At 71.5% G+C, this 55,115-nt stretch carries 59 protein-coding genes; 30 read left to right on the forward strand and 29 right to left on the reverse strand.

Annotated elements, in window-relative coordinates:
* Positions 1-158: 158 nt before the first annotated feature.
* Positions 159-641 (reverse strand): CarD family transcriptional regulator, encoded by a 483-nt coding sequence (locus tag BS75_RS19260; RefSeq protein WP_030255707.1) that lies wholly within the window; start codon positions 639-641, stop codon positions 159-161.
* A gap of 432 nt (positions 642-1,073) precedes the next feature.
* Between BS75_RS19260 and BS75_RS19265 the strand changes: the two genes are divergently transcribed.
* Positions 1,074-1,682 (forward strand): hypothetical protein, encoded by a 609-nt coding sequence (locus BS75_RS19265; RefSeq protein ID WP_034089140.1) that lies wholly within the window; start codon positions 1,074-1,076, stop codon positions 1,680-1,682.
* Positions 1,683-1,782: 100 nt separating this feature from the next.
* Here the strand turns inward: BS75_RS19265 and BS75_RS19270 are convergent, their stop codons facing one another.
* Together BS75_RS19270 and BS75_RS19275 are read right to left on the reverse strand one after the other, a co-directional pair.
* The gene (locus tag BS75_RS19270; protein WP_034089141.1) at positions 1,783-2,469 is read right to left on the reverse strand and encodes a response regulator transcription factor; all 687 of its coding nucleotides are present in this window, start codon (positions 2,467-2,469) and stop codon (positions 1,783-1,785) included.
* Entirely contained in the window at positions 2,466-3,803 is a 1,338-nt protein-coding gene (locus BS75_RS19275; protein WP_081982442.1) for a sensor histidine kinase, read from the reverse strand. The genes BS75_RS19270 and BS75_RS19275 overlap by 4 nt, the downstream gene beginning before the upstream one ends.
* 173 nt (positions 3,804-3,976) lie before the next feature.
* Between BS75_RS19275 and phoU the strand changes: the two genes are divergently transcribed.
* Complete coding sequence (gene phoU / locus BS75_RS19280) at positions 3,977-4,645, forward strand: phosphate signaling complex protein PhoU (protein ID WP_034089142.1); 669 nt, start codon at positions 3,977-3,979, stop codon at positions 4,643-4,645.
* Between the two features lie 460 nt (positions 4,646-5,105).
* On the opposite strand, the gene BS75_RS19285 is transcribed toward phoU, so the two are convergent.
* Positions 5,106-5,867: a phosphoglyceromutase gene (locus tag BS75_RS19285; protein ID WP_034089143.1), complete on the reverse strand. Its 762-nt coding sequence runs from the start codon at positions 5,865-5,867 to the stop codon at positions 5,106-5,108.
* Between the two features lie 117 nt (positions 5,868-5,984).
* On the opposite strand from BS75_RS19285, the gene BS75_RS19290 reads away from it, so the two are divergent.
* Positions 5,985-7,427: an MDR family MFS transporter gene (locus tag BS75_RS19290; RefSeq protein ID WP_042437595.1), complete on the forward strand. Its 1,443-nt coding sequence runs from the start codon at positions 5,985-5,987 to the stop codon at positions 7,425-7,427.
* Positions 7,428-7,436: 9 nt separating this feature from the next.
* Positions 7,437-8,720 carry a GNAT family N-acetyltransferase gene (locus tag BS75_RS19295; protein ID WP_042437593.1) on the forward strand — a complete coding sequence of 428 codons (1,284 nt, stop codon included), beginning with the start codon at positions 7,437-7,439 and terminating at the stop codon, positions 8,718-8,720.
* Positions 8,721-8,786: 66 nt separating this feature from the next.
* Here the strand turns inward: BS75_RS19295 and BS75_RS19300 are convergent, their stop codons facing one another.
* The 5 genes from BS75_RS19300 to BS75_RS19320 all read right to left on the reverse strand — a co-directional run bounded on the left by BS75_RS19300 (position 8,787) and on the right by BS75_RS19320 (position 12,747).
* Positions 8,787-9,875: a chitinase gene (locus BS75_RS19300; protein WP_034089144.1), complete on the reverse strand. Its 1,089-nt coding sequence runs from the start codon at positions 9,873-9,875 to the stop codon at positions 8,787-8,789.
* Positions 9,876-10,377: 502 nt separating this feature from the next.
* Entirely contained in the window at positions 10,378-10,620 is a 243-nt protein-coding gene (locus tag BS75_RS19305; RefSeq protein ID WP_152645781.1) for a DUF6059 family protein, read from the reverse strand.
* Positions 10,621-10,749: 129 nt separating this feature from the next.
* Entirely contained in the window at positions 10,750-11,700 is a 951-nt protein-coding gene (locus tag BS75_RS19310) for a TetR/AcrR family transcriptional regulator (protein ID WP_231607831.1), read from the reverse strand.
* 10 nt (positions 11,701-11,710) lie between these two features.
* A complete protein-coding gene (locus BS75_RS45610; protein WP_063771466.1) occupies positions 11,711-12,283 on the reverse strand; it encodes a thiol-disulfide oxidoreductase DCC family protein in 573 nt (190 codons plus the stop codon).
* Between the two features lie 44 nt (positions 12,284-12,327).
* Complete coding sequence (locus BS75_RS19320; protein WP_034089146.1) at positions 12,328-12,747, reverse strand: hypothetical protein; 420 nt, start codon at positions 12,745-12,747, stop codon at positions 12,328-12,330.
* Positions 12,748-12,910: 163 nt separating this feature from the next.
* Here BS75_RS19320 and BS75_RS19325 point away from each other — a divergent pair, with 163 nt between their 5' ends.
* The 4 genes from BS75_RS19325 (at position 12,911) to BS75_RS19340 (ending at position 15,331) form a co-directional block, all read left to right on the forward strand.
* Positions 12,911-13,717, forward strand: a complete 807-nt coding sequence (locus BS75_RS19325) for a TetR/AcrR family transcriptional regulator (RefSeq protein WP_042437592.1) — start codon at positions 12,911-12,913, stop codon at positions 13,715-13,717.
* A 96-nt stretch (positions 13,718-13,813) separates the two neighbouring features.
* Positions 13,814-14,233, forward strand: a complete 420-nt coding sequence (locus tag BS75_RS19330; protein ID WP_034089147.1) for a helix-turn-helix domain-containing protein — start codon at positions 13,814-13,816, stop codon at positions 14,231-14,233.
* Positions 14,234-14,247: 14 nt separating this feature from the next.
* The gene (locus BS75_RS19335) at positions 14,248-14,838 is read left to right on the forward strand and encodes a hypothetical protein (protein WP_034089148.1); all 591 of its coding nucleotides are present in this window, start codon (positions 14,248-14,250) and stop codon (positions 14,836-14,838) included.
* A gap of 124 nt (positions 14,839-14,962) precedes the next feature.
* A complete protein-coding gene (locus BS75_RS19340; protein ID WP_174515048.1) occupies positions 14,963-15,331 on the forward strand; it encodes a DUF2516 family protein in 369 nt (122 codons plus the stop codon).
* A gap of 28 nt (positions 15,332-15,359) precedes the next feature.
* Here BS75_RS19340 and BS75_RS19345 read toward each other — a convergent pair whose 3' ends face one another.
* Positions 15,360-16,721 (reverse strand): PP2C family protein-serine/threonine phosphatase, encoded by a 1,362-nt coding sequence (locus BS75_RS19345; protein WP_042437591.1) that lies wholly within the window; start codon positions 16,719-16,721, stop codon positions 15,360-15,362.
* Positions 16,722-16,972: 251 nt separating this feature from the next.
* Here BS75_RS19345 and BS75_RS19350 point away from each other — a divergent pair, with 251 nt between their 5' ends.
* A complete protein-coding gene (locus BS75_RS19350; protein WP_034089149.1) occupies positions 16,973-17,557 on the forward strand; it encodes an O-acetyl-ADP-ribose deacetylase in 585 nt (194 codons plus the stop codon).
* A gap of 18 nt (positions 17,558-17,575) precedes the next feature.
* Here BS75_RS19350 and BS75_RS19355 read toward each other — a convergent pair whose 3' ends face one another.
* Positions 17,576-18,451 carry a methyltransferase domain-containing protein gene (locus tag BS75_RS19355; protein ID WP_042437590.1) on the reverse strand — a complete coding sequence of 292 codons (876 nt, stop codon included), beginning with the start codon at positions 18,449-18,451 and terminating at the stop codon, positions 17,576-17,578.
* A gap of 270 nt (positions 18,452-18,721) precedes the next feature.
* On the opposite strand from BS75_RS19355, the gene BS75_RS19360 reads away from it, so the two are divergent.
* Together BS75_RS19360 and BS75_RS19365 are read left to right on the forward strand one after the other, a co-directional pair.
* Entirely contained in the window at positions 18,722-20,026 is a 1,305-nt protein-coding gene (locus BS75_RS19360; RefSeq protein WP_081982443.1) for a glycosyltransferase, read from the forward strand.
* Between the two features lie 16 nt (positions 20,027-20,042).
* Positions 20,043-20,663 (forward strand): type III secretion system chaperone family protein, encoded by a 621-nt coding sequence (locus BS75_RS19365; RefSeq protein ID WP_081982444.1) that lies wholly within the window; start codon positions 20,043-20,045, stop codon positions 20,661-20,663.
* Positions 20,664-20,681: 18 nt separating this feature from the next.
* Here BS75_RS19365 and BS75_RS19370 read toward each other — a convergent pair whose 3' ends face one another.
* Together BS75_RS19370 and BS75_RS19375 are read right to left on the reverse strand one after the other, a co-directional pair.
* Positions 20,682-21,665, reverse strand: coding sequence for an asparaginase (locus BS75_RS19370; RefSeq protein ID WP_034089151.1), 984 nt, complete (start codon positions 21,663-21,665; stop codon positions 20,682-20,684).
* Between the two features lie 6 nt (positions 21,666-21,671).
* Positions 21,672-22,196 carry an RsiG family protein gene (locus BS75_RS19375; protein WP_052069545.1) on the reverse strand — a complete coding sequence of 175 codons (525 nt, stop codon included), beginning with the start codon at positions 22,194-22,196 and terminating at the stop codon, positions 21,672-21,674.
* A gap of 198 nt (positions 22,197-22,394) precedes the next feature.
* Here BS75_RS19375 and dtd point away from each other — a divergent pair, with 198 nt between their 5' ends.
* Positions 22,395-22,838: a D-aminoacyl-tRNA deacylase gene (gene dtd / locus BS75_RS19380; RefSeq protein WP_034089153.1), complete on the forward strand. Its 444-nt coding sequence runs from the start codon at positions 22,395-22,397 to the stop codon at positions 22,836-22,838.
* A gap of 70 nt (positions 22,839-22,908) precedes the next feature.
* On the opposite strand, the gene ygfZ is transcribed toward dtd, so the two are convergent.
* The 3 genes from ygfZ to BS75_RS19395 all read right to left on the reverse strand — a co-directional run bounded on the left by ygfZ (position 22,909) and on the right by BS75_RS19395 (position 25,044).
* Positions 22,909-23,877, reverse strand: coding sequence for a CAF17-like 4Fe-4S cluster assembly/insertion protein YgfZ (gene ygfZ, locus BS75_RS19385; RefSeq protein ID WP_034089154.1), 969 nt, complete (start codon positions 23,875-23,877; stop codon positions 22,909-22,911).
* Positions 23,874-24,317: a Fur family transcriptional regulator gene (locus BS75_RS19390; RefSeq protein ID WP_034089155.1), complete on the reverse strand. Its 444-nt coding sequence runs from the start codon at positions 24,315-24,317 to the stop codon at positions 23,874-23,876. Before BS75_RS19390 ends, ygfZ begins: the two co-directional genes overlap by 4 nt.
* A gap of 124 nt (positions 24,318-24,441) precedes the next feature.
* Positions 24,442-25,044 (reverse strand): FABP family protein, encoded by a 603-nt coding sequence (locus BS75_RS19395; RefSeq protein WP_034089156.1) that lies wholly within the window; start codon positions 25,042-25,044, stop codon positions 24,442-24,444.
* A gap of 226 nt (positions 25,045-25,270) precedes the next feature.
* Here BS75_RS19395 and BS75_RS19400 point away from each other — a divergent pair, with 226 nt between their 5' ends.
* Positions 25,271-25,633 carry a DsrE family protein gene (locus tag BS75_RS19400; protein WP_034089157.1) on the forward strand — a complete coding sequence of 121 codons (363 nt, stop codon included), beginning with the start codon at positions 25,271-25,273 and terminating at the stop codon, positions 25,631-25,633.
* Between the two features lie 124 nt (positions 25,634-25,757).
* Here BS75_RS19400 and BS75_RS19405 read toward each other — a convergent pair whose 3' ends face one another.
* From BS75_RS19405 to BS75_RS19430, 7 genes are all read right to left on the reverse strand, one after another.
* Complete coding sequence (locus BS75_RS19405) at positions 25,758-26,048, reverse strand: DUF1416 domain-containing protein (protein ID WP_034089158.1); 291 nt, start codon at positions 26,046-26,048, stop codon at positions 25,758-25,760.
* A gap of 52 nt (positions 26,049-26,100) precedes the next feature.
* A complete protein-coding gene (locus BS75_RS19410) occupies positions 26,101-26,943 on the reverse strand; it encodes a sulfurtransferase (RefSeq protein ID WP_034089159.1) in 843 nt (280 codons plus the stop codon).
* A gap of 129 nt (positions 26,944-27,072) precedes the next feature.
* The gene (locus BS75_RS52240) at positions 27,073-27,222 is read right to left on the reverse strand and encodes a putative leader peptide (protein ID WP_156164270.1); all 150 of its coding nucleotides are present in this window, start codon (positions 27,220-27,222) and stop codon (positions 27,073-27,075) included.
* Between the two features lie 146 nt (positions 27,223-27,368).
* Positions 27,369-28,070 (reverse strand): LmeA family phospholipid-binding protein, encoded by a 702-nt coding sequence (locus tag BS75_RS19415; protein WP_034089160.1) that lies wholly within the window; start codon positions 28,068-28,070, stop codon positions 27,369-27,371.
* Between the two features lie 80 nt (positions 28,071-28,150).
* On the reverse strand, positions 28,151-29,932 hold the full coding sequence (locus BS75_RS44515) for a hypothetical protein (RefSeq protein ID WP_052069546.1): 1,782 nt from the start codon (positions 29,930-29,932) through the stop codon (positions 28,151-28,153).
* Between the two features lie 8 nt (positions 29,933-29,940).
* Positions 29,941-30,186: a MoaD/ThiS family protein gene (locus BS75_RS19425; RefSeq protein WP_231608148.1), complete on the reverse strand. Its 246-nt coding sequence runs from the start codon at positions 30,184-30,186 to the stop codon at positions 29,941-29,943.
* A gap of 149 nt (positions 30,187-30,335) precedes the next feature.
* Entirely contained in the window at positions 30,336-31,145 is an 810-nt protein-coding gene (locus BS75_RS19430; RefSeq protein ID WP_081982447.1) for an alpha/beta hydrolase, read from the reverse strand.
* Positions 31,146-31,337: 192 nt separating this feature from the next.
* Here BS75_RS19430 and BS75_RS19435 point away from each other — a divergent pair, with 192 nt between their 5' ends.
* The 13 genes from BS75_RS19435 (at position 31,338) to pstB (ending at position 46,665) form a co-directional block, all read left to right on the forward strand.
* On the forward strand, positions 31,338-32,084 hold the full coding sequence (locus BS75_RS19435) for a response regulator transcription factor (protein ID WP_042437586.1): 747 nt from the start codon (positions 31,338-31,340) through the stop codon (positions 32,082-32,084).
* Positions 32,085-32,154: 70 nt separating this feature from the next.
* Complete coding sequence (locus BS75_RS19440; protein ID WP_034089162.1) at positions 32,155-33,207, forward strand: LacI family DNA-binding transcriptional regulator; 1,053 nt, start codon at positions 32,155-32,157, stop codon at positions 33,205-33,207.
* Between the two features lie 88 nt (positions 33,208-33,295).
* Complete coding sequence (locus tag BS75_RS51530) at positions 33,296-34,735, forward strand: S1C family serine protease (RefSeq protein WP_052069547.1); 1,440 nt, start codon at positions 33,296-33,298, stop codon at positions 34,733-34,735.
* A gap of 121 nt (positions 34,736-34,856) precedes the next feature.
* A complete protein-coding gene (locus BS75_RS19450; protein WP_042437584.1) occupies positions 34,857-35,627 on the forward strand; it encodes a response regulator transcription factor in 771 nt (256 codons plus the stop codon).
* Positions 35,628-35,673: 46 nt separating this feature from the next.
* Positions 35,674-37,341 (forward strand): sensor histidine kinase, encoded by a 1,668-nt coding sequence (locus BS75_RS19455; RefSeq protein ID WP_063776573.1) that lies wholly within the window; start codon positions 35,674-35,676, stop codon positions 37,339-37,341.
* A complete protein-coding gene (mshD, locus tag BS75_RS19460; RefSeq protein ID WP_034089163.1) occupies positions 37,334-38,215 on the forward strand; it encodes a mycothiol synthase in 882 nt (293 codons plus the stop codon). Before BS75_RS19455 ends, mshD begins: the two co-directional genes overlap by 8 nt.
* A 158-nt stretch (positions 38,216-38,373) precedes the next feature.
* Positions 38,374-40,623, forward strand: coding sequence for an RNA degradosome polyphosphate kinase (locus BS75_RS19465; RefSeq protein WP_042437583.1), 2,250 nt, complete (start codon positions 38,374-38,376; stop codon positions 40,621-40,623).
* 46 nt (positions 40,624-40,669) lie between these two features.
* Positions 40,670-41,683: a CHAD domain-containing protein gene (locus BS75_RS19470; RefSeq protein ID WP_081982448.1), complete on the forward strand. Its 1,014-nt coding sequence runs from the start codon at positions 40,670-40,672 to the stop codon at positions 41,681-41,683.
* Positions 41,668-42,117, forward strand: coding sequence for an NUDIX hydrolase (locus BS75_RS19475; protein ID WP_042437582.1), 450 nt, complete (start codon positions 41,668-41,670; stop codon positions 42,115-42,117). Before BS75_RS19470 ends, BS75_RS19475 begins: the two co-directional genes overlap by 16 nt.
* A 279-nt stretch (positions 42,118-42,396) precedes the next feature.
* Complete coding sequence (gene pstS, locus BS75_RS19480; protein ID WP_034089165.1) at positions 42,397-43,548, forward strand: phosphate ABC transporter substrate-binding protein PstS; 1,152 nt, start codon at positions 42,397-42,399, stop codon at positions 43,546-43,548.
* A 146-nt stretch (positions 43,549-43,694) separates the two neighbouring features.
* Positions 43,695-44,774: a phosphate ABC transporter permease subunit PstC gene (pstC, locus tag BS75_RS19485; protein ID WP_034089166.1), complete on the forward strand. Its 1,080-nt coding sequence runs from the start codon at positions 43,695-43,697 to the stop codon at positions 44,772-44,774.
* Complete coding sequence (gene pstA / locus BS75_RS19490; protein WP_034089167.1) at positions 44,774-45,841, forward strand: phosphate ABC transporter permease PstA; 1,068 nt, start codon at positions 44,774-44,776, stop codon at positions 45,839-45,841. The genes pstC and pstA overlap by 1 nt, the downstream gene beginning before the upstream one ends.
* A 47-nt stretch (positions 45,842-45,888) precedes the next feature.
* Entirely contained in the window at positions 45,889-46,665 is a 777-nt protein-coding gene (gene pstB, locus BS75_RS19495) for a phosphate ABC transporter ATP-binding protein PstB (RefSeq protein WP_034089168.1), read from the forward strand.
* A 150-nt stretch (positions 46,666-46,815) separates the two neighbouring features.
* Here the strand turns inward: pstB and BS75_RS19500 are convergent, their stop codons facing one another.
* A complete protein-coding gene (locus BS75_RS19500; RefSeq protein ID WP_408022594.1) occupies positions 46,816-47,805 on the reverse strand; it encodes an inorganic phosphate transporter in 990 nt (329 codons plus the stop codon).
* An 11-nt stretch (positions 47,806-47,816) separates the two neighbouring features.
* Positions 47,817-48,437: a DUF47 domain-containing protein gene (locus BS75_RS19505; RefSeq protein WP_034089170.1), complete on the reverse strand. Its 621-nt coding sequence runs from the start codon at positions 48,435-48,437 to the stop codon at positions 47,817-47,819.
* Between the two features lie 257 nt (positions 48,438-48,694).
* Here BS75_RS19505 and BS75_RS19510 point away from each other — a divergent pair, with 257 nt between their 5' ends.
* Entirely contained in the window at positions 48,695-49,027 is a 333-nt protein-coding gene (locus BS75_RS19510) for a metal-sensitive transcriptional regulator (protein ID WP_034089171.1), read from the forward strand.
* 94 nt (positions 49,028-49,121) lie between these two features.
* Here the strand turns inward: BS75_RS19510 and BS75_RS49385 are convergent, their stop codons facing one another.
* Positions 49,122-49,286 carry a hypothetical protein gene (locus BS75_RS49385; protein WP_169790775.1) on the reverse strand — a complete coding sequence of 55 codons (165 nt, stop codon included), beginning with the start codon at positions 49,284-49,286 and terminating at the stop codon, positions 49,122-49,124.
* Positions 49,287-49,396: 110 nt separating this feature from the next.
* Positions 49,397-50,266, reverse strand: coding sequence for a hypothetical protein (locus BS75_RS19515; RefSeq protein WP_152645780.1), 870 nt, complete (start codon positions 50,264-50,266; stop codon positions 49,397-49,399).
* Between the two features lie 124 nt (positions 50,267-50,390).
* Here BS75_RS19515 and BS75_RS19520 point away from each other — a divergent pair, with 124 nt between their 5' ends.
* Positions 50,391-50,645, forward strand: coding sequence for a hypothetical protein (locus tag BS75_RS19520; RefSeq protein WP_034089172.1), 255 nt, complete (start codon positions 50,391-50,393; stop codon positions 50,643-50,645).
* A 101-nt stretch (positions 50,646-50,746) separates the two neighbouring features.
* Complete coding sequence (locus BS75_RS19525) at positions 50,747-52,357, forward strand: FAD-binding oxidoreductase (RefSeq protein WP_034089173.1); 1,611 nt, start codon at positions 50,747-50,749, stop codon at positions 52,355-52,357.
* Between the two features lie 64 nt (positions 52,358-52,421).
* On the opposite strand, the gene BS75_RS19530 is transcribed toward BS75_RS19525, so the two are convergent.
* A complete protein-coding gene (locus tag BS75_RS19530) occupies positions 52,422-53,159 on the reverse strand; it encodes a phosphatase PAP2 family protein (protein WP_063771465.1) in 738 nt (245 codons plus the stop codon).
* 215 nt (positions 53,160-53,374) lie between these two features.
* A complete protein-coding gene (locus BS75_RS19535; RefSeq protein ID WP_042437581.1) occupies positions 53,375-54,421 on the reverse strand; it encodes a C40 family peptidase in 1,047 nt (348 codons plus the stop codon).
* 353 nt (positions 54,422-54,774) lie between these two features.
* On the opposite strand from BS75_RS19535, the gene BS75_RS19540 reads away from it, so the two are divergent.
* Positions 54,775-55,083 (forward strand): hypothetical protein, encoded by a 309-nt coding sequence (locus tag BS75_RS19540; protein ID WP_034089174.1) that lies wholly within the window; start codon positions 54,775-54,777, stop codon positions 55,081-55,083.
* Positions 55,084-55,115: the final 32 nt, after the last annotated feature.

A 55,115-nucleotide genomic window follows, 5' to 3' on the forward strand; every position in this document is an offset into this window, starting at 1 on the left:
ACTATCGGTCGCCGCCAGGCGACGTCGTCGTAACCGCCGCGCGGCAGGGAGTCCGGCCGGGAGTCCAGATACCGCGCTGCCCCGGTACCCACCGCGGGAACGGTGGATATCGGGGCAGGCGGGCAGGCAGTGCGCACTGCGTCGGACGAGATTGCTCCTCAGGAGGCAAGAACCTCGTCGAGCAGCGTCTCGGCCTTGTCCTCGTTGGTGTTCTCGGCGAGTGCCAGCTCACTCACCAGAATCTGCCTGGCCTTCGCCAGCATCCGCTTCTCACCGGCGGACAGACCGCGCTCGCGCTCACGCCGCCAAAGGTCGCGCACAACCTCCGCGACCTTGATAACGTCGCCCGAGGCGAGCTTTTCCAGGTTCGCCTTGTATCGGCGGGACCAGTTGGTGGGCTCTTCGGTGTACGGTGCCCGCAGGACCTCGAAGACCCGGTCCAACCCATCCTGACCGACCACGTCGCGCACGCCCACAAACTCGGCGTTCTCTGCAGGCACGCGCAGCGTCAGGTCACCCTGCTGCACCTTCAGCACCAGGTAGGTCTTGTCCACACCTTTGATCTGGCGAATCTCGATTGCTTCGATCAGTGCGGCCCCGTGATGGGGGTAGACCACGGTGTCGCCAACCTTGAACGTCATGTGACAGGTACCCCTTCCGTGGCTTTCCAGAATAACACGGGTTCAGCCATATCCGAAGGGCGTTTTCGCAGGTCAGAGCCAGTCTCAGGGCTTGACAACCACCCCTGTCGCGTGCTGCGACCCCAGTTCGAGAAGGGCTTCTCGCAGGTCGGAGCGGTTGCGAACGAACGCGGAACCGCCCGGAACGCCGGTGATGATCTACCCGGCAGGCCGCAACCATATCGTTATCTGATCTTCCATCGAACGCTATTTCCCTCACCCAGGCGGCGCACGCCTGTCAACCGCGCGCCGGGGCAGCCCGCTCGCGCGCCGTCCCTACGCCGTCAGTGGAGGGACCGCGACACGGGGCTCCCCCGTGTGGAGCGGATAAGGAGCATCGGTAACCTGAACGCGGCCAACCCACCGAATACCGTCCAAGGAGAAGCCTCCGCCGTGAGCCGCAGTCTTCGTCGCGGCGCAGTCGCCGCCCTCATCATCGCGACCGCCCCCATCCTCGCTGCCTGCTCCGCGGGGTCCGGAGCAGCGACGCTCCAGGTCAAGCCCGATGCGGCCGCGACCTCCATCGGTAAGACGCTGAAGCTCAACGGCATCAGCCTGATCGCGGCAACCGACGGCACCTCCGTGGCCAACGTGACCGCCAACATCGCCAACGCCAACAACCTGCCCGAGACGCTGCAGTCGGTGTCGGTCGACGGCACCCCGACCGCGCTCAGCGGCCCCGCCGTCATCCCGGCCGGCGGCTCGCTGATGCTCGGCGGCCCGGGCCAGGTCACCGCCCGCGCCGCCAGCATCTCCGAGCGCCCCGGCCAGAACGCGACGGTGACCTTCACCTTCGCCGGCGCCGGCTCGGTCACCGTCCAGGCGCTGGTCAACGCGGGCACCGGCGAGTACGCCTCCTACGCCCCGACCGCCGCGCCGGTCCTGTCGGCCACGCCCAGCGCGACCGCGAGCAGCACCGCCAAGGCGTCCGACAAGGGCACCGACAAGGCGACGGGCAAGCCGAGCGACAAGGCCACCCCGACCGGTTCCAGCACCTCCTGACCCGGGCGGGTGAACGGCGGAGCCCCCGGAAGGATCACCTTCCGGGGGCTCCGTGCTGCCGTTCCGACGCCGAGCCGGGCAACCGGCCGGGCCGGGCGGTTTACGGCTCGAACTTGTATCCGAGGCCACGGACCGTGACCAGGAAGCGCGGCGCGCCCGGGTCCGGCTCGATCTTGGCCCGCAGCCGCTTCACGTGGACGTCCAGGGTCTTGGTGTCGCCGACGTAGTCCGCGCCCCAGACCCGGTCGATCAGCTGCATCCGGGTGAGCACCCGGCCCGCGTTCCGGAGCAGCATCTCCAGCAGGTCGAACTCCTTGAGCGGCAGGTCGACCTTGGCGCCGTCCACGGTGACGACGTGGCGGTCGACGTCCATCCGGACCGGTCCGGCCTCCAGCGCGCCGGGCCCGCCGTCGACGGCCTCCGGCTCGCCCCGGCGGCGGAGCACCGCGCGGATCCGGGCGACCAGCTCACGGGTGGAATAGGGCTTGGTCACATAGTCGTCGGCGCCTATCTCCAGGCCGACAACCTTGTCGATCTCGCTGTCCTTGGCCGTGACCATGATCACGGGGACGCTGGACTTGGCCCGCAGCTGGCGGCAGACCTCGGTGCCGGGCAGGCCGGGCAGCATGAGGTCGAGCAGGACCAGGTCGGCGCCGTTGCGCTCGAACTGGTCCAGCGCGTCCGGGCCGGTGGCGGCGATGGCCACCTCGAAGCCCTCCTTGCGGAGCATGTAGGAAAGGGCATCGCTGAAGGACTCTTCGTCTTCGACGACGAGGACACGGGTCACGGCTGGACCTCCGGGGCAGGCAGGTTGGTGGTGAGCGGTTCGGGGTCGTCGGCGTCGACGTGGTGCACGGCGTCGCCGTCGGGCGTGTCGACCTCAGACGTGTCGACCACTGACATGTCGACGGCGTGCGGGTCGGACTGCGGGTGGTCACTGGGTTCGATGGCCGACCGTTCGGCCTGGCGGGCGACGGGCAGGCGCAGGGTGAAGGTCGAGCCCTGTCCCTCGACGCTCCACACCGAGACGGTGCCGCCGTGGGATGCGGCGACGTGCTTGACGATGGACAGACCGAGGCCGGTGCCACCGGTGGCGCGGGACCGGGCCGGATCGACCCGGTAGAAGCGCTCGAAGATCCGCTCGCGGTCCTTCTCGGAGATGCCGGTGCCCTGGTCGGTGACCGATATCTCCACCACGTCGTTCTTCTTCCCCGGCACCTTGCGGGCGGCGATCGCGACGCGGGTGCGGGCGGGGCTGTAGTTGACGGCGTTCTCGACCAGGTTGCCGAGCGCCGCGGCCAGCTGGCCGCGGTTGCCGTGGAGGTGGAGGCCGGCGATCCCGCCGGCCGCCATGACGATCTGCTTGGCCGCGGCCTGGTGGCGGCAGCGGTCCATCGCCTCGGCGACCAGTTCGTCCACCGGGACGGGTTCCGGGTCCACCAGGCGGTCGTCGTCCTGGACCCGGGAGAGCTCGATGATCTCCTGGACCAGGCTGGTGAGCCGGGTGGCCTCGATGAGCATACGTCCGGCGAACCGCCGGACCGCCTCGGGATCGTCGCTGGCGTCCTGCACGGCCTCGCTCAGCAGCGACAGCGCGCCGACCGGGGTCTTCAGCTCGTGCGAGACGTTGGCGACGAAGTCGCGGCGGACCGCCTCGATCCGCCGGGCCTCGGTGAGGTCCTCGACCAGCACCAGCACCAGCCGCGAGCCGAGCGGGGCGACCCGCACGGACACGGCGAGCGCGTCGCTGCCGGCCTTGCCTCCGGGGCGGCGCGGGATCTCCAGGTCCGCCTGTCGTATCTCGCCGTCGCGCCGGGTGAGCCGGGCCATGGCGAGCATGGCGTCCACGGCGATGGCTCCGCCGCGGACCAGTCCCAGCGCGTAGGCGGCGGAGCTGGCCTTGATCACCTGGTCGCTGTCGTCGAGAACGACGGCGCACGAGCGCAGCACGGACAGTACGGTGTCCACACCTGGGGGCAGTTCCGGCTCGGGCTGCTGCTCGACGCGCTTGGCCGGCTTCCGGCGCTCCTTCTCGCTCCAGCGGAAGGAGAGCGCGGCGGCGAGGCCGACCCCGAGCCCAGCGATCGCGCTCGCAGCGGCTTCGGCCACGTTCAGATCCATATGTTCAGCGTAAGCGCACGACGGTGACCTGCTGTAACCCCTGAAGCAGGGCATCAGCCCCCGGTCGCCGAGAATTCACCTCGACGTCGGGTCGGGTTCACTCCCGCTGAGCGGCGGGGACGCCCGGACGGCTCAAGGTTAGGAACAACAGGACCCAGCAGGAGGATGCGAAGATGCGTGACGCGTACCACGAGGAACTCGACTCGATCGGTGACGGCCTGATCGAGATGGCCCGGCTGGTCGGATCCGCGATGGGCCGCGCGACCACGGCCCTGCTCGACGCCGACCTCCAGCTCGCCGAGAGCGTCATCGCGGCGGACGAGAAGGTCGACAACCTGCACCACGAGCTGGAGAACCGGGCCATCGCGCTGCTCGCCCGCCAGCAGCCGGTCGCCACCGACCTGCGCATCGTCGTCACCTCCCTGCGGATGAGCGCCGACCTGGAGCGCTCCGGCGACCTGGCCCGGCACGTCGCCAAGCTGGCCCGGCTGCGCTACCCGCACTCGGCGGTCCCCGCCGACCTGCACCCGATCGTCCTGGAGATGGGCCAGCTCGCCCAGCGCCTGGTCGCCAAGGCCGGACTGGTCATCTCCTCCAAGGACGTGGACGCCGCCCTGGAGCTGGAGCGCGACGACGACGCGATGGACGAGCTGCACCGCCAGCTCTTCTCGCACCTGCTGGACGACCGCTGGCAGCACGGCATCGAGACGGCCGTGGACGTGACCCTCTGCGGTCGCTACTACGAGCGCTTCGCCGACCATGCCGTCTCGGTCGCCAAGCGCGTGGTCTACCTGGTCACCGGCGAGCACGCGGACGAGTTCGTGCCGGAGGTCGGGAAGTAGCGCCGCGCCGGGGTCAGGACCGGGGCCGAGTGGGTCGCGAGCCGGGTCCGGGCCGGTTCCCGGCCCCGGGGGCGCGCATGTGCGCGGGCGCGCTGGGCGCTCACAGCACGCCTCCGCACGCCCGTTGACGGTCCGTCACGGCGGAGTTTGACTGAGGTGTAGGCACCGCCTGAAGGAGGGTCCGCATGACTCAGACTCCGAGCCCGTCCACCCCGTCGAAGGCCACCCCGACCGAAACCGCCCCGGAGACCGTCCTTCGGATGCCACTGCCGCTGCTCGCCGCCTGCGGCTGTGGATCCGGCTGCGGCTGCGGCTGTCAGTCCGGGGGCTCCTGCCGCTGCGGCGGGGGCTGCTGCCACTGAGCCGGCAGCCGAACGCCGAACGCGAGAGGCCGGGTCCGCTCCCCTCGGGGGTGCGGACCCGGCCTCTCGTTGTCGTGCGCGGGGCACGATCGCGTGGGCTACTTCTTCTTGCCCTGGTTGGCGACCGCCTCGGCGGCGACCTTGGCGGCCTCCGGGTCGAGGTAGCGTCCGCCCTTGGTGATCGGCTGGAAGTCGGCGTCCAGCTCGTAGAGCAGCGGGATGCCGGTGGGGATGTTCAGCCCGGCGATGTCCTCGTCGGAGATCCCGTCCAGGTGCTTGACCAGCGCGCGCAGCGAGTTGCCGTGCGCCGTCACCAGCACCGTGCGGCCGTCCGCGAGGTCCGGGACGATCGAGTCGTACCAGTAGGGCAGCATCCGCTCGACGACGTCCTTGAGGCACTCCGTCCGCGGCCGGACGTCGGCGGGGAGCTGGGCGTAGCGGAGGTCGTGCGCCTGCGAGTACTCGGCGTCGTCGGCGAGCGGGGGCGGCGGGGTGTCGTAGGAACGGCGCCAGAGCATGAACTGCTCCTCGCCGAACTCGGCCAGGGTCTGTGCCTTGTCCTTGCCCTGGAGCGCACCGTAGTGACGCTCGTTCAGACGCCAGGAGCGGTGGACCGGGATCCAGTGGCGGTCGGCCCGGTCCAGGGCGATCTGCGCGGTGCGGATGGCGCGGCGCAGCAGCGAGGTGTGCAGGACATCGGGGAGCAGGCCCTCGGCGGCGAGGAGCTCGCCGCCGCGCAGGGCCTCCTTCTCACCCTTGGCGTTGAGGTCGACATCGACCCAACCGGTGAAGAGGTTCTTCTCGTTCCACTGGCTCTCGCCGTGGCGGAGCAGGACAAGACGGTAGGGAGCATCAGCCATGACCAGAAGCCTAATGGAGGAGCAGAACCGGTGGCGTGTCGGTCCGACGGCTGAGTAATCTATGTCATGCCCACGTGACACTTACATCTGCCGCATCTGCCGCTCAGGGAGAACCACGTGCCCCAATCGCCCGCGCCTCGGCCGGCTTCCCCTTCCTGGCTTCGGGCAACGGCGCGGGAGACCGTCGGCGGGCTGCCGTCGACCTTCTGGTGGCTCTGGACGAGCACGTTGGTGAACCGGCTCGGCGGCTTCGTGGTCACCTTCCTGGCGTTGTACCTGACGGTGGACCGGGGCCTGTCCCCGGCCTTCGCCGGCCTGGTCGCCTCGCTCTACGGACTGGGCGGCAGCGTCGCCTCCGTCGCCGGCGGGGTGCTCGCGGACCGGATCGGCCGGCGCCCGACGCTGCTGGTGTCCCAGTCGAGCGCCGCCGCCGGAACCATGGTGCTGGGATTCGTCCACCCGCCGTGGGCGATCGCGGTCACCGCCGCGCTGCTGGGCTTCGCCGCCAACGCCTCCCGCCCGGCCGTGTCCGCGATCATGGCGGACCTGGTCCCGGCCGAGGACCGGGTGCGGGCCTACTCGCTCAACTACTGGGCCTTCAACATGGGCGCGGCCTTCTCGGCGGCGGTGGCCGGTCTGATCGCGGCCCACGGCTACCTGCTGCTCTTCGTCGGCGACTCCGCCACCACGCTGCTCTGCGCGCTGGTGGTCTTCGCCCGCGTCCCGGAGACCCGGCCGGAGCTGCGGCCCGGGACCGCTTCGTCCGGGGGGACGGAGAAGTCCGGGGGGACGGAGAAGTCCGGGGAGACCGGCGGGAGCGGGAAGAAGTCCGCCGCCGCGTCCCACGACCGGCCCGGCATCGGCTCGGTGCTGCGCAACCGGGTCTTCATGGCCCTCGTCGGCCTCACCTTCCTGCTGGCCTTCATCAACTACCAGGGCCTGGTCGCACTGCCGATCACCATGGGCCGCGAGGGCTACTCCGCCGCCGACTACGGACTGGTCGTCAGCCTCAACGGCGTGCTCATCGTGCTGCTGCAGATCCCGGTGACCCGCTTCGCCAAGGGGCGCAACCGCACCGCCATGCTGACCGCCGCCGCGCTGCTCACCGGCTGCGGCTTCGGGCTGGCGGCGTTCGCCGGATCCGTCTGGTTCTACGCCTTCACGGTCAGCATCTGGACCGCCGGCGAAATGCTCGCCGTCCCGGCCAACTCGGCCCTGGTCGCGGAGCTCTCCCCGATCCACTCCCGCGGCCGGTACCAGGGCGCGTACTCGCTGGCCTGGTCCGGCGCCTCCTTCCTGGCCCCGATGACGGCCGGCTTCCTGATCACCGCCTCCGGCGGCGACGCGGTCTGGCTGAGCTGCACCGTGCTCGGCGTGCTCACCGCCGCCGGATACGTACGGCTGCTGCGCGGCCGGATCCCGGAGGCGGCCGGGGCCGCCCCGCAGCGGCCGGCCGAGCCGGTGCCCGCGGCGGTGCCCGCGGCGGTGCCCGCACCGGCCTCCCCGGAGCCCGACTCGATCAAGAAAAATCCAGGTGCCACCCTCGGCACACCCTCGTAGGGTGCGTCTATGGCGACAGTGACGACACCCAGCGGATCCAGCGACGGCATCGAGATCAGGACGGTCCAGGAGGCGGAACTCGCCGACTGGGGGCGGGCGGTCAGCAGCGGCTTCATGGAGGCCAAGGGCGACGGCGCGCCGGAGTTCCGCAGTGCCCAGTTCGATCCGGGTCGCACCCTGGGCGCCTACGACCGGGGGCGCTGTGTCGGCACCTTCCGCAGCATGGCACGGGAGCTCACGGTCCCCGGCGGCGCGACGCTGACCAGCGACGCCGTCACCAACGTCACCGTCGCCGCCACCCACCGCCGGCGCGGCCTGCTCACCCGGATGATGACCCAGGACCTCGCCACCGCCGTGGAGCGCGGCGACAGCCTCGCCATCCTCATCGCCGCCGAGTACCGGATCTACGGCCGCTACGGCTTCGGCCCGTCCACCGCGCACCGGGGCTACCTGATCGACAAGCTCCGCGCGGGCAGTGTCCGCGTGCCGGCCGAGGCCGAGGAGGGCAGCTTCGAACTGCTCACCGTCGAGGAGTGGCGCAAGTACGGGCCCGAGCTGCACGACCGCTTCCGCCTCACCCAGCCCGGCGCGATCAACCGACGCCCCGTCAACTGGCGGCTGCGGACCGGTGACCTGAAGGGCCCCGGGTCCGACTGGAAGGAGCCGCTGATCGTGCTCCACCGCGACCGGTTCGGCCGCCCCGCCGGGCTGCTCACCTACAAGGTCGTCGACGAGTGGCCGAACATGGTCACCAAGTGCGAGCTCAAGGTCACCGACCACATCGCCGTCGACCGCGCCGCCTCGGCCGCGCTCTGGCGCTATGCGCTGAGCGTCGACTGGATCGACCGGGTCCGGATCGAGAACATCGCCCCGGACGACCCGCTGCCGCTGCTCCTGGACGACCCCCGGGCCTGCGTGGACGGCGGCGACAGCAGCAACGACTTCATGTGGCTGCGCGTCCTGGACGCTCCCAAGGCCTTCTCCGCCCGCACCTACGCCGCCCCCGGCCGGGTCGTGCTCCAGGTCACCGACCGACTCGGCCATGTCGACGGGCGCTTCGCCGTCGAGGCGGCGGCGGACGGGACCGGACAGTGCGTCCGCGTCGGCCATGCGGGCGAGCCGGCGGACGTGGCGCTGGACGCGAGCGCTCTCGGCACGCTCTACCTGAGCAGCGACTCCCCCGCCCGCCTGCACGCGGCCGGGCTGATCGACGAGCTCCGCCCCGGCGGCGTCGCCCGTCTCGGCTCGCTGCTGCACACCGACTTCCGCCCCTGGTGCCCGGACGGCTTCTGATGCGCCGTCGGCCGGGCTGCTTGGGCAGCCCGGCCGACGCTCACTGGAGTCCGCTGACCGTGGGACCTACTTGTGGCCCCAGTTGTCGATGACGCCGAAGGGCTCGAAGGCGTGGCTGAACTGCCAGGTGTTCTGCGCGACACCCGAGCAGTCACCGGCCCCGCCGGTGCCGACGCAGCCGCCGTTGTCCCGCTGGAGCGCCCAGAAGGAGAGCGTGTTGATCTTCTTCGAGGCGGCCCACTTCTCCACCGTCGCCGCGTTGGCGGTGGTGAAGGTCTCGTCCGCGCCGTAGTCGTCGATGCCCGGCATCTCGGTGACGCCGATCATGCCCCAGACACCGGCCGAGCCCTTGTCCGGGTAGAGCGCGGAGAGCTGGGTGTGGACCGCGTTCGCCGCGCTGATCGAGTCGGCCGCCATGTCGTGGACGTAGGCGCCGTCGTAGTAGTCGAAGGTCATCACGTTGACGACGCCGACATGGGCGTGGTTGGCGATGGCGTTCTGCAGCACCGCAAGGGTGTTGGCGAGCAGGCCGTTGAAGGTGGTCGGCATGGTGTAGGAGAACTGCAGGCTGTGGCCGGTCTTCTGGGCCCAGTGCTCGGCCAGCGCGACCGCCTTGTTGCGGCGGTCGATCCCGGCGGTGTTGGACAGCGAGTCGGCCTCGATGTCGAGGTCGATCCGGGTCACGTGGTAGGTGGTGACCAGGCTCTCGTAGACCGCCGCGATCGCCTTGACGTTGGTGCAGCTGTCCGCGATGTCGGTGTTGGTGGTGTCCGCGCCGTAACCGCCGAAGGAGGGGATGACGTTCCCGCCGGCGGCCTGGATCGCGGCGATGTCCGAACCGAAGCTGGACGAGGCGATCGGCGTGGTGGTGTCGCCGTTCCAGTACGCGGTACAGGAACCGGGCGCCGCCGTCTGCAGGAAGGCCATCGTCAGGTACTTGTTGCCGGACTGCGCGGCGGTCGCGGCAGGGCTGCCGGCCATCCACGACTCGTAGTACGGGGCGACGACGCGCGAGGGCATCGGGCGGTTCGCACCGGATGCCTGGTGCTGCACCGCGGCCTGCGCGCCACCGCTCCCGAGCATCACCATGCCGGCGGCGACGGCCGCCGTGGTCAGGCCGGTCAGCACGGCACGAGCGGATCCGGATCGGTTCATCGGGACTCCCAGAGAGTACGAAGCACGGATGGGGTGAGAAGCAGGCGAGAAGATGCGGGGAAGCAGGGCCTGCGCGACATCCAGTGCGACATCCGTCCCGGCGCGACCACTTCGCGGGACAGTATTTGGACTAGACCAATTGACTGTCAAGGGTCCTGACCGATCATTGGTTCCGCGAATCGGACATCCGCCCGCAGCTCACCGGATATGGGTGCGGCTGCGGGGGATTCGTCCGATCAGTCGGTACCGCGGCAGATATGGGGTTCGGCATCGGCCTCGTCGGCCTCCTCCACCCAACGGGCTCCTGCCGCGCTCGGCGGCTGTGCGTTCGGCGGCTGGGCACTCCAGGTCAGCGCATCCCGGGGGCGGCCGTTCGAGGGTTGTGGGTTCCGCGGCTGCGCCCGGTGGACTTGTTGGTCGATCATCTGTTCCTCCGTCACTCCTCATCGGCTTCGTGCGTCGGCACCGGCCGTGCGCGTCGCGGGATTCCGGCCGCGCCCCGTCACTCGGTGTCGCGGTTCCAGGGGCGGGCGCGCCGCCCCATCACCCGCTCCAGCTCCATCAGCTGTGCCAGCTCCAGTTCCAACTGGAGCTCCAGCAGGGTCAGCGGCAGATCGGGGCACAGCCGCTCGGGGTGTCCCGGCGGCAGGCCCGAACCGGTCGGCAGCTGGGCCAGGGCCTCCGCGCCGACGTACAGCGCGCCCATGGTGATCAGCGACCGCCCGACCGGCCGCAACAACCACACGACGAGCCCTCCCGCCCTGCGCAGACCGCCCATCCCCCGACCTCCATCGCCGACCCGTCCGGTGTGGGGCTCAGGATGTGAGCACCCTCTTGAGTCCGGCTCGGGCGTCGGCAGCGTCCCGCTAGGGGCTCAGCTGCGGCGCCTGCGCTTCCCGGCGGGTGCGGCCGGGGCGGTGCCGCCGGCGGTGCCGGCCGCGGTCTCCCCCGCGCCGGTCCTGCCGGTAGCGGTCTTGCCGATGGTGGGCAGGACGAAGTCCTTGATCATGTCCACCGCGTCGCGGACCAGGGGGCGGAAGACGCGGTAGCGGGAGAGGGCGACGATCTTGGCGACGAAGGGGGCGCAGCGCTTGACGAAGGCGCGGGTGCGCTCGGTGTCCTCGGTGCGGTCGAAGACCCAGTACAGGACGACCACCATCAGGTGCAGCCAGAGCAGGTCCGGGAGCAGTTCCTCCAGCTCCGGATCGAGCTTGGGACCGAGGTTGGAGCCGTCCAGGACCTCGCGGAAGATCTGCACCGCCGTGGCCCGGGCCGGGTGCGACTCGTTGGAGAACGGGCTGAGCGCACTGTTCGGGTCGGCCGCCGTACGGAAGAACTGGGCCGCGAACTCGTGGTAGTCGGCGGCGCAGTCCACCCAGGACTCCAGCGCGATCTGCAACCGCTCGGCGAAGTCGGTCCGCCCCGCCATCCGCGCCCGCGCGTCGACCGCGTGCTCGTGCGTCATCCGGTCGTAGAACCCCTGGATGAGGAACTCTTTGCCGTCGAAGTAGTAGTAGGCGTTCCCGACGGAGACGCCCGCCTCGGCGGCGATGGCCCGCATGGTGGTCTTGTCGTAGCCGCGCTCCTGGAAGAGCCGCATCGCGGTCTCCAGGATCAGCGCCCGGGTCTGCTCGCTCTTGGCGGTCTTCGCCGAGGGCTCGTGGGGCGCTGCCACCGCAGGCGGCTGCCCGTCGCCGGAGCTGAGCGGCTCCGGCGACGGGCTCCCGGGGCCGACGGGCTTGTCCTTCGGCCCCCGCCGCGAGCCCTTCGGCGCGGGTTCGGGTGCGTGGGTACCGGAGTGCTCGGTCGGCTCGGCGTCGTTCACGTCACTGAGGCTATCCGGGCGGCGCAGCACAGTGCTCGCCGCAGGGCGCGTCCGCCGGCGCCGACGGCTGCGGAGCGCCGGTCGGCGTCCAGGCCCGGCCGTTCCAGGTCCACGGCCCCGACAGGGTGGAGGGCGACGTCCGACCGGCTGTCCCCTGTGCAGTCGGTCGGACGGACGCCTTCGTTCCCCGAGGGGCAGCGCTCGCGCCCTTCGAAGCCTCCCGCCACTTCGCGGCGGCCAGCACCGCGCTCCGGGCGAACCGGGCCCCGGCCGGAGTGCTGAGCCGGTGGGACATCGCCCGGTGGCGCTTGAGTGCCCACAGGCACACCACCCAGGCCTCGGCTGCCTCGTACACCTCACCGCCGTCGCTGATGACGGTGATCTCACGAAGCGTTCGGGCATGGTCGAGCCCCGGGTAGCGCTGTTCTGCCCGCTCGGATCCGGCTGCGACGAACTCCAGCGGAACGAGCTGCCACTGCCGTTCCAACCAGCCGCGGACATGGCGGCAGAGCGGGCAGGCGGCGTCGTACAGCACGGTCAGTGACCTGATCGCGCCGTCGGTCGAACCCTCTTCCAGAATCATGGCCTCCCCCTCCGACAATCGACCCGACACGGTCGCCCCCCGCCTCAGCCCTGCGGGAGCGGCGGCGCCATCGGCGTGAGGCCGCGCGGCTGGACCGGCGGGCGCTGCTCGCCGTCCATCAGCCCGCGCCGACGGATCCGGTTGAGCACGAAGACGTTGCACAGGTGCAGGACGCCGAGGACCAGGAGCACCGTGCCGACCTTGGTGGACAGCGCGGTGAAGATCGTCCGGACGCTGTCGACGTGGCTGTCGCCGCTGCGCAGCCAGAGGCTGACGAAGCCCAGGTTCACCAGGTAGAAGCCGACCACCAGCAGGTGGCTGACCGAGTCCGCGAGCCTTTCGTTGCCCTTGAAGACGTCGGCCAGGAAGACGTTTCCGCTGCGGCTGAGGGTGCGGGCCACCCAGACCGTGAGCCCGATGCTCAACGCCAGGTAGATGACGTAGGTGACGACCGTGAGGTCCATGCTTCCACTCCTCGTGGAGAGTTTTGAACGCGTTCAGTTTCTGCGTCGAACAGGACTCTAGACTCGTTTTTGAACATGTTCAAGTGCCCCTCGGGCAGCCACTGTGTAGCCTCTACGCAGTAGGACCGGGCGGAGGTCCCGGCCGGAGCGAGAGGCGGCCACCGTGAGCGAGCAGAGCGCGCCGACCCCACCTGCGGCGACCCCACCTGCGGCGCCCGCACTGCCGGCCAGCCTCGCGGCGGCCTGGGGCCTGCGCGAGCGACCGACCAAGGGCCCCAAGCGCACCCTGAGCCTCGAACGGATCGTCGAAGCCGCCGTCCGGGTCGCCGCCGAGGAGGGCCTGCCGGCCGTCTCCATCGGACGGGTGGCCAAGGAGCTCGGCTCCTCGCCGATGTCGCTCTACCGCTACTTCGCCACCAAGGACGAGCTGCTGGCGCTGATGGTCGACGCCGCCTACGGCCGGCCGGTCCCGCCCCCGGCGGTGGTCGACGGCGCCGCCGAGGGATGGCGGGCCGGGCTCGCCCGCTGGGCGACCTCCGCCCGGGCCCGGCTCCACGCCAACCCGTGGGCACTCTCCATCCCGGTCTCCGGGCCGCCGATGACGCCCAACCAGATGTACTGGCTGGAGGACGGACTGGTCTCGCTGCGCGGCACCGGCCTCGCCGAACAGGAGAAGCTCTCGGTCATCCTGCTGATCAGCGGCTACGTCCGGAACGACGCCAAGCTCGCGGCCGACATGGGCGCCGGCATCGCCGCGGCCGTGGCCGCCGGCGCGACCGTGCAGGAGGCGCTCGACTCCTACGGCGCGACCCTGGCACTGCTGATCGACCCGCAGCGGCTGCCCAACGTCCACGCGGCGATCACCGCCGGCGCGCTCTCGGACGACGACGCCCTGGAAGGCGAGTTCACCTTCGGCCTCGACCGCATCCTGGACGGCGTCGAGGTGCTGATCCGGCAGCGCTCGGCCTGACCCGCGAACGCCGGGGCCCACCGGGCCCGGCACGACACGCCACAGTTGCAAGCAACGTGCTTGCAATTGTTAGCACCGCAGGTGCAGAGTGGGGGCATGGCCTCACTGAACGTCGGCTCCCTCGGCGAGTACATCCGGGAGCAGCGGCGGCACGCGCAGTACTCGCTGCGTCAGCTCGCCGATGCCGCAGGTGTGTCCAACCCGTACCTCAGCCAGATCGAGCGCGGGTTGCGCAAGCCCAGTGCGGAGATCCTGCAGCAGATCGCCAAGGCGCTGCGGATCTCGGCGGAGACGCTCTACGTGCAGGCGGGGATTCTCGACGAGCGCGAGGAGGCCGGCCTGGAACTCCGGGCGGCGATCTTCGCGGACTCGCTCATCAACGAGCGGCAGAAGCAGGTGCTGCTCGCGGTCTACGACTCCTTCCTCAAGGAGAACGAGGGCACGAGGCTCTCGCCGGAGCAGGGGCAGGAACGCGGGACCAGTGACAGCAGCACGACTCAGGTTGACTCCGACTAAGGGGAGGAACTCCCATGCCCATCACCGATGACCTGCGCAAGACGCTCTCGGACCCGACTCCGTTCTACGCCCTCGCGGGCGTCGGCGATCTCGCCGTCGAGAAGCTCCGCGAGGTGCCCGAGCGGGCGGCGGCCATCGCGGCCGACCGCAAGGGCGCGCAGGAGAAGGCCACCGCCCGGCTGCACGAGGCCGGCGCCCGGCTGACCGAGGCCCAGGCCAAGGTGGCCGAGAGCGTCAGCACCCTGCCGACCGACCTCAAGTCGCTGCAGGAGAAGGCCCAGGGTCTGGCGCTGCAGTCGGTCGGCCGCGCCGCCGAGCTCGCCGTGAAGGCCCGCGAGGTGTACGACGAGCTGGCCGAGCGCGGCAAGGTGGTCGTGGACCGCCAGCGCAAGGAAGGCGCCGAGCAGGTCGCCGAGCTCGACGCCGGGGCCAGGGCCGAGTCGAAGGCCGACGCCTTCGCGGCCGAGGTCGACCGGATCGAGGCCGACCTCGACACGGCGGACGAGCCGGCGGCCGACGAGCCCGCCGCCGCGCCCCAGGCCGAGGCCGCGCCGAAGCCGGCCGCCAAGCGCACGACCACCCGCAAGAGCACGCCGAAGGCCTGAAGCACGCAGCAGGGGGACGCGTCGGGCACACCCGGCGCGTCCCAGGCGTTTCCGCTACAGGAAAGCGCCTGCATGGGACGATGCCCCTGACACACGTCCGTGGTTATGGGCCGAGGGAGAGACGATGTACCAGCAACTGGCCGTCAGCGGCATCCTGGTCGACGGTTTCAGCAACGTCGTTTCCTGGCTCATGATCGCTGTACTGCTCTTCGAGGCTTTCACCTTCGTGGACGTCATCTTCCGGCGCGCGGACGCCTTCGTCGCCGCGGACAAGCAGACCAAGCCGTTCTGGCTGATCATCCTCGGGCTGGCCGTGGCGGTGTCGCTGATTCCGCTCGGCCTGCTCAGCACCATGCTGGCGCTGGCCGGGCTGGTCGCGGCGATCGTCTACATGGTCGACGTCCGCCCGCGGATCCGGGCGATCACCCCGGCGCGCAAGGGCAAGGGCAAGCAGGGCGACCGCAACCACATGGGCCCGTACGGACCCTGGTAGCCGGCGGTCCCCCGCGCCGGCCCTGCCGCTACGGCGTCGGGAGCACGGTCGACGGCACCGACGACGGCGGGCGGCTGAGCAGGAGCACGGCGACGTCGTCGGCCAGCGCGCCGCCGTTCAGGTCCTCGACCTCGGACATGGCCGTGTCGATCAGCAACTCGTCGCGCAGCCCGCTCTGCTGGTGGTCGGCGACCATGCCGATCAGGCCCTCCTGCCCGAGCCGCCGGGTGCCCGCCCCTATCCGGCCCTCGATCAGCCCGTCGGTGTAGAGCATCAGGCTCCACTCCTCGCCCAGCCGGACCTTGTGCGGCGGCCACTGCTCGGTCTCGGCCGGGCCGAGCAGCGGCAGCAGGCCCAGGGCCGGGCCGCCGTTGTCGTAGGGCAGCAGCTCCGGGTGGCGGAACTCGCGGAGCAGCAGCGGCGCCGGGTGCCCGGCGAGGTGGAGCTCGGCGTGCTCCCCGTCCGGCTCGATGGCGAGCATGCACAGGGTGGCGAAGATCTCCTCGCTGCGGCGCTCGTGCTCCAGCACCCGCTGGAGCGTGCCGAGCAGGGCCTCGCCGGTGAGGCCGGCGAAGACCAGGGTGCGCCAGGCGATCCGCAGCGCGACGCCGAGCGCGGCCTCGTCCGGGCCGTGGCCGCAGACGTCGCCGATGACCACGTGGACCGTGCCGTCGCCGGTGCGGACGGCGTCGTAGAAGTCGCCGCCGAGCAGCGCGCGGCGGCGGCCGGGCCGGTAGCGGGCGTGGAAGGTCAGCCCGGAGCCATCGAGCAGCGGGGTGGGCAGCAGGTGCCGCTGCAGCCGGGCGTTCTCCTGGCCGCGCAGCTCGGCCTCGACCAGTCGGCGCTGGGACTCGTCCGCACGCTTGCGTTCGACGGCGTAGCGGACCGCGCGGGTGAGCAGCCGTCCGTCCATCTCCTGCTTGACCAGGAAGTCCTGGGCGCCTGCGGCGACCGCCGCCGCGCCGAGGAAGACGTCGGCGGTGCCGGTGACGGCCAGCACGGCGGTGCGCGGGGCCCGGCGCAGCAGCCGCCGCAGCCCGTCAAGCCCGCCGCCGCCGTCCGGGAGTTCCAGGTCGAGCAGGATGCAGGCGGTGTCCGGGGTGAGCAGCGCCTCGGCCTGGTCCAGGCTCTGCGCCGAGCGGATCCGGACGTCGGTGCCGACCTCGGCGAGCAGGTTGCGGACGGTCTCGGCGTACTCGGGGTCCTCGTCGATGAGGAGGACCTGGAGCGCACCGGTGGAACCCGGGAAGGGCGTGACGAAGTGGGCCACGGCGGCCGGCTCGACCGGGACCGAAGCCTTGGCGGGGGCACGGGAGACTCGCGGGCGCGGTATCGGCATACTGCTGGGCGCGCTCGACTGCTGCTCGTGCGCGCTCTCGGTGGCGGGCATCAGCGGTACCTCCCTCTCCCCGGCTGTGCAACGGACGGGCGACGGTTGCAGTGCCCATCCGACACCATGTTCCTGGGGCTTTCCCGTGACCCTAACGTGATCTCCACAACCCCTCCGCACGGCACGTGACTCCAACGGGGTGATCGGGCGGATCGGTCATGACCTGGGAAGGATCCGGGAGCGCGGCACAAATCCCGGTGCGGGCGCGGCACCCGGACCGATAGCGTGCGTCCCGTCGGGAGGAGTACGTGATGGAGATCACTTTTGTTCAGGGTGACATCACCGAGCAGCAGGTGGACGCGGTGGTGAATGCCGCCAACTCCTCGCTGCTGGGCGGTGGAGGGGTGGACGGGGCGATCCACCGCCGGGGCGGACCGGAGATCCTCGCCGACTGCCGGGCGCTGCGGGCCGGCCACTACGGCCGGGGGCTGGCCACCGGGCAGGCGGTGGCCACGACCGCCGGACGGCTCCCGGCGCGCTGGGTGATCCACACCGTCGGCCCGGTCCACGCCGCGGGCGATCCCGGCCGGGCCGCCCTGCTCGCCTCCTGCTATCGCGAATCGCTGCGGACCGCCCGGGAGCTGGGCGCCCGGACGGTGGCCCTGCCGGCCGTGTCCACCGGGATCTACGGCTGGCCGCCGCACGACGCGGCGCGGATCGCGCTGCGCGCGGTACTGGCGGAGCGGGGCGGAGCGGCCGGGCGGGGCGGAGCGGCCGGGCAGGGCGGGCTGGTCGAGGTGCGGTTCGTGCTGTTCGACGCGGTGACGTACGCGGCGTTCCGAGAGGCGTGGGACGAGCTGGGCGAGGGGGCGGGCCATGGGTCAATGGTGGACTGAAGGGGCGTCAAAGCACCATCAGATTCGATAACTCGTTCGAGTGAAGTTCGAGGGTGCAACCGCGTCCCAACGCACCGTCAACTCCCCCAGCCGCCAACGGCCGGGACCGCCCAGCACCGGCCAGTCCGCGGCGACCGTCCGCGCCGCCGCGATCCAGCGCTGCCGGGCGCCGAAGTCCGCGTAGGGGGCGGCGGCGGCCCAGGCGCGGTCGAGGTCGCGCAGGAAGGCCTGCACCGGCTCGCCCGGGACATTGCGGTGGATCAGCGCCTTGGGCAGCCGTTCCGCCAGCTCCGAGGGCCGGGCCAGGCCGCCCAGCCGGGCCGCGAAGGTCACCGTGCGCGGACCCGAACGGTCCAGCGCCACCCACACCTGGCGGCGGCCGATCTCGTCGCAGGTGCCCTCGACCAGCAGGCCGCCCGGCGCCAGCCGACTGCACAGCAGCGCCCAGGCGTCCGCCACCTGCCCCTCGTCGTACTGGCGCAGCACGTTCGCGGCCCGGATCAGCAGCGCGCCCGCACCGGCGTCGGCCCCGTCCAGCGGCACCTCGAAGCCGCCCCGGCGGAAGCTGAGTCCGGGCGGGCGGGCATGGCGCTGGGCGACCGCGACCCGCTCCGGCTCGATCTCGATGCCGACCACCCGGACGTCTGCGCGCACCGCCGCCAGTCGCTGGTGCAGTTCCACCGCCGTCCACGGTGCGGCCCCGTAGCCGAGGTCCACCGCGACCGGCGCGGCCACGGCCCGACGCAGCGCCGGGGCCAGTTCCGCGGCGATCCAGCGGTCCATCCGCCGCAATCGGTTGGGGTTGGTGGTGCCACGGGTCACCGCGCCCACGGGGCGGCCCGGACGGGCCGAGCGGTTGCGGGAGCGGGCGCCGCCGCTGTTGCTGTCGAGCACGGTCGGCAGCCTACGCGGTCCGGCATCGATGCAGGTCAGGGCGGGTCCTACCAGGTCATGGACCGGAGTGGGAATTGACCGGCGCCGACGCCTGTTGCAGATGGGTTGAAGGGTCGTGCCGCGGCATCAGTCCGGCAGGACCGGCGGCAGGACCACGGCAGAGGTTCGACACGACCCCGGCAGCGCCGCCGGGCAAGGGCCGGGCCCGGACAGCGTTCCCAACCCCGTTAGTGAGGACGAGCGGTGCCCCAGCAGCCATCCCGCATCGCCATGCTCAGCGTGCACACCTCCCCCCTGCACCAGCCGGGAACCGGCGACGCGGGCGGGATGAACGTGTACATCGTGGAACTCTCCCGGCGCCTCGCCGACCTCGGCATCGAGGTCGAGGTGTTCACCCGCACCACCTCCTCCGACCTGCCGCCCACCGTGGAGCTCGCTCCGGGCGTACTGGTCCGGCACGTCACCGCCGGGCCGTTCGAGGGGCTGCTCAAGGAGGACCTGCCGGCCCAGCTCTGCGCCTTCACCCACGGCGTGCTGCGGGCCGAGGCCGGCCAGCGGCCGGGCCACTACGACCTGGTCCACTCCCACTACTGGCTGTCCGGCCAGGTCGGCTGGCTGGCCGCGGAGCGCTGGGGCGTGCCGCTGGTCCACACCATGCACACCATGGCCAAGGTCAAGAACGCCTCGCTCGCCGTCGGCGACACCGCCGAGCCGGCCGCCAGGATCATCGGCGAGACCCAGGTCGTCGCCGCGTCCGACCGGTTGATCGCCAACACCGTCGAGGAGGCCGACCAGCTGGTCCGGCACTACGACGCCCGGCCCGACCAGCTCGCGGTCGTCCACCCCGGGGTGAACCTCGACGTCTTCCGCCCCGCGACGGCGTCACCGACCGGTGCCGTCGGGGACGCCCTCAGCCATCCGACCCGGCCCCGCCCCGAGGCCGAGGACGAGGCCCGCCGTCGCATCCGGGCCCGGCTCGGACTGCCGCTGGACGCGACCGTGCTGCTGTTCGCCGGACGCATACAGCCCCTCAAGGCCCCGGACGTGCTCCTGCACGCGGTGGCCGAACTGCTCGACCGCGACCCCTCGCTGCGCGAGCGGCTGGTCGTCCCGATCGTCGGCGGCCCCAGCGGCAGCGGCCTCGCCCGGCCCGAGAGCCTGCACAAGCTCGCCGCCCAGCTCGGCGTCTGCGACGTGGTCCGGTTCCAGCCGCCGGTCGGGCAGGCCGAGCTCGCCGACTGGTACCGGGCCGCAACGGCCCTGGTCATGCCCTCGCACAGCGAGTCCTTCGGGCTGGTGGCGCTGGAGGCGCAGGCCTGCGGCACCCCCGTGGTCGCGGCGGCCGTCGGCGGCCTGCCGGTCGCGGTGCGCGACGGGGAGACCGGATTCCTGGTAAACGGCCACGATCCGCGCGACTGGGCGACGACCCTGCGCCGACTGGTCGACGATCCCGCGCTCGCCGCCCGGATGGGCGCCGCGGCCGCCGTCCACGCCCGCGACTTCGGCTGGGCCGGAGCCGCAGCGGCCACCGCCGACGTCTACGCCCGGTCGATCCGCGTGGGCGCCGAGCGCTGACGGTAACGTCGGGGCCATGGAGAGCACCGGCACCCCCCGCCCCGGCACCACCGCCGACCCGCGCACCACCGCCCTGGAGGTCCTGCGCGCCGCGCTGGACGACTCCGGCGTCGCCTGGGAGCAGCCGTCCGGCGACAGCCACACCTTCGTGGCGACCCTGCCGGGCACCCGCAAGCTGTCCACGACCTGCTCGCTGCGGGTCGGCGAGCACACCCTGAGCGTCAACGCCTTCGTGGTGCGCCGCCCGGACGAGAACCACGAGGCGTTCTACCGCTGGCTGCTGGAGCGCAACACCCGGGTGTACGGGCTGGCCTACGCGGTCGACCGGCTCGGCGACGTCTACCTGGTCGGCCGGCTGCCGCTGGCGGCGGTCACCCCGGCCGAGGTCGACCGGCTGCTGGGAACGGTGCTGACCAACGCCGACGAGCCCTTCAACACCCTGCTGGAGCTGGGCTTCGCCTCGGCGATCAAGCGCGAGTGGGAGTGGCGCACCAAGCGCGGCGAGTCCACCCGCAACCTGGACGCCTTCGCCCGGCTGACCGGCGCGTCCAGCCCCAGCGCGAACGGGGCCGACGCGAACGGCTCCAGCACCTCAGGCTCCGGCGCGTCCGGCTCCGGCCCGGACGCGACGGCCTGATCCGAGCGCGCGCCTCCGTCAGAGCGTGGCGCGGATCTCGCCGACCGGTCGGCCGCCGCCGTACAGCGGGGCGGAGCCGATGCGGCTCAGCACATCGCCCCCGCCGACGACGCCCAGTCGGCGCAGCAGCGCGGCCAGCACCGGGCCGACCGCCCGGTAGCCGCCGTCCTCGATCTTGAAGGCCAGGGCCCGGCCGTCCGGCAGGGCCACCGCCTGCACCGCCTCCGCGCCCATCTTGGCCAGCGCGCCCGGGACGCCGCGCATCAGCCAGGTGTCGATCCGCCGGGTGCCGGCCACGTACTCCGGGTGGGCCCGCATGGCGTCCGCGACCCGGCGCTCCGGGCTGCCGGGGTCGGCGAGCAGCAGCGCGCGGAAGGCGCGGGCCAGGCCGACCAGGCTGAGCGCCATCAGCGGCGCGCCGCAGCCGTCGGTGCCGATCGCGGTCACCTCCTCGCCGCTGAGCTGCTGCACCGAGGCGAGGACCTGCTGCTGGACCGGGTGCTCCAGGTCGAGGTAGCTCGCGGTGGGCCAGCCGTTGGCGACGCAGGTCGCGAGCATCGCCGCGTGCTTGCCGGAACAGTCCATCAGGATCGGCTCCTGGTGGCCGCCGGCGCGGATCCAGGACTCCTGCTCGGCCTCGTCCAGCGGGTAGGAGGGGGGAGTCTGCAGCGCCTCCACGCCCAGCCCGGCGTCGGCCAGGATCCGGCGGACGCCCGCCAGGTGGAACGTTTCTGCCGAGTGGCTGGCGGCGGCCAGCGCCAGCAGCTCACCGTCCAGCTCCAGGCCGGTCCGCAGGATCGCGGTGGCCTGCATGGGCTTGTTGCTGGACCGGGGGAAGACCGGGAGGTCGGGGTTGCCGAGGGCGAGCTCCACCGAGCCGTCGGCAGCCAGCACCACCAGGGAGCCCCGATGGCGCCCCTCAACGAAGCCGGAGCGGACGACCTCGGCGAGGACGGCGGGCTCGCCGGGAGCGGCGGACGCCGGGGGCGTGGTGGTGGACATGGTGGATCAGCCTCCGAAAAGCAGATCTTCGACGTGCGCTTCACCCTCACGGTACCTGCGGGTGATCTCGGTGCTGCACTGGTCCACCGTCCGCTGCAGTCCGTGACGGCGCTGCGACACCGTCCGCTCGTGCGCGGTCAGCCGGATGCAGGCCCCGCGCAGGGCCGCGTCGGACTGGGACTCCGGGTCGGCGAAGGCGATGTCGTCCATCAGTTCGTCGGCCAGGGCCTGGAACTCCTCGCTGCGCGGGGTCCGCAGCGTCACGTGCCGGGCCGAGCTGCGGACCTGGGAGGGGATGTCCGCGAGGATCCCGGGGAGCTGCTGCAGCAGGGTGTCGGGCAGCACCTCCTCGCCGCTGCGGCGCATCAGCTCCGCCCGCAGGATGTCGACCCGACCCTGGATCAGCCGGCGCAGGTAGGAGAGGTCGGCCTCGTCGTCCTGGGCCTGACGACGCAGCAGCCGCAGCTCCTCCAGGCCCATGTCCGTCAACACTGCACCGTCACCCTGCCGTTCGTACGTGTCACCCGCCATGCTTGGCATCGTGCCACTCGTAGGTGCTCCTCCGCAGGCAAGCTGCACCCGATCGGCCCCCTGGCGATTCCGGGTGGCTCATACGACTGACGCATATGCCCAGGACAGCGCGGGTCGAGGTGGTGTCCGCGGGGCGCGGGGTCCGCAGTTCACGCCCCAGGGCGCATTGACGGCGCGGCCCCTTGGCACAATGGCCGCATGCGTGCTGTGGCTCAGGTAGTGACCGAGGCGAAGGTGACCGTCGACGGCGAGGTGGTCGGCGGGATAACGGGCCCCGGGCTCTGCGTCCTGGTCGGCGTCACCCACGAGGACACGCCCGAGCAGGCCGCGCTGCTGGCCCGCAAGCTGTGGTCGCTGCGGATCTTCTCCAAGGGCTTCGGCCAGGCCGGCGAGAAGTCCTGCTCCGACCTGGACGCCCCGCTGCTGGTGATCAGCCAGTTCACCCTCTACGGCGACGCCCGCAAGGGCCGCCGTCCCACCTGGAACGCCGCCGCGCCCGGCCCCGTCGCCGAACCGCTGGTGGACGAGGTCGTGGCGCAGCTGCGGGCGCTGGGCGCGACCGTGGAGACCGGCCGCTTCGGCGCCGACATGCAGGTGTCGCTGGTCAACGACGGCCCGTGCACCATGCTGCTGGAGTTCTGAGAGCAGCCGGAGCTCTGAGGGCAGCGGAGCGCTGAGGGCAGCGGGGGTCTGAGGCCGCACCCCCGCGGCCTCACTGCGGGACGATGACGTCCTGGGTCGCCGGGACCGTGCCCGCCAGCAGCGGTGCGTCCACCGCCGTGTTGCGCTTGACCAGCGCCAGCGCGACCGGCCCCAGCTCGTGGTGGCGTGCCGCCGAGGTCACGAAGCCCACCGCGCGGCCCTCGGGCCCGTCGGTGGCGACCCTGACCTCGGCCCCGTGCTCGGGCAGCACCTCCATGCTGCCGTCCAGGTGCAGGAAGACCAGTCGGCGCGGCGGGCGGCCGAGGTTGTGCACCCGGGCCACCGTCTCCTGTCCCCGGTAGCAGCCCTTCTGCAGGTGGACGGCGGTCTCCAGCCAGCCCAGCTCGTGCGGGATGGTCCGGTGGTCGGTCTCGAAGCCCAGGCGCGGGCGGTGGCCCTCGATCCGCAGTGCCTCGTAGGCCCACAGCCCGGCGGGCGGCCCGTAGGCCTCGGGTGCGGACCCGAGCGCGGCCCGGGGCAGGAAGAGGTCGCGTCCGTACGGGAGCTCGCGGACGGCCGCGGCGGCGCCGGCGTCGGCGGCGTTGCCGGCCGGCAGGTGCACCACCGCAAAGGCGTCGGTGGCGTCGACGATCTCCACCTGGTTGAAGAACCTCATCTTCTCCAGGTAGGCGACCAGCTCGCCCTGGGTGCCCGGTTCGACGTGCGCCCAGGTGGTGCTGCCGTCGTCGACCAGGTAGAGCGCGTGCTCGATGTGGCCGTGCGGGGAGAGGATCAGCGCCTCGGTCGCCTGCTGCGGCGGCAGCGCGCTGACGTGCTGGGTCAGCAGCAGGTGCAGCCAGCTCAGCCGGTCGGGACCGCTGACGGTGACCACGCCCCGGTGGGACAGGTCGACGAAGCCGCGCCCGGCCGCGAGTTCGCGCTGCTCGCGGAAGAGCTCGCCGTAGTGCGCGGCCACGGGCGCGTCCACGCCGTCCCCGGCGACGGCGCGCGGCAGGGAGAGCAGCGGGCTGGAGGTCACGGGTTTTCCTTACGGCTGGAGGTCGAGCTGCTGCAGTCGGCGCAGAGCCCGAAGATGGCGAAGTGCTTCATATCCGTCTGGAAACCGTGGGCGGCCCGCAGGGATTCCACGAACGGGGCGGCGATCGACAGATCCGACTCGGTGACCTGCTCGCAGTCCCGACAGACCAGGTGCAGGTGCTGGTCGCGTTCGGCCAGGTGGTAGGTCGGGGCGCCGTGGCCGAGGTGGGCGTGGGACACCAGGTCCAGCTCCTCCAACAGGTCCAGCGTCCGGTAGACCGTGGAGATGTTGACCCCGCTCGCGGTGCGGCGGACCTCGGTGAGGATGTCGTCCGGGGTGGCGTGCTCCAGGGTGTCCACGGCCTGCAGCACCAGTTGGCGCTGCGGCGTGAGCCGGTAGCCGCGCGCCCGCAGGTCGCTCTGCCAGTCGATACCGCTCACTCCGGTGCCCCTCTGTACGACGACGTCCCGTACCCCGAGTCTAGGGGGGTACGGGACGTCGCCAGAAGGAAAGCGTGCACCTGCGTGCACCGGTCTGCCGGGCGCGCCGGTTGCGTGGAGCCGGTTACTTGAAGAAGGCGATGCCGTCGTCCGGCAGGTCGGCCAGGTCCTCGACCAGCTTGGCCGGGTTGAGGACCTTCTTCAGCTGCCCCGACATGTACGGGCGCAGCGCCACCTCGGGGGCGGACTTCTCGCCGACCCACATCAGCTCGCCGTTGACCAGCCCGTAGAGCCGCTTGCCGCCGCTGTACGGAGCGGCGCCCTCGATCCGGGCCACCGCGTCCGTCACCAGCTCGATCTGCGGCTTGCCGTCGGCCAGCTCGCCGTACCAGATCTCCACCGTGCCGTCGTCGCGGACCAGGGAGACCTCGATCTCGCGGGCGCCACTGGTGCCGTGCTGGTTGCTGGTGACCCGCCAGAAGCCGGCCTCGCTCTCCAGCGGGCTGACCTTGTTGCCCTCCGCGTCCAGCACCCAGCTGCGGGAGCGGAACTCGACGAACGGACGGCCGTCGTGCCGGAAGACGACCTCCTGGCCGAAGTTGCAGTTCTCCACCCCGGACACCGCCTGGCCGGGCAGCGCGGCGTACACGCCGGCGCCCTCCCAGGTGCCCAGGAGGAAGGCGAGGGAGACGACGTCCTGATGGAGGCCGGAGGGGATCTCGATCATGTCAGCGCTGACCCTGGTAGAGCTTCATCACGGAGTAGACGGCGAACCAGATGATGACCACGGCCATGACACCCAGCAGGGCGTCGTACGAGTACACGAGCATTACTGACTGCTCCTCTTGCGGTGAAGGGCGGCGCACAGCGGACGGGGGCGCAGCCTGAGTCTAATGTGCCGCGAACCGGCGCTCGCGGTGAGCCCCGACACGCCCGCTGCATAGGGTTGGGCCATGTCGAAGAAGCTGGTCATCAAGGTCACTGCCGGGGCTGACGCGCCGGAGCGCTGCTCCCAGGCGTTCACGGTGGCGGCGGTCGCCGTCGCCAGCGGGGTGGAGGTCTCGCTCTGGCTGACGGGCGAGTCGAGCTGGTTCGCCCTGCCGGGGCGGGCGGCGGAGTTCGAGCTGCCGCACGCGGCGCCGCTGCCGGAGCTGCTGGACGGGCTGCTCGCGGGCGGACAGGTCACCCTGTGCACCCAGTGCGCGGCCCGGCGCGGGATCGGCCAGGAGGACGTGCTGCCGGGCGTGCGGATCGCGGGCGCACAGGTCTTCGTCAGCGAGGTGGTCGCGGACGACGTCCAGGCGCTCGTCTACTGACGGATCCGGGCCGGTCCGGACGGTGGAAACCCCGCTGCCCCGACCCGGGACTCCGGGACGGGGCAGCGGGCACAGCTCGGGCACCGCGGTCGTCGAATGCTGCGGTCGTCGAACGCTGCGGTCGTCAGACCGCGATCGCCACCTCGGCCACCGCGCCGCGGGTCGCCGCGACCACGCGGTCCACGGTCGCACCGGGGACCAGGGCGCGCAGCGTCCAGGTGCCGGGGGCCGCGAAGAAGCGGAACTGCCCGGTCGCGGAGGTCGGCACCTCGGCCGTGAACTCGCCGCCCTCGTCCAGCAGCCGAACGTAGCCGCTGACGGGCTCGCCGTCGCGGGTCACCGAACCCTGGATGATCGTCTCGCTCGCCACGTCAACTCCTGCAAGATCGGGGCCGCCGGCCTTCGCACCGCACATGTTCGTTCTCTCCTTCGGGGCCTTCGGATTGGCCTTCGGGTGGGGCCGGGACTCAGTTGGAGCCGAGCTCGATCGGCACGCCCACGAGGCTGCCGTACTCCGTCCAGGAACCGTCGTAGTTCTTGACGTTGGTCTGGCCGAGCAGCTGGTGCAGCACGAACCAGGTGAGCGCGGAGCGCTCGCCGATGCGGCAGTAGGCGATGGTGTCCTTGGCCAGGTCGACGTTCTCGGCCTCGTAGAGGGCCTTGAGCTCCTCGTCCGACTTGAAGGTGCCGTCGTCGTTGGCGTTCTTGGACCACGGGATGTTGCGGGCGCTCGGCACGTGGCCGGGGCGCTGCGACTGCTCCTGCGGGAGGTGCGCGGGGGCCAGCAGCCGACCGGAGAACTCGTCGGGCGAACGGACGTCGACCAGGTTCTTGTTGCCGATCGCGGCGACGACGTCGTCACGGAAGGCGCGGATGGTGTTGTCGACGGCCTTGGCCTTGTAGTCGGTGGCCGGACGGTTCGGGACCTCGGCGCCGTCGACCAGGTCGCGGGAGTCGAGCTCCCACTTCTTGCGGCCACCGTCGAGCAGCCGGACGTCGCCGTGGCCGTAGAGCTTGAAGTACCAGAAGGCGTACGACGCGAACCAGTTGTTGTTGCCGCCGTAGAGCACCACGGTGTCGTCGTTGGAAATGCCCTTGGCGGAGAGCAGCGCCTCGAAACCGGCCTGGTCGATGAAGTCGCGACGGACCGGGTCCTGGAGGTCCTTCTTCCAGTCGATCCGGACCGCGTTGCGGATGTGGTTCTTGTCGTAGGCGGCCGTGTCCTCGTCGACCTCGACGAGGACGACGTTCGGGGTGTCCAGGTTGTCCTGGACCCAGTCGGCGCTTACGAGTACGTCACTGCGGCTCATGCGGAAAGCTCCATCCGGGGCAGTTGCGGAAGGGGTGCCGCGCGTAGGTCTTGCCCAAGGGGAGGCTCGGATGCTGAGACAGCGCGCGGGGATTCGAGATCTGCGGTCGTGCGGGGGCAGCAGGGCCCGTCAACGCATTCGACAGAGGCAGGCAGACACGCGGCACAGGTCTACCGCCCGCCGCTTTGTGAGATCTGCCTGTCGCTTCATGCTCTCGATGCTAGGCAACGCGAGGGCCGCTGTCATCGATGTCTTGGATACTGAGACCAAATGCTCCATATATTGATACGGAGTCCACTCGAACGGCCCAGCTCGGCGGCCCGCACGCCCGTCCGTCCCGTCCCCCGGACGGCCGCAGCGATCGCTTTCACGGGGATGGACACTCTGGTCTCACAGTCTGGTCGCCCTACCCAGTCCGGGCCGGGTCACTGCGAGGAGTTCAGCACCACGCCGGTGCCGGCCACGCCCACGGACACCCCGGTCGGCTCGGCGGTGATCTGCGTCAGCTGCAGCCCGGTCGGCAGTCCGCTCAGCTGGAACTGCGGCTCCAGGAGGGACGTCACCAGCCCGGCCAGCGCCGGGTCGACACCGGTGACCCCGGAGATGCCGCTCAGGGAGATGCGGTCGCCGCCGACGACGTTCAGCGAGGCCGTCCCGGAGACCTGCTGCTCACCGAGGACGGGGAGGCTGGCGCTGCCCGACACCTTCACCTTGTCGCCCCCGCCGTAGGCGACGGTGACGCCCTTGGGCAGCGCGGCGGAGATGTCGGCGTAGGAGATGGTCGCGGTCCCGGTCGCGTTGTCGGCGACCGCCTTGCTGAAGCCGCTCTCCAGCCGGACGCCCTTCAGGTCCGCGCTGAAGTTCTGGAGGGTGACATCGGTGCCGCTCGGCGTGGTCACCGCCAGCTCATTGGCATGGATCTTCACCTCGTCGAGCGAGCCGCCCAGCAGCTGGGTGAGGAAGGGGAAACCCTCGATCGAGACCGACGGCTTCTGCGACAGCCCGCGCGCGTTCTGCAGCGCACTCGCGGCCTGCCCCTCGGCGACGTACACCGCGATCCGGTCGGCGGCGGCGAAGAGTCCGAACAGGACCACCAGCACGATGATCAGCCGACGTAGTGCACGCATCTGTGGATTCCCCTCGAAAGTACGTACCTGCGGAGACGCCGGGCCGGGCACCCGTGGTTGCCCGGCCCGGCCGGCGCCGTTCAGCCGCCCAGCAGTCGGCCCAGTAGGTAGACCACCGGGGCGGCGCAGGTCAGCGGCAGGGCGATGCCGGCGGTGAAGTGGACGAAGCGGGACGGGAAGTCGTAGCCGGCCACCCGGCGCCCGACCAGCGCGCACGCCCCGGCGCCCAGGCCGAGGAGCGCGCCGAGCGGGCCCATCCCGACGGCCAGCCCCAGGACCGCCCCGCAGAGCAGGGCCACCACCGCGCCGGCCGCGAAGGACACCGGCGGACGCAGCATCGGCAGCGCCGACACCAGCGTCGCCGCGCCGGCCGACAGCGCGCCGACGAGGACCACCGCACCGGTGGACCAGCCGTGGTGACCGATCGTCACCGCGGCCGTCCAGCAGCCCGCCAGCACCGTCATCAGCGTCGCCGAGGCGCACACGGTCAGGGCGTAGAAGCGCTCGTCCGGATTGCTCGGCTTGAAGATCTGCAGGATCAGCACCAGCAGGAAGAACCCGCCGGCCGTGCCCGCGAGCACCGCCGGGGCGGTGCCGCCGGAGGCCGCCAGCATGGCGGCGTCGGCGGTCAGCCCGCCGAGACCGGCCAGCGCGATGCCCTGCCGGGCCGGCCACATGCCGTTCAGCCGGAACCAGCCCGCGGCCGTCACCGCCTGCAGCAGCAGCACCGGGACCACGATCGCGGTCCGGCCGAGCAGCGCCACCACCGCGATCAGCACGGCCAGACCGAGCGTCGCCGCCGCGGGCTGGAGACCCGGGTCGATGATCGGCGAGCCCTGCCGGACCACCGGCTGCGGACGCGCGGGAGCCGTCTGCGGGGAGACCGGCGCGGTCCCGGCGAAGGCCGAGGCCTGCGGCCCGGTGGGCTGCGCGGAGGCGAAGGCCTCCCGCAGCGAGCCACCCGGCGCGGCGGCCAGCGGCTGGACCTCGGGCGGGGCCGGCGGCGGGGCCGACGGCGCGGCCATCGGCCCGGCCGGGTGCGCGGCCGGGCGCGGCTGCCCGACGAGAGGCTGCCCGGCGAGCGACGGTTGGGCGAAGGCGCCCGCCGGACCGGTGGGCTGCGCGGAGGCGAACGTCTCCCGGAGCGAGGTGGGCGCGGCGTACGCGACCGGGGCGTCCGACCAGCCCGTGTCCGCCGGCGCGAAGGTCGAGTCGGGCACGGGCGCGGGCGGCGCCTGCACGGCGGGCGGCGCCTGCACGGGCGGGTAGCCCGGTGCGGGCGGCGCCGCAGCGGTCTGCGGCTGCCAGGCCATCGGCGGCGCGGCGGCGGGCGCCGGCCGGCCGGGGGTCTGCTCCGGCTGCTCCCAGTTCTCCGGCCAGGCCGGCTGGGCCTGCGGCGGTAGCTGGGCCTGCGGAGGCAGGTGCACCTCACCGGTGGCGTACTTCTCGTGGATCTGTCCGAAGCGCGAGTTCGGCGGCGGCTGGCCCTGGTCGGCGGCGTACCCGCGCGGGTCGGGCTGCTGCTGGTAGGGCTGCTGCTGGGCCGGGTACGACGGCTGGGCCGGGTACGACGGCCGGGCCGGGTACGACGGCCGGCCCTGGTGCTGCTGGCCCTGGTGCTGCTGGCCCTGCGGCGGCGGGGGCTGCTGTGCCGCGTACTGGCCCGGATACGGCGCGCCGTACGGCAGCGGTCCGCTCAGCGGGTCGCTGGGCAGCGCGGGGATCGGCGGCAGGTAGGCCGTGGCCTCGACGTCGCCGCCCGGGCCGGACGAGTAGCCGGCGGGGTAGATCGGCGCGCCCGAGCCGGAGGGCTGGGGCGCCTGGGGAGAGCCGTCCCCGGGATAGCTGGGGTATTCGGACATGGCCGCCGTCACCCGCCCGCGAAGGGGGGCAGGACCTCGACGCTGCCGCCCTCGCTCAGGGCGATCGACGCGTGGTCGCGGGCGCCGACCGGATCGCCGTCGACCAGGAAGGAGCAGAGCCCGAGGACCCGGGCGAAGCCCGGCCGGTCGGCGTGGAGCTGCCGGGCCGTCTCCAGGGCCTCCTGGAGGGTCGCCGCCCGGTAGGGCTCCTCGCCCGTCCCGGCCTCGGCCTTGGCGGCGGCCCAGTAGCGGATCACGCCGCTCCGTGCCGTCCCTGCCGAACTGGTCGCCCCGGAGGATTCGGGGGTGTCGGCGGGGCAGGCGGATGCCGTCGTCCCGGCCATCTCATCCTCCTCGGTGGAAGCTCGCATCGGAACATCATGTCCCTTCCACCCGGGTGCCGTCACCGCGCACTGGTCAGCCAGTCGCCCACACGTTCGATCAGAGCGTCGTCGGCGGCGTTCTCGGCGTGTCCGAATCCGGGTTCGATCCACAGCTCGGCCCGGTCCGGGCCGGCCGCGACCTGCAGCGAGCGCGGATGGTCCAGCGGGAAGTACGGATCGCTGTCCCCGTGCACCACCAGCAGCGGAACGCCGCGCTCGGCCAGCCGCGCCGCCGCGTCCACCGGGGGCAGCGGGACCTGCCGCCACTCGTGCGGGTCGATCCGGGTGCGCAGCCCGAGGCGGCCGACCACCCGTCCCAGCGGTTTCATCACCACCCAGTGCAACCGCCGCATCGGCACCGTCCCCCGGTAGTACCAGCGGGCCGGGGCGCTGACGGTGGCGACCGCCGACACGCCCTCGTACAGCGCGGCATGGCGCAGCACGACCGCGCCGCCCAGCGAGAAGCCCAGGGTGGCCACCGAGTCGAAGCCGAGGGTGCGCGCCCAGTCGGCGGCCGCCTCGACATCGAGCACCTCCAGGTCGCCGACGGTGGACAGGCCGCCGGAGCGCCCGTGCCCCCGGAACGAGAAGCTGACGACGCCCGCCTGCCGCGACAGCAGCCGCACCGCGCGGAGCACCGCCGGACGTTCGACGGCGCCGGTGAAGCCGTGCGCGAGGACCACGACCCGCCCGGTCCCCGGCTGCTGCGGCGGGGTGTAGGAGGCGTGCAGGCGCACGCCGTCCGCCGTGGTGAGCAACGCCTCCGCAGGCGCTCCCCACGGCTGCGCGCCCCCCTCTTTCCTGGTCAGACTCTTCGCGCTCGCGTCCATGTGGGCTATTCTCCTTCTCCAAGGGATCCGGGCAGAGTCGCCCCCGGGTCCTTTTGTGCATTCGGACACCCGACATTCAGAAGCCTGAATCGATCGCTCGTTGCAAGGCCGGTGGCGCGCACAGTGCGGTGTGCCCGCCGGGAGTCTCGGAGTTGCCAACCCTCCGTCGCCCGGAAAGGGGACTACCCGGGTATGAGTTCTCTGCTGCTGCTGACCAACGCCCTCCAGCCCTCCGCCGAAGTCCTCCCCGCGCTCGGCCTGCTGCTGCACAGCGTGCGCGTGGCGCCCGCTGAGGGCTCCGCCCTGGTGGACACCCCCAGCGCCGACGTGATCCTGGTCGACGGCCGACGGGACCTGCCCCACATCCGCAGCCTGTGCCAGCTGCTCCGCTCCACCGGCCCCGGTGCGCCGGTGCTGCTGGTGGTGACCGAGGGCGGCCTGGCCGCCGTCACCGCCGACTGGGGCATCGACGACGTCCTGCTCGACACCGCCGGTCCGGCCGAGGTCGAGGCCCGGCTGCGGCTGGCCATGGGCCGGGCGCAGGTCGTCCAGGACGACAGTCCGATGGAGATCCGCAACGGCGACCTCTCGGTCGACGAGGCGACCTACAGCGCCAAGCTCAAGGGCCGGGTCCTGGACCTGACCTTCAAGGAGTTCGAGCTGATCAAGTACCTCGCGCAGCACCCGGGCCGGGTCTTCACCCGGGCCCAGCTGCTGCAGGAGGTCTGGGGCTACGACTACTTCGGCGGCACCCGCACCGTGGACGTCCATGTGCGGCGGCTGCGGGCCAAGCTCGGCCCCGAACACGAACAGCTGATCGGGACGGTGCGCAACGTCGGCTACCGCTTCGTGGTCCCGGAGAAGGCGGACAAGACCGCCCAGGCGCTGGGCGGCCACGACACCGCGCCGGACCCGGCCGGGGTCGACCTGGAGGTCTGAGCCCCGGGAGGGGCCGGGGGCGGCCCGGCTCCACCCGGGCGTCCGCCGCCGGGACGCGTAGGATGCCAGCGTGCCCAAGGTGACGCGCGACGATGTGGCCAGGCTGGCGGGGACGTCCACCGCGGTCGTCAGCTATGTCATCAACAACGGCCCCCGACCGGTCGCCCCGGCGACCCGCGAGCGGGTGCTGGCGGCCATAGCCGAGCTCGGCTACCGCCCGAACAGCGTCGCCCAGGCGATGGCGAGCCGGCGCACCAATCTGATCGGCATGGTCGTCCCGGACGCCCGCCAGCCGTTCTTCGCGGAGCTGTCGCACGCGGTGGAGCGGGTCGCGTCCGAGCGCGGCAAGATCGTGCTGCTGGGCAACTCCGACTACACCGCCGAGCGCGAGATCCACTACGTCCGGGCGTTCCTGGGGATGCGCGTCGCCGGGCTGATCCTGATCAGCCAGGGCCCCTCGCTGCAGACGGCCGCCGAGTTCGCGGCCCACGACGACGCCCGGGTGGTGCTGCTGCACCGCCGACCGGCCAGCTCCGAGGACGTGGCCGTGGTCACCGACGACGTCGGCGGCGCCGAGCTGGCCGTGGCGCACCTGCTGGGGCACGGCCACCCGTACGTCGCCTGCTTCGGCGGTCCGGTCGCCGCACCCGCCCCCGGCGACCCGGTGGTCGACCACACCGAGGGCTGGCGCCGGGCCATGGCCGCCGCCGGGGTCGACACCGAGGCCAAGGGCCGTCTGATCGACGCCCCCTTCGACCGCTACGGCGCCTACCGGGTCGCAGTGGACCTGCTCGACTCGCCGGACCGGCCCCCGGCGATCTTCTGCTCCACCGACGACCAGGCCATCGGGGTGCTGCGGGCGGCCCGCGAGGTCGGCCTGCGGGTGCCGGAGGACCTGGCCGTGGCCGGCTTCGACGACCTGCCCGAGGCCGGGTTCAGCGACCCGCCGCTGACCACCGTCGCCTCCGACCGGGACGCCATGGCGCGGGCCGCCGTGGACCTGGTGCTGGACGACTCGTTGCTGGTGCCCGGATCGGACACGCCCCGGGTCCGCCGGTTCCCCAGCCGACTGGTCGTCCGCCGCTCCTGCGGGTGCGGCGAATCCCCCCGGAGCCGCTCATGAACAGGCCCTCATCCGGACGGAAAAATCTTTCGTCGCCTTATGAGCTGGCTCTCAGCGAGCTCTCATCTTCCGGGCGGAACTTGGTGCCATGACCGACACGCACCCGAATCCTGCCAGCGCCCCCGAGCCGGGAGCGTCCCCCTACGAGTCGGAGGGCGCCTGGGCCACCGGCGGCTCCGAGCAGACCGCGCCGCTGCCGACGACGCCGGCGCCCACCGCCCAGCTGCCCGCCGTGGAGCCGGCCGGCGCCGTCCCGGCCGCGCCGCCGGTGCCGCCGTACCAGCCGACCGCGCACCAGCCGGCGCCGTACACCTCGGGCGCGCCGATCGACGGCACCGTCCTCCCCGGCTTCGCCCCGCCGCCCGCGCCGTACCAGGCCCAGCCCTACCAGGGGCAGGCGGCCTACCCGGCGCAGGCGGCCTACCCGAACCAGCCGGCCTACCCGGCCGCTCCGGCCGGGGCGGTCTACAGCGCCGACTTCTCCGCCGAGTCCGGCCAGGCCGGATACGGCGGCGAGGGCTTCGGCGGCGGTGGCTTCGGCGGCGGTGGCGAGGGCACCGACGGCACCGCCGGGTCCGGCGCGGAGGGCGACGGCGAGGGCACCCCGGCCAAGCGCAGCTGGAAGCGTCGCCCGCTGATGCTGGTCGCCGCCGTGGCCCTGATCTCCGCGCTGGCCGGCGGGGTGGCCGGCGGCTACATCAGCACCAGCACCCAGAAGACCGGGAACTACAGCACCTCCGCCGTGGTCACCTCGGACTCGAAGAACACCAACACCGTCGCCGCGATCGCCGCCGCCGTCTCGCCCGCCACCGTGCAGATCACCGTGGACACCGCGAACAGCGAGGACATCGGCACCGGCATCGTGCTGACCTCCACCGGTCAGATCCTGACCAACTACCACGTGATCTCCTCGGCGGCCGGCAACAGCCAGGCCACCATCAAGATCACCTTCAGCAACGGCAAGACCACCAGCGCGAGCATCGTCGGCACCGACGCCGGCTCCGACATCGCCGTCATCAAGGCCGCGAACGTCAGCGGCCTCCCGGTCGCCTCGCTCGGCGACTCCAGCCAGGTCGCGATCGGCGACTCCGTGGTCGCGATCGGCAACCCGGACGGCCTCACCGGCACCGTCACCGCCGGCATCGTCAGCGCCCTGAACCGCAAGGTCACCGTGGACGTCAGCGAGGCCACCACCCAGAGCAACGGCGGCTTCGGCTTCCCCAGCTGGTCCGGCCAGCAGGGCTACGGCGGCTCCAACAACGGCTCTGGCTCCAGCAGCCAGACCGCGACCTACAACGCCATCCAGACCGACGCCTCGCTGAACCCCGGCAACTCCGGCGGCCCGCTGCTCAACAGCTCCGGCCAGGTCATCGGGATCAACGCGTCGATGTACAACGCCTCCTCCAGCTCCGGCTCGCAGAGCTCCAGCGGCCAGGCCGGCAGCGTCGGCCTCGGCTTCGCGATCCCGATCAACACCGTCAAGGCGGTCCTCGGCCAGTTGCAGAACGGCCAGAGCATCACCAGCTGAGGCAGTCCCGGGGCCCCGTTCGGGTGGGGGCCCGCCCGAACCGTGGCCCCGGGGCGCGCCCTTACAGGACAATCACGGACACAAGCCACCGTGACCGAAGCAAGACCGAGGAGCAGTCCGCATGCCTGCCGCCAACGCCTCCACCAACGAGTCCTCCTCCTCCGAGGTGGAGGCGCTGGCGCGCATCCTCGTCGTGGACGACGAGCCCGCTCTGCGGGACGCCCTCGAAAGCAGCCTCGCCTTCGAGGGCTACCAGGTCAGCACGGCCTGCGACGGCGTCGAGGCACTGGACACCATCGCCGAGACCAGGCCCGACCTGGTGCTGCTCGACATCATGATGCCGCGGATGGACGGCCTCACGGCGGTCCGCCGGCTCCGCGGCCGCGGCGACCAGGTGCCGGTGCTGATGCTGACCGCGCGCGACGCCGTCGGCGACCGGGTCACCGGCCTGGACGTCGGCGCGGACGACTACCTGGCCAAGCCATTCGAGCTGGACGAGCTGCTGGCCCGGGTCCGGGCGCTGCTGCGGCGCAACTCGATCGTGCAGGCGGCGGGGCTCGGCGACGGGCCCGCCAACGACGAGATCCTCTCCTTCGAGGACCTCCGGATGAACACCACGACGCGCGAGGTGACCCGGGCCGGACACCCGGTCGAGCTCACCCGCACGGAGTACATGCTGCTGGAGATGTTCATGGCGCACCCGCGCCAGGTGCTGACCCGCGAGCAGATCCTCAAGGCGGTCTGGGGCTTCGACTTCGAACCGTCCTCGAACTCGCTGGACGTCTACGTGATGTACCTGCGCCGTAAGACCGAGGCCGGCGGCATGCCGCGCCTGGTCCACACCGTCCGCGGCGTGGGCTACGCCCTGCGCGCCGTCGAACGCAGCAGCTGACTCCCGCCGACGGCGCGGGCACCACCAACGGGGACCGAGAAAACTGATGACCGACACCGAGACACCACCGGACGAGCGGGAGACCACCGTCGAGCACGCGGAACAGGCGCACCGCTGGTCCGGCTGGTTCACCCGGATGTCGTTGCGCGGCCGACTCTCGATACTGACCGCCGCCGCCGTGGCAGTCGCCATCGCGGTCTGCGCGGCCACCTGCTGGTTCGTGGTGAAGGGCCAGCTCAACGACCAGGCCAAGCAGTCTCTGACCAACATCAGCATCAACTCGCGAAACATGGTCGTTACGGGTACGCCGAATCCCTACTTCTACTGCGGCTACTCCATTGCAGATGCGCTTGCCAAGGTCTCTGCCGCAGATGCCGCAGTGGGTACGCCCGGCAACGCTCAGATCCAGCCGACCTACCTGGACACCGAGCTGATCGTGGCCACGACCACTGGCACCCAGATCTGCCTCCCGCTCGGAGCCACGCGCGGCATCGAGACCGAGAACACAGATGTCGCCAACGCTCAACTGACCGCGCTTTCCCCGGGCCAAGCAGTGATCCGGCACGGCAGCTACAGCAACGGCCAACCGGCCCTGGTCCGTATCGCCAGCGTGTCGGTCCAGGGCCAGCAGGAGACGCTGCTGATCGCTTATCCGCTCCACGAACTCCAGCGTTCGCTCCAGTACCTCGCCATCGTCCTGATCTGCGTCGCGGCCATAGGAGCGCTGGGCGCAGCCGGGATCGGGCTGGTGGTGGCGCGCGCAGCGCTGAAGCCGGTGGACAAGCTCACCGACGCGGTCGAGCACATCGCCCGCACCCAGGAGCCCGGCACCACCATCGACGTGCACGGCAGTGACGAGATCGCGCGGCTGAGCGAGTCGTTCAACTCGATGAGCACCGCGCTGGCCAGCTCCCGCGACCGGCAGTCCCAGCTGATCGCCGACGCCGGGCACGAGCTGCGGACGCCGCTGACCTCCCTGCGCACCAACGTGGACCTGCTGGTGCGCAGCGAGGAGACCGGTCGGGCGCTGCCCGAGGACACCCGCTCGCGGATGCTGCGCAATATGAAGGCGCAGATGGTGGAGCTGTCCACGCTCATCGGCGACCTGCTGGAGCTGTCCCGGCCGACCAGGCCGAAGGGCTCGCGCCCGCTGGAGGTGCTGCCGCTGCACGACATCGCGGCCCGCGCCCTGGACCGGGCCCGGCTGCGCGGCCCCGGGCTGGTCTTCAACGTCCAGCTGGAGCCGTGGTTCGTCCGGGCGGACGCCCACACCATGGAGCGGGCGGTGATCAACCTGCTGGACAACGCGGTGAAGTTCAGCCCGCCCGGCGGCGCGATCGACGTCCGGCTGCGCTTCGGCACGCTGACCGTGCGGGACCACGGCCCGGGCATCCCGGCCGAGGACCTGCCGCACGTCTTCGACCGCTTCTGGCGCTCGCCCTCGGCCCGGCAGATGCCCGGCTCGGGCCTGGGCCTCGCGATCGTCGCCCAGACCATCCGCGACGCCGGCGGCGAGGTCTCGCTGGCCGCCGCAGCACCCGGCCCGGACGGCTCCACCGGCGGCGCGCTGGCCACCATCCGGCTCCCCGGAGCCCCCACGCCCCGCCCGCCACCCCGCCGCTGGGCGGCACCGGGACGGACCCGCGCCCGTAGTCGTCCGAAAGTGTGCCCGGCGCGGTACCCGATGCCCGGCATAGGCTCGACCCATGGATGAGGTCGAGGTCATATCGGTGTTGGACGCGGAGCAGCAGGTGCTCGTCGGAGCGGTGCTGGAGCGGGCGGCGGAGGCGGACGGCAAGGCCGCCGTCTCGGAGCAGGGCCGGCTGGCCCTGCGCGGGCCGCGCGAGGGGGTGCGGCACCTGCTGCGGTACGACGAGGAGCACCGGCTCGTCGGCTACGCGCAGTTGGACGGGGAGGGCACGGCCGAGCTGGTGGTCGACCCGGCCTGGCGGGAGGCCGGACACGGCCGGGCGCTGGCGGTGGCGGCCGAGGTGGACGGCGCACGGCAGGTGTGGGCGCACGGCGGCCACCCGGCGGCCCGACGGCTGGCCGAGGAGTTCGGCCTGGAGCTGTTCCGCGAGCTGCGGCAGATGCGCCGGAGCCTGCCGGCCGACATCGAGCCGGTGCTGCCGCCCGGGGTGACCCTGCGCACCTTCGTCCCGGGGCAGGACGAGGACGCCTGGCTGGCGCTGAACGCCGCCGCCTTCGCCCACCACCCGGAGCAGGGCTCCTGGACCCGGCAGGACCTGGCCGAGCGGCTGGCCGAGCCGTGGTTCGACCCGGAGGGCTTCTTCCTCGCCGAGCGCGGGGGCCGTCTCGTCGGTTTCCATTGGACGAAGACCGAGGGCGGCCTCGGCGAGGTGTACGTGGTCGGCGTGGCCCCGGACGAGCAGGGCAGCGGCCTCGGCCGGGCCCTGACCGCCGTCGGCCTCCGGTACCTGGCGCAGGTCAGGGGCCTGGACACGGTGCTGCTGTACGTGGACGCCGATAACCCGGCAGCGGTCCGGGTATACGAGAGGTTGGGGTTCCAGGTGCACGAAGTCGACCTGATGTATCGGAAGCCGGCGTCCGACTCGCCCCTGCCCTGAGGCGACCGCCTCAGCTTTCCTGCAGGCCATCCGCTATTTACCTTGAGTTCAACCACCGTTGCAAAGATCACGAAATGCAATCCGTAGTGTCTCCGCCCCGTCTATCACGCCACGCGCAGACCCGTACGGATGACATCCCGCAGGAGGAGCCGCCCACCATGACCGCCGCCCACCCTGCACCACCTGTGCCTGCCAAGCCGTCCATCGCCACCACGACCTCCCCCGCGAGCGCCACCGGCGCCACCACCCCGGCCGCCGAGCCGGGGCAGGTGCTGCGCCTCCCCGACAGTCGGGAGCTGGCCGAACTCGCCGAGGAGGAGCTGCCGCAGAACCGGTTCCTGGACCGCGAGCGCAGCTGGCTGGCCTTCAACGAACGGGTGCTGGAACTCGCCGAGGACCCGGAGACCCCGCTGCTGGAACGGGCCAAGTTCCTGGCGATCTTCGGCAGCAACCTGGACGAGTTCTTCATGGTCAGGGTCGCCGGCCTGAAGCGCCGGATCGCGACCGGTGTCGCCACCCGCTCCGCTGCCGGGCTGCAGCCGCGCGAGGTGCTGGAGCAGATCTGGAAGCGCTCGCGCGAGCTCATGGCCCGCCACGCCGCCTGCTTCCAGCAGGACGTCCAGCCCGCGCTGGCCGCCGAGGGCATAGAGCTGGTCCGCTGGAGCGAGCTCACCGACAAGGAGCAGGCCCGGCTGCTGACCCTGTTCCGGCAGCAGATCTTCCCGGTGCTCACCCCGCTGGCGGTGGACCCGGCGCACCCGTTCCCCTACATCTCCGGACTGTCGCTCAACCTGGCCGTGGTCGTCCGCAACCCGGTCAGCGGCCACAAGCACTTCGCCCGGGTGAAGGTCCCGCAGTCGCTCAACCGCTTCCTCGAAGCCTCCCCCGCGCGCTACGTCCCGCTGGAGGACGTGATGGGCGCGCACCTGGAGGAGCTGTTCCCGGGGATGGAGGTGCTCGACCACCACGCCTTCCGGGTCACTCGCAACGAGGACCTGGAGGTCGAGGAGGACGACACCGAGAACATCCTCAAGGCGCTGGAGAAGGAGCTGATGCGGCGCCGCTTCGGCCCGCCGGTCCGGCTGGAGGTCGAGGAGTCGATCGACCCCTACGTCCTCGACCTGCTGGTCCGCGAGCTGAACATCACCCAGTCCGAGGTCTACCCGCTGCCCGGTCCGCTGGACCTGACCGGGCTGTTCGCCATCGCCGGGCTGGACCGACCGGAGCTGAAGTACCCGGCGTTCATCGCCGGGACCGCGCGCGGCCTGTCGGACGTCGAGTCCGCCTCGCAGCCCGACATCTTCGCCGCCGTCCGTGAGCGCGACGTGCTGCTGCACCACCCCTACGACTCCTTCTCGACCTCGGTCACGGCCTTCCTCGAGCAGGCCGCGAACGACCCGCAGGTGCTGGCGATCAAGCAGACCCTCTACCGGACCAGCGGCGACTCGCCGATCGTGGACGCGCTGATCGACGCGGCCGAGTCCGGCAAGCAGGTGCTGGTGCTGGTCGAGATCAAGGCCCGGTTCGACGAGCAGGCCAACATCAAGTGGGCGCGGAAGCTGGAAGAGGCCGGCTGCCACGTGGTCTACGGCCTGGTCGGCCTGAAGACCCACTCCAAGCTGTCGCTGGTGGTCCGCCAGGAGGGCGAGACGCTGCGCCGCTACGCCCATGTCGGCACCGGCAACTACCACCCCAAGACTGCGCGGATGTACGAGGACCTGGGCATCATCACCGCCGACCCGCAGGTCGGCGCGGACCTCTCGGACCTGTTCAACCGGCTGTCCGGCTACTCCCGCCGCGAGTCCTACCGCCGGCTGCTGGTCGCGCCGCGCTCGCTGCGCCAGGGGCTGGTCACCCGGATCAACGACGAGATCGCCCACCACCAGGCCGGCCGCCCGGCCCGGATCCAGTTCAAGCTCAACTCCATCGTCGACGAGGCGATCATCGACGCGCTCTACCAGGCCTCCCGCGCGGGCGTCCCGGTCGACGTCTGGGTGCGCGGGATCTGCGCCATCCGGCCCGGCGTCCCCGGGCTGTCCGAGAACATCCGGGTCCGCAGCATCCTCGGGCGCTTCCTCGAACACTCCCGGATCTTCCTCTTCGGCAACGGCGGCGACCCCGAGGTGTGGATCGGCAGCGCCGACATGATGCACCGCAACCTCGACCGCCGGATCGAGGCGCTGCTCCGGGTCACCGACCCCGGCCACCGCGCCGAGCTCGCCGGACTGCTGGAACTCGGCACCGCCGACGACACCTCCTCCTGGCACCTGGGACCCGACGGCACCTGGACCCGCCATGCGCACGCCGACGACGGCACACCGCTGCGCAACGTCCAGGAGCTGCTCATCGACTCGCGCCGGAGGGCCCGACGCACCGACGGCTGGGGTCAGGGTGGCCCGAGGAACTGAGACCGAGTCACACGACGACCGAGACGACAACGGGGATTTAGGCACGATGACCGACGCACCGGGTGCGCTCGCCACCTCCGTGAACGCTGTGCCGGGCGCGGCCGTGCCGGAGCAGGCCCTGCCGGACAGGGCCGGATCGAACGACGGCGTGCCCGGCACCGCGGGGGAGGCCCTGGCCGCGCACCTCGCCCTGCACGCGGGAACCTTCCTGCGCGGACTGCCCGCGATAGAGCCGCGCATCCTGCGGCGGGTCGCCGGGGCGTTGCACACCTTCGAGGACCTGCTCGACCCCGGCTGGGCCCGCGGGCTGCGCGAGGAGCTCACCCGGCTGGGCGGGCTGCTCGGCCAGGAGCAGGTCTACACCCGCAGGCTGGCCCGGCTGACGGCCGCGCTCGACGCACTCTCCTGCGTCGACGCGGCCGCCGCCCCCGGCGCGCCCAAGGCCAGGGCGCTGCTGGAGCGCCAGCTCAGCCTCGCCCGCTCGCGGGCGCACAGCCTCGCCCTGCAGGAGCTCGGCTCGGCCCGCTTCCACGCGGTCGCGGACCGGATGACCCTGCTGGTCTCCGACCTGCCGCTGCGCAACCCGGCCGGTTCCGCCGACCCCGCGACGCTGCTCCCCTACGCGGCCGAGGCGCGCCGCCGGCTCGCCGAGGCGGTGGCCGTGCTGCCGCTCCAGCGCGCCGCCACCCCGTACAACGGGGCCGGTCTGCGCGAACCGGAGGACGCGCTGCCCTGGCGCCAGGTCCGGCTGCTGGCGCTGCGCGCCCGCTACGCGCTGGAGGTCTGCTCCCCGTTGCTGGGCCCGGAGGCGGCCCGCTCGACGAGCGGGCTGGCCGAGCTGGCCCGACTGCTGGGCCGGCACGAGGAGGCGGCGGAGGCCGCCGAGGCCGCCGCGCTGGCCGGGGCCACCCCGCGGATCACCCCCGCCACCGCCTATGTCCTGGGTGTGGTCCATGCTGATCAACGCCTGGAGGTGGAAGCGGCCCGCCATGCCTTCAGCACGACCTGGCCCGACACCCTCGCTCCGGAACGGCTCGCTGACTCATGGTTGACCCGCTGACCCCACCCGCAGCCCGCCGCAAGGACCGGGAGGAGCAGGTGCGCGCCGCCGGCGTGGTGCTGTGGCGGCCGGGACAGGACTCGGACGAGCCCGATCTGGCGCTGATCCACCGCCCCAAGTGGTGCGACTGGACCTTCCCCAAGGGCAAGCTGAAGGAGGGCGAGCGGCACCGGGCGGCCGCCCTCCGGGAGGCCCTGGAGGAGACCGGGATGCAGGTGGCGCTGGGCTCCCGGCTGCCGACCCAGCACTACCTGGTGAAGGGTCGGCCGAAGCGGGTCCGCTACTGGTCGGCGGTCCGGATCCGGGGCGCGTTCGCCCCCAACCGCGAGGTGGACCGGCTGGAGTGGCTGCCCGCCGAGCGGGCCCGGCGGCGGCTCACCCACAGCCACGACCGCGCCCTGGTCGACGCCCTGCTGAAGCAGTTGTGCGAGTGACCCTCCGCTTCGGGGCAGCCCGCTTGCCGTGAACGGGAGTTGACGCAGACCGAGAATCGGTAAATCAGCTTGACCCAGCCGTGTCGTCGTCGTAGTGAAACCGTTACTACCGCACGCCGTATCCCGGCGTCCGTCCGAGGTTCACCCTCCGTTCATTTGTGCTGGCCTGTTGCTTCACCTCCCCCGCCTAACGTCCTGTGTTGTCGGAGGCCGCAAGACCCTCCCTCCACTACGAAGGTCCAGGCCAGACGGCCGGGGCCACGCCGAAAGGGACACCAAGTGAAGCTCCAGCGGAACGGCCGCACCAAGGCCCTCGCCCTCGGCGCCGTGGCGGTCGTCAGCACGCTGACGCTCGCGGCGTGCGGCTCCAACAACAACAACGCCTCCAGCGGCAGCAGCGCCTCCGCGTCCACCGGTGCCAGCGCCACAGCCGCCGCCACCAACTGCGGCAGCGGCAGCGTCCAGCTCCTGGCCGCCGGCTCCACCGCTCAGCAGAACGCGATCTCCGCGTGGGTCCAGAAGTTCCAGGCGATCTGCCCCAACGTCACCATCGACTACTCGGGCACCGGCTCCTCCGCCGGCCGCACCTCCTTCACCGCCGGCAAGGTGGCCTTCGCCGGCTCCGACTCCGCGATGAAGCCGGCCGACGAGGCCAAGACCGGCTCCGCCTGCGGCGGCACCGGCCAGGCCATCAACCTGCCCATGGTCGGCGGCCCGATCTCGATCGGCTACAATGTCCCCGGCGTGAGCAACCTGGTCCTGAACGCCTCCGTGCTGGCGCAGATCTTCGACGGCAAGATCACCACCTGGAACGACCCGGCGATCAAGGCCCTCAACCCGAGCGCCACCCTGCCGAGCCTGAAGATCCAGACCTTCCACCGCTCGGACGGCTCGGGCACCAGCGCCAACTTCTCGGCCTACCTGGCCGCCGCCGCCAAGGCCGACTGGACCTACGGCTCCAACTCGCAGTGGCCGGCCCCCACCGGCCAGAGCGCCAAGGGCTCCGCCGCGCTCGCCGCCCAGGTCTCCCAGGTCAGCGGCTCGATCTCGTACTTCGAGCTGTCCTACGCCACTGCGAAGAACATCACCACCGCCTCCATCCTGGCTGCCCCCGGTGGCACCGCGGTCGCCCCGAGCGGCACCGCCGCCGCCGCGGCCGTGTCCGAGGCCACCGTCGCCGGCACCGGTCAGGACCTGGCGCTGAACCTGAACTACGCCACCACCACCGCCGGCGCGTACCCGATCTCGCTGGTCACCTACGAGATCGTCTGCGACAAGGGCAACAACGCCACGACGCTGCCCGCCGTCAAGGCCTTCTTCAACTACGCGATCAGCCCGGCCGGCCAGCAGGTCGCCGCCTCGGCCGGCTACATGGTCCTGCCGACCGCGATCAGCTCCAAGGTCCAGGCCGAGATCGCCAACCTGTCCTAGTCCTGGCTCCGGCAGCCGCCGGACCTCGAAAGACAGTCCGGCGGCGCAGCACCTCTCTGGGGGGAGGGGTGCTGCGCCGCCACCGCATGTCCGGTGCACCGCCGCCCGGCGCCGTCCCCACGACGCGCCATCAGACCGGAGAATCCATGGAAATCCCGCCGCAGGACACCCCGCAGGGTGATCCTCCCGCCACCACGGCCACCGCCGAGCTGCTGGAGACCAGCAGTGCCCGGGGCCGTCGCAGCTCCACCGCCGACCAGCTCGGCAACGAGAAGTCCACCAGCATCAACACCGGCTCCAAGCGCTTCGGTGACGTGGTCTTCCACAACGCCGCCCGCGGCTCCGGCATCCTGGTACTGGTGATCATGGCGGCCATCGCGTCGTTCCTGATCTACCGGTCCTGGAGCGCCATCACCGCGGACCACACGAACTTCCTGACCACCTTCGCGTGGAGCCCGGACGACACCCCGTCGACGTTCGGCGTGGCCGTCCTGGTCTACGGAACGATCGTCAGCTCGCTGATCGCCCTGGTGATCGCGCTGCCGGTCTCCGTCGGCATCGCGCTGTTCATCTCGCACTACGCCCCGCGCCGGGTCGCCCAGGCCTTCGGCTACACCGTGGACCTGCTCGCCGCCGTGCCCAGCATCATCTTCGGCATCTGGGGCTACATGTTCCTGGTGCCGCAGATGGGCGGGATCAACGCCTGGCTGAACACGTACCTGGGCTGGACGTACATCTTCAAGCAGCAGTACCCCGGCTCCGCCGCCCGCTCGCTCTTCACCGTGGGCATCCTGCTGGCCATCATGATCCTGCCGATCATCACCGCGGTCAGCCGCGAGATCTTCCGTCAGGTCCCGCGGATGCACGAGGAGGCCGCCCTGGCCCTCGGCGCCACCCGCTGGGAGGTCATCCGGATGTCGGTGCTGCCCTTCGGCCGCGCCGGTGTGATCAGCGCCGCCATCCTCGGCCTGGGCCGCGCGCTCGGCGAGACCATGGCCGTCGCGCTGGTGCTCTCGACCAGCTCGGCCCTGTCGCTCCACATCACCGACTACGGCGGCGGCACGCTGGCGGCCAACATCGCCAACTCCTTCGCCGAGGCCTCCCCGTTCGGCGTCAACGCACTGATCGCCTCCGGTCTGGTGCTCTTCGTGATCACCCTGATCGTCAACGGTGCCGCGCGGATCATCATCCAGCGCCGCAAGGAATACTCGGGGGCGAACGCCTGATGTCCGACGTCCTGAGCAAGCCCTCGGCCATGGCCGACCCGCTGCACATCACCGGCCGCCGGCTGCCCGGCTGGACCCCCGCGGCCTCCGCGGTCGCCTCGGTGGCGGTCGCCGCCGGGATCGGCGCAGGCTTCGGCCTCTCCAGCAAGCTCCAGTGGGGCCTGATCGCCGTCCTGCTGTTCGTCGGCGCGCAGTACGTCCTCGCGGTCACCGTCGAGGGACGCCGGCAGGCCAAGGACCGGCTGGCGACCAGCCTGGTCTGGGCCGCCTTCGTGCTCGCCGTGCTGCCGCTGTTCGGCCTGATCTACTACACGGTCAGCCGCGGCATCAAGGTCATCAACGGCACCTTCCTGACCCACTCGATGGCCGGCGTGCTGGCCACCGACACCGACGGCGGCCTCTACCACGCGCTGATCGGCACCCTGGAGCAGATCGGGCTGACCATCGTGATGGCCGCCCCGATCGGCGTCCTGACCGCGGTCTTCCTGGTCGAGTACGGCAACAACCGGCTCTCCAAGGTCGTGACCTTCTTCGTCGACGTGATGATGGGCGTGCCCTCGATCGTCGCCGGTCTCTTCGTCCTGACGGTGTGGATCCTCGTCCTCGACATGCCGTACACCGGCTTCGCGGGCAGCCTGGCCCTCACCATCCTGATGATCCCCACGGTGGTCCGCTCCACCGAGGAGATGCTCAAGCTCGTTCCGAACGAACTGCGTGAAGCAAGCCTGGCCCTCGGCATCCCGAAGTGGCTGACCATCGTGCGTGTGGTGATCCCGACCGCCATCGGCGGCATCACCACCGGCATCATGCTGGCCGTCGCCCGGGTCACCGGCGAGACCGCCCCGGTGCTGCTGCTCGTGTTCACCTCCGCGGTGATCAACACCAACCCCTTCAGCAACCCGCAGTCGAACCTGCCGGTGTTCATCTACCAGGAGTTCAACCTGGGCACGAACGCCTCACAGGCCGACGCCTGGGGTGGTGCCCTGGTGCTGATCGTGCTGGTCATGCTGCTGAACCTGGTCGCCCGCGGCATCGCCCGCTGGAAGGCCCCGAAGGCATCGCGCTGACGCGCAGGCCGCCCCACAGACTTTCGGAACGAGAGAAGAAAACCATCATGGCCAAGCGCATCGACGTCAGCGGGCTGAACGCCTACTACGGGGACTTCCGGGCGGTCGAGGACATCTCGATGACCGTCGAGCCCCGCTCCGTGACCGCCTTCATCGGCCCGTCCGGCTGCGGCAAGTCCACCTTCCTCCGCACCCTCAACCGCATGCACGAGGTCATCGCGGGCGCCCGGGTCGAGGGCAAGGTCCTCCTGGACGACGAGAACCTCTACGGCGCCGGCGTCGACCCGGTCGCCGTCCGCCGCACCGTCGGCATGGTCTTCCAGCGCCCCAACCCGTTCCCCACGATGTCCATCAAGGAGAACGTGGCGGCCGGCCTCAAGCTCAACGGCGTCCGCAACAAGAAGCTGATCGACGAGGCCGTCGAGCGCTCGCTGATCGGCGCCAACCTCTGGAACGAGGTCAAGGACCGGCTCGACCGTCCCGGCGCCGGCCTCTCCGGCGGTCAGCAGCAGCGTCTCTGCATCGCCCGCGCCATCGCGGTCGAGCCCCAGGTGCTGCTGATGGACGAGCCCTGCTCCGCCCTGGACCCGATCTCCACCCTCGCCATCGAGGACCTGATCGGGACGCTCAAGGAGCAGTTCACCATCGTCATCGTCACCCACAACATGCAGCAGGCCGCTCGCGTCAGCGACCGGACCGCCTTCTTCAACCTGTCGGGCGTCGGCCAGCCGGGCCGCCTGATCGAGATCGACGCGACCGAGAAGATCTTCTCCAACCCGTCGGTCCAGGCCACCGAGGACTACATCTCCGGCCGCTTCGGGTGAGCTTCCGCTGCCCCTGCTCCTCATGAACTACCCTGCGGCGCTGCTAGGCGGTGCCGCCGCAGGGTGACCAGAAGGCCCCGCCCCGGTCTCGTACCGGGACGGGGCCTTCGAGGTTCTGCGGGGCTGCCCGGGAGTCCCGGGCCGCCGCAATCAGCGGATGATCGCCCAGCTGATCCAGTAGACGACCGCGGCGACCAGACCGGCCGCCGGCATGGTCAGGAACCAGCCGATGACGATGTTCTTGGCGACGCCCCAGCGGACCGCCCGGACCCGCTTGGTCGCCCCCACACCCATGATCGCCGAGGTGATGATGTGGGTCGTGGAGACCGGCACCTTGTAGGCGTAGGCCGTGACGTAGAGGATCGACGCGGCCACCGACTCGGCGGCGAAGCCCTGCGGCGGGTCCAGTTCGATGATCTTGCGGCCGAGGGTCCGCATGATCCGCCAACCACCGGCCCAGGTGCCCAGCGACAGCACCACCGCGGTGCTGCACTTCACCCAGAACGGGATGTTCGTCCCGGTGAAGTGGCCGGAGATGGTCAGCGCCAGCACCACCACGCCCATGGTCTTCTGCGAGTCCTGGAGGCCGTGGCCCAGCGCCATCGCCGCCGCCGAGACCGTCTGCGCCATCCGGAAGCCGCGCTTGGCCTTGTGCGGATTGGTCCGGCGGAAGATCCACATGATCGCCACCATCACCAGGAAGCCCAGCACCAGGCCGACGATCGGCGAGGTGATCATCGGGATGACCACCTTCTCCCAGACGCCGCTCCAGAAGACCTTGCTGCCGCCGGCCAGCGCCGCCCCGACCATCCCGCCGAACAGCGCGTGGGTGGACGAGGAGGGCAGGCCGAAGTACCAGGTGACCAGGTTCCAGGTGACCGCGCCGATCAGCGCCGCCCAGAGGACGACCATCCCCTGCTTGCCGTCCGGGGTCTCGATGATGCCCTTGCTGACGGTCTGTGCGACGCCGACCCCGAGGAAGGCCCCGGCCAGGTTCATCACCGCGGCCATCATCAGCGCGGCCTTCGGGGTCAGCGCCCGGGTCGACACCGAGGTGGCGATCGCGTTGGCCGAGTCGTGGAAGCCGTTGGTGTAGGCGAAGCCGTAGGCCACGCCGATCACCAGGATCAGTCCGAGCATGTTCACGCGGCTCAGGACTCCTTGACGGCGATGGTCTCCACCGTGTTCGCCACATGTTCGAACGCGTCGGCGGCCTCTTCCAGCACGTCGACGATCTGCTTCAGCTTCAGCACCTCGATGGCCTCGTAGGCGCCGCTGAACAGGTGGGCCAGCAGCTTCCGGTGGATCTGGTCGGCCTGGTTCTCCAGCCGGTTGACCTCGATCCAGTACTCCGTCAGGTTGTCCATCCCGCGCAGGTTGGGCATCGCCGCGGCGGTCAGCTCGGCCGCCCGGGACAGCACCTCGATCTGCTGGTCGACGCCCTTGGGCAGGGTGTCGATCTCGTAGAGGACGACCAGGTCGACCGCCTCCTCCATGTAGTCCATGACGTCGTCCAGCGAGGACGCCAGGCTGTAGATGTCCTCGCGGTCGAAGGGGGTGATGAAGGAGGAGTTCAGCTGGTGGAAGATCGAGTGGGTGATCTCGTCCCCCGCGTGCTCGGCCGCGCGCATCCGCTCCGCGAGGTCCGGGCGTGCGGCGACATCGGCACCGAGGAGCTCCAGCAGGAGCTTTGAGCCGACGACGATGTTGTCCGCCGAGGAGGCGAACATCTCATAGAAGCTCGTCTCCCGGGGGGTCAGACGAATACGCACAAAGTTCTCCGAAGTGCAGGGTGCGGGCGAGACGATGCTAGGCGCTGCATGCAGTGGCTCCGCGTGCCGGGGTGGCAGCGTCGGCACCCTTGCCTGCGCTTATCCTTGCGCACGCCGCATGGACGCGCTGCTCGGAGGCTGTGCACCATCAGTGTGACGGAAGCACGCTCGCAGCGCTGCCCCCGTGTACGGAAGGGCACCGGACTGGTATTCGATGCTGCGTCAGCACCGGACGGGACCTCTCGGGGCGGCCTACGATGGGCTTCGTGGAGGCCATCGAGACACCCCAGAGCCCGCCGGAGCACGGACAGCACGGCTACAGCCCGCAGCGGGACGCGCTGGTGAAGCGGCTGCGCCGGATCGAGGGTCAGGTCCGCGGACTGCAGCGGATGGTGGAGGCGGACGACTACTGCATCGACATCCTCACCCAGGTGTCGGCGAGCACCAAGGCGCTGCAGTCCTTCGCGCTGAACCTGCTGGAGGAGCACCTCCGGCACTGCGTCGCGGACGCGGTCGCCAACGGCGGTCCCGAGGCCGACGACAAGATCGCCGAAGCCACCGCAGCGATCAGCCGGCTGCTGCGCTCCTGACCGAAGGAGCGGCCCCCGGTCGCGGGGCCGCGGCCCCGCGACCGGGGGCCGCTCCGACGTACTGGTACTGCTGTGCCTGCTACTGCCGTGCCTGCTACTGGTGGGGCTCCGACTCGCAGCCGGCCAACGGGTGCTCGACCCGGAGCACCTCGTCGATCCGATCGGCCGGGAGTCGCTCGAACGGGGTAGCCGCAGCGGCGATGATCAACTCGCCGTAGAGGTCGATCTCCGCGAGGGCCACCTGGTCGTGCGCGGCCACACGCACCACCTCCTCGTCACCATCGGGCAGGGGATGCCCGATACCAGCGTAGGGAGCGCACGAGGGGCGTGCATGGCACGTCTGGGTCATTTCCCACCCCCCGGTCGGAACTACTGACCGGACGGCTGCGCCTCGTAGATGTCGGCCTTGGGGGGAACGCTCACCTTGACCGGCGTGCCGAAGTCGGAGAACTCGCCGGTGGAGACCACCACCACCTGGTCCTTGGCGGCGGAGGAGCCCGGCACCCGGCTGAAGGTGAAGATCTCGACGATCTTGTGGATCCGGCCCTGCGGGTCGAGCCAGACCTGGTAAGGGATCTTCTGCACGGTGAAGGTCTTGGCCGCCTGGGCCAGTCCGACCGCCGCCCCGCCGCCGGTGGCCGTCGCCGCCGGGGTCAGCTCCAGCGTCCCCGTGTACTGCTTCAGCACCACGCCGTCGACCGTCGAGCTGCCCGCCGGGGTGGCCGTCTGCGCGCCGCGCAGCGCGTCGGCGGCGGTGGCCGGGTCGGTCGCGCCGCTGCTGACCAGGTTTCCGTCGGCCAGCTGCTGGACGCTGACCACCACCCACTTGCCGGCCGGGACCTTGGCCGCGGTGTTCTGCATGTACACCACCCCGGGGCTGACCACCTCGGTCAGCTTGCCGGTGGAGCCGTCGCCGGGCGGGATGGTGACGACCATCTGCCCCAGTCCGCTGGAGTAGTCGTAGGAGGCCGTGCCGTGCAGGGTCATCTGCTTGGCGGCCGAGGAGGTGGTCAGCGTGGTGGCGTCCTGGACGTAGCCGGAGTGGCCGGTGTCGTCGGCCGCGGAGCGGACCGCCGTGAGCGGGTCGGCCGAGAGCGAGTCGGAGGACACCCCGGACGCCTTGGCGGAACTGCCGCCCGAGGACCCCGAGCCGGAGCAGCCCGCGAGCAGCCCGGCCGCGGCGGCGGCCACCAGCACCGCGCGAACGGCTGTACGACGGCGGGACTCACGATTCACCACGGTACGCATCTCCCTCGCAACCAACACCCAATACCGGGCTCCCCATGGCTAACGAGGCCGCGTAGTGGCGGTTACGGCAATCGTGGGGGCAGGCACCGCGACAAATCCGCGTTAACGTACGGACGTGGACAGAGATCTGGCCCCCGCCGCCACAGCGGCCCCGGGCACTGGAACCGACTCCCCGAACACCGACCCGGCCACCGACTCCGCCTCCGGTTCCGCCGAGGCCGCGGAACCCCCCGGAGCCGGCGGCTCCCACCGGACCAGCATCAACGAGAGCGGCTCCTTCACCACCGCCCGCTGCTCCTGCGGCTGGTTCGCCCCGGCCCGCCGCTCCCGCGACAAGTCCCGCCGGGACGCCGCCGCCCACACCGGCTGATGCCGGACTGAAACCGCTACCGGCCCGCAGCCGTCTCCCAGGGAGCGAGCATGTCTCCCGGGGTGCGCGCAGCATGTCGGGCCTGGCCGAGGATGGAACAGATGAGCGAAGCGATCCCGTCCCGACGGACGGTTCTCGGCGGCGCAGGCGCACTGGCCGCAGCCGCCGTCGGACTGACCGCCTGCGGCAGCAACAAGCCGGCCGCGGCCGCCTCCGTCTCCGTCTCCGGAACGGCCGGGCAGACCGGTTCCCCCGCCGTCGCCGCCGCCTCACCGGCCAAGGCCGGACCGGCCGACTGGGCCGCACTGGCCAAGGACCTCGACGGACTGCTGATCCGTCCCGGCGACAGCCGCTATGCCGGCGCGAAGCGGCTCTTCCAGCCCCAGTACGACTCGATCTCCCCCAGCGGCGTGGTGTACGTCAGCGGCGCCCACGACGTGGCGACCGCCCTCGCCTTCGCCCGGAAGTTCCAGCTCCCGGTGGCGCCCCGCAGCGGCGGGCACAGCTACGCCGGCTGGTCCTCGGGCACCGGGCTGGTGCTGGACGTCGGCAAACTCTCCGGCGTCCAGTCCTCCTCCGGCGGCGCCACCGTCGGGGCGGGCGCGCGGCTGATCGACGTCTACACCGGCCTCGCGGACCGGGGGGTGACCATCCCGGCCGGCTCCTGTCCGACCGTCGGCGTGACCGGGCTCACCCTCGGCGGCGGCATCGGGGTCACCGGCCGGGCCTACGGCCTGACCTGCGACAACCTCACCGGCGCGGAGGTGGTCACGGCCAACGGCAGCATCGTCCAGGCCAACGCCGAGAGCCACTCCGACCTCTACTGGGCGCTGCGGGGCGGTGGCGGCGGCAACTTCGGCGTGGTCACCTCGCTGTCCTTCCGGACCCACCCGGCCGTCGGGATGTCCTACGCCTTCCTCTCCTGGCCCTGGTCCCAGGCCGCCTCGGTGATCCGGGCCTGGCAGAACTGGGCGCCGAGCGCGCCCGACGGCATGTGGGCCGACCTGCACCTGCTGGTCTGGGCGGACGGGCAGTACCAGCTCGGCACCACCGTCACCTACCTGGGCTCCGAGTCCGAGCTGTCCAACCTGATCGACCGGCTGGGCGTGGCCCCGGCCTCGGTGACGCTGCGCCAGCACTCCTACCTGGAGACCATGCAGGTGATGGCCGGGGTCCAGGGCTGGTCCGAGGCAGCGGCGCACCTGCCGGGGAACCTGCCGGGGCAGAACCCGGCGGGGCAGGTCACCCGCGAGTCCTACGGCGCCCGCTCCGACATCTTCAACCGGCCGCTGAGCTCCGCCGGGGCCTCGGCCCTGGTCGCCGCGATCGAGCGCTACCCGCGGACCGGCCCCTCCGGCGGCAGCGCGGGCGTCGCCTTCGACGCCATGGGCGGCGCGATCAACCGGGTCGGCCGCAGCGCCACCGCCTTCGTGCACCGCAACGCACTGTTCACCGCCCAGTACACCGCCAACTACCCGAACGGCGTCACCGGCGGCACCGCGGCCACCCGCTCCTGGTCCTGGCTGGACGGCGTGTGGACGTCGATGCGCCCGTACGCGAGCGGCGAGGCCTACCAGAACTACATCGACCCGCACCTGACCGGGTGGGAGCAGGCCTACTACGGCAGCAACGCGGCCCGGCTGCGAACGGTGAAGCGGGCCTACGACCCGACCGACCTGTTCCACTTCCCGCAGAGCGTGCCGCTGAGCTGAGCTGAGCCGCTCCCGCTGGGGCGGCTCCTCGCTCGGGCGGCCCCTCGCTCAGGCGGTTAGGGGCTCAGGCGGCGAGGTAGTCGTCCTGCGAGGGCCCGTCACCGGGCTGGTCCGGCGCGGCCGGTGCGGTGGCGGAGTGCGGACGGCCGGCCCGGCGCCCGGAGCGGCGGCTCGGCCGGCCCGCCGGTGCGACGATCAGCGGTCCGGCGGCGGTCCGGGCGGCCGAGCGGGTGAGCGGGACCAGCACCGCCATGGCGAGCGGGGCGAGCAGCAGCACGGTCGAGGTGCCCAGGGCGTAGCCGCCGACCACGTCGGTGGGGTAGTGCACGCCCATGAAGACCCGGAGGAAGCCCTCGAAGGCGGCGAGGCCGGCCGCGATCAGCCCGAACTTCCGGTGGATCAGCAGCAGGCCGACCGCGATGGCCGCGGTGAAGGTGGCGTGGTCGCTGGCGAAGGAGCCGTTGGCCTGATGGTTGGTCAGCAGGTCGAGCTGTCCGGGGTGGGCCACGAAGGGGCGCGGCCGCTGCACGATCGCCCGTACCGGGATGTTGAGGACCAGGGCGATCCCGGAGGCCAGCCCGGCCCAGAGCACGCCGGCCACGGCGGAGGGGGCGTCCTCCCGCCGTCTGGCCCAGTTCCAGGCGACCACCAGCATCAGCACCGAGGCGAGCGGCACCCCGTACTCGCCGAGGAAGCTCAGCACGCTGTCCAGCCAGCCGGGCAGGTCGCGGGCGAACCCGTTGATGCGGGAGACGAGGGTCCAGTCGATCGAATCGCTACCATCCGCCAGCAGCGTGGCCACGCCGTACCTCCACCTGTCACCGAACCAGTTCCCCCGGCCGCCGGGGAGTCCGGTACGGCACGATCAAGTGTCCTCCCTTGACAAGGGGCACAACGCCGCGAATCACCCAAAGCGTTCCTGTGCGGGTGGAAGTTATGGGAATGTGACGCATCGATCACTTCGCCGCCACAAGCCCGCGCCCGCCCGTACGCCCGCGCAGTTTCGGCGCGTCACTTCTACGACAGTGAGCCCCCGTTGGCGATCCCGCCGTTGGGCTGCAGGACCGGCAGCGCGGAGGCGCCCTCGGCGGTGACCCTGGTCGCACCGAAGTAGTCGCCCTCGGCGTCGATGGAGTCGTAGCGGATGACCGACCCGGTGTGCGGGGCGTCGATCATCATGCCGCCGCCGACATAGATGCCGACATGGTGGATCTTGCTGGGGTCGGTCGGGGAGGTGGAGAAGAAGACCAGGTCCCCCGGCTGCAGCTGGGCCCTGGTGGGGTGCGGCCCGGCGTACCACTGGTCGGCGGCCACCCGGGGAATGGCGATCCCGACGCTGGCGTACGCCGCCTGGGTCAGCCCGGAGCAGTCGAACTCGTAGTTCTGCGAGGCCTTCCCCTCGCCGCCCCAGAGATAGGGGGTGCCGAGCCGCGCCTGGGCGAAGTAGATGGCCCCGGCAGCCTGGGCGGAGTAGCTGATGGTGGTCGCCGCCGCGAAGGACTCCGAGAGCTTGTTGATGTTGGTGACGTAGTCCTCGGTCTGGGTGTAGCCGGGGATCCCGTCGGAGCTGATGACCGCATAGGGGCCGGCGTTGTACGCGGCCAGCATGTTGGAGGTGGCGTTGCCCGGGACGTTCTTGGTGTCCTGGGCGAGCTGGCAGTCGTAGGTCGCGGCCGAGGGGATGGCGTCGGCCGGGTCCCAGACGTCGGGGCTGGCGTGCGCGTGGGTCGGGTCGATGCCGTAGATCGCCCAGGTGCCCGGCATGAACTGGGCGATGCCCTGGGCGCCGACCGGACTGACCGCGTTCGGATCGAAGCCGCTCTCCTGGTACATCTGTGCGGCCAGCAGCGGCGGCGACAGCTGCGGGCAGAGCGTCCCCCACTGCTGGATCAGCGGGGCGTAGGCGGCGGGCACCGTCCCCGGGGCCAACTGCTGCGAAGCCGTCTGCTGGCTCTGGAAGATCGAGCCGGCTGCGGCATAGGTACCGACGACCAGGAGGACCAGGAACCCGGCCACCGCCCCGCCGCCGCCACCGAGGGCGATCCAGGTCCGCTTCGACGCCATCAGCTGCTCGCCGACGCTGCGTCAGGGACTGGGCCGAGGGCCGACCATGGCAGTACCGTACGGATCGAACGCATATGCCACCTGCCCCGGTCGACGGTATTTGCGAATGCCTCACCAGAGTCTGGACCAGGGCGTTGCCCTGCGCAATCACCTGCGATACACAGAGTAAGCGGTAGTCTCATCCGAGCGGCTGCGAGCTCCATGGGGTCCCATGGTGGCACCTGTGGCGCATCACTCAACGGCGTTCCTTGGGAAAGTGGCCAAGTCGACTTCGGTTCTGGCCAAGAATAGGACTGGGCCCTGCACCACGGCCGGGTGTTGGGCTTTGATTGATGATCAGGTGGGTGGTTGGTATGTACCTCAGCGCTAACAAGAACGACATCAACAGCATCATCAGCGGGATCGCTCCCAACTGGGGACCGTTCGCGAGCCTCGGTACGGAGGCGAGGACCATGGTGGAGGTCGTGATGGCCTTCGCCATCCTGGGCTGCCTCGCCATCGCGATCTGGGGCGCCGCGAAGCAGCGGATCGGAGCGACGGCACTGCGGGACACGTTCAGTGCCGAGCAGGGCAAGGGTTTGATCATTGCGGGGCTGACCGGCGTGTTCATCATCGGATCGCTCGGTACGTTGTTCACCATTGTGTACGGGATGGCGATCTGATTATTCGTCCGGATGGTCCGAGCGTCTCCCTG

The organism is Streptacidiphilus albus JL83, assembly GCF_000744705.1.
In the GTDB taxonomy this organism is placed as follows: Bacteria; Actinomycetota; Actinomycetes; order Streptomycetales; family Streptomycetaceae; genus Streptacidiphilus; species Streptacidiphilus albus.

What these genes read in the sequence shown, in the direction of transcription:
- BS75_RS19465 (WP_042437583.1), top strand. Translation starts at nt 38,374, where the DNA reads ATGACCGCCGCCCACCCTGCACCACCTGTGCCTGCCAAGCCGTCCATC.
- BS75_RS19340 (WP_174515048.1), top strand. Translation starts at nt 14,963, where the DNA reads ATGTACCAGCAACTGGCCGTCAGCGGCATCCTGGTCGACGGTTTCAGC.
- BS75_RS19360 (WP_081982443.1), top strand. Translation starts at nt 18,722, where the DNA reads ATGCTCAGCGTGCACACCTCCCCCCTGCACCAGCCGGGAACCGGCGAC.
- BS75_RS44515 (WP_052069546.1), bottom strand. Translation starts at nt 29,932, where the DNA reads ATGTCCGAATACCCCAGCTATCCCGGGGACGGCTCTCCCCAGGCGCCC.
- BS75_RS19500 (WP_408022594.1), bottom strand. Translation starts at nt 47,805, where the DNA reads ATGCTCGGACTGATCCTGGTGATCGGCGTGGCCTACGGCTTCGCCTAC.
- BS75_RS52240 (WP_156164270.1), bottom strand. Translation starts at nt 27,222, where the DNA reads ATGGAGCATTTGGTCTCAGTATCCAAGACATCGATGACAGCGGCCCTC.
- BS75_RS19300 (WP_034089144.1), bottom strand. Translation starts at nt 9,875, where the DNA reads ATGAACCGATCCGGATCCGCTCGTGCCGTGCTGACCGGCCTGACCACG.
- BS75_RS19345 (WP_042437591.1), bottom strand. Translation starts at nt 16,721, where the DNA reads ATGCCCGCCACCGAGAGCGCGCACGAGCAGCAGTCGAGCGCGCCCAGC.
- BS75_RS19330 (WP_034089147.1), top strand. Translation starts at nt 13,814, where the DNA reads ATGGCCTCACTGAACGTCGGCTCCCTCGGCGAGTACATCCGGGAGCAG.
- BS75_RS19535 (WP_042437581.1), bottom strand. Translation starts at nt 54,421, where the DNA reads ATGGCGTCGAAGCGGACCTGGATCGCCCTCGGTGGCGGCGGCGGGGCG.
- BS75_RS19365 (WP_081982444.1), top strand. Translation starts at nt 20,043, where the DNA reads ATGGAGAGCACCGGCACCCCCCGCCCCGGCACCACCGCCGACCCGCGC.
- BS75_RS19370 (WP_034089151.1), bottom strand. Translation starts at nt 21,665, where the DNA reads ATGTCCACCACCACGCCCCCGGCGTCCGCCGCTCCCGGCGAGCCCGCC.
- BS75_RS19400 (WP_034089157.1), top strand. Translation starts at nt 25,271, where the DNA reads ATGTCGAAGAAGCTGGTCATCAAGGTCACTGCCGGGGCTGACGCGCCG.
- mshD (WP_034089163.1), top strand. Translation starts at nt 37,334, where the DNA reads ATGGATGAGGTCGAGGTCATATCGGTGTTGGACGCGGAGCAGCAGGTG.
- BS75_RS19470 (WP_081982448.1), top strand. Translation starts at nt 40,670, where the DNA reads ATGACCGACGCACCGGGTGCGCTCGCCACCTCCGTGAACGCTGTGCCG.
- BS75_RS51530 (WP_052069547.1), top strand. Translation starts at nt 33,296, where the DNA reads ATGACCGACACGCACCCGAATCCTGCCAGCGCCCCCGAGCCGGGAGCG.
- pstA (WP_034089167.1), top strand. Translation starts at nt 44,774, where the DNA reads ATGTCCGACGTCCTGAGCAAGCCCTCGGCCATGGCCGACCCGCTGCAC.
- BS75_RS19375 (WP_052069545.1), bottom strand. Translation starts at nt 22,196, where the DNA reads ATGGCGGGTGACACGTACGAACGGCAGGGTGACGGTGCAGTGTTGACG.
- BS75_RS19275 (WP_081982442.1), bottom strand. Translation starts at nt 3,803, where the DNA reads ATGGATCTGAACGTGGCCGAAGCCGCTGCGAGCGCGATCGCTGGGCTC.
- BS75_RS19405 (WP_034089158.1), bottom strand. Translation starts at nt 26,048, where the DNA reads ATGTGCGGTGCGAAGGCCGGCGGCCCCGATCTTGCAGGAGTTGACGTG.
- BS75_RS19450 (WP_042437584.1), top strand. Translation starts at nt 34,857, where the DNA reads ATGCCTGCCGCCAACGCCTCCACCAACGAGTCCTCCTCCTCCGAGGTG.
- BS75_RS19350 (WP_034089149.1), top strand. Translation starts at nt 16,973, where the DNA reads ATGGAGATCACTTTTGTTCAGGGTGACATCACCGAGCAGCAGGTGGAC.
- BS75_RS45610 (WP_063771466.1), bottom strand. Translation starts at nt 12,283, where the DNA reads ATGATTCTGGAAGAGGGTTCGACCGACGGCGCGATCAGGTCACTGACC.
- dtd (WP_034089153.1), top strand. Translation starts at nt 22,395, where the DNA reads ATGCGTGCTGTGGCTCAGGTAGTGACCGAGGCGAAGGTGACCGTCGAC.
- BS75_RS19525 (WP_034089173.1), top strand. Translation starts at nt 50,747, where the DNA reads ATGAGCGAAGCGATCCCGTCCCGACGGACGGTTCTCGGCGGCGCAGGC.
- BS75_RS19510 (WP_034089171.1), top strand. Translation starts at nt 48,695, where the DNA reads ATGGGCTTCGTGGAGGCCATCGAGACACCCCAGAGCCCGCCGGAGCAC.
- BS75_RS19285 (WP_034089143.1), bottom strand. Translation starts at nt 5,867, where the DNA reads ATGGCTGATGCTCCCTACCGTCTTGTCCTGCTCCGCCACGGCGAGAGC.
- BS75_RS19295 (WP_042437593.1), top strand. Translation starts at nt 7,437, where the DNA reads ATGGCGACAGTGACGACACCCAGCGGATCCAGCGACGGCATCGAGATC.
- pstB (WP_034089168.1), top strand. Translation starts at nt 45,889, where the DNA reads ATGGCCAAGCGCATCGACGTCAGCGGGCTGAACGCCTACTACGGGGAC.
- BS75_RS19430 (WP_081982447.1), bottom strand. Translation starts at nt 31,145, where the DNA reads ATGGACGCGAGCGCGAAGAGTCTGACCAGGAAAGAGGGGGGCGCGCAG.
- BS75_RS19475 (WP_042437582.1), top strand. Translation starts at nt 41,668, where the DNA reads ATGGTTGACCCGCTGACCCCACCCGCAGCCCGCCGCAAGGACCGGGAG.
- BS75_RS19335 (WP_034089148.1), top strand. Translation starts at nt 14,248, where the DNA reads ATGCCCATCACCGATGACCTGCGCAAGACGCTCTCGGACCCGACTCCG.
- BS75_RS19540 (WP_034089174.1), top strand. Translation starts at nt 54,775, where the DNA reads ATGTACCTCAGCGCTAACAAGAACGACATCAACAGCATCATCAGCGGG.
- BS75_RS19410 (WP_034089159.1), bottom strand. Translation starts at nt 26,943, where the DNA reads ATGAGCCGCAGTGACGTACTCGTAAGCGCCGACTGGGTCCAGGACAAC.
- pstC (WP_034089166.1), top strand. Translation starts at nt 43,695, where the DNA reads ATGGAAATCCCGCCGCAGGACACCCCGCAGGGTGATCCTCCCGCCACC.
- phoU (WP_034089142.1), top strand. Translation starts at nt 3,977, where the DNA reads ATGCGTGACGCGTACCACGAGGAACTCGACTCGATCGGTGACGGCCTG.
- BS75_RS19320 (WP_034089146.1), bottom strand. Translation starts at nt 12,747, where the DNA reads ATGGACCTCACGGTCGTCACCTACGTCATCTACCTGGCGTTGAGCATC.
- BS75_RS19415 (WP_034089160.1), bottom strand. Translation starts at nt 28,070, where the DNA reads ATGCGTGCACTACGTCGGCTGATCATCGTGCTGGTGGTCCTGTTCGGA.
- BS75_RS19455 (WP_063776573.1), top strand. Translation starts at nt 35,674, where the DNA reads ATGACCGACACCGAGACACCACCGGACGAGCGGGAGACCACCGTCGAG.
- BS75_RS19260 (WP_030255707.1), bottom strand. Translation starts at nt 641, where the DNA reads ATGACGTTCAAGGTTGGCGACACCGTGGTCTACCCCCATCACGGGGCC.
- BS75_RS19395 (WP_034089156.1), bottom strand. Translation starts at nt 25,044, where the DNA reads ATGATCGAGATCCCCTCCGGCCTCCATCAGGACGTCGTCTCCCTCGCC.
- BS75_RS19435 (WP_042437586.1), top strand. Translation starts at nt 31,338, where the DNA reads ATGAGTTCTCTGCTGCTGCTGACCAACGCCCTCCAGCCCTCCGCCGAA.